This is a genomic window from Photobacterium halotolerans DSM 18316 (genome assembly GCF_000425165.1).
Lineage (GTDB): Bacteria > Pseudomonadota > Gammaproteobacteria > Enterobacterales > Vibrionaceae > Photobacterium > Photobacterium halotolerans.
The window spans coordinates 1-56,621 of the sequence record NZ_AULG01000026.1 but is presented as its reverse complement, the minus strand read 5'-3'; the positions used below and the strand labels follow the sequence as shown (position 1 = coordinate 56,621).

Sequence of the window (56,621 nt, the reverse complement as noted above, 5' to 3'; positions counted from 1 at the left end):
TGAATCGTGACTACGATATCTTCACAGTGACCAGCAAGAGCTTCGTCGATAGAGTTATCGACGACCTCAAAAACCATGTGGTGCAAACCTGTACCGTCATCCGTATCGCCGATGTACATACCCGGACGCTTACGTACCGCATCAAGACCCTTTAATACCTTGATACTTGATGAATCGTAATTGTTGGACATTGAGTTACTCTCGCTTTAATTATCTTGCGGTTATTTTACCCTGTTCGACATGAAACATCTTGCCCTTTTCGGCCTTCATATCGCCCAGTTGCTCCTCGCTGATGGCACTGATGACCACCTGAGCCTGAGTATCGTGTAATCCCTTTGCCAGCAGGGCGCGTTTGCTGCTGTCGAGCTCTGAGGCAAAGTCGTCAATCAGGTAAAGACACTGCTTGCCTGTGGCCTGACGAAGCTGCTGACCCTGCGCCAGTCGCAGCGCGCACATCAATAATTTCAGCTGGCCGCGGGACAGGACATCGTCCACAGGCATGGCCGACACCTTGAGCCGCAGATCCGCTTTATTGGGACCGCTGACGGTATAACCAAGCTGCAGATCACGCTCAAAGTTGGCGGCCAGCAGCTCGCTGTAAGGGGTTGTTTTTTCCCAGCCACGGTAGTAGCCGAGCTGAATCTCGTATTCCGGCAGAAAATCGGCACAGAAGGCGGTGGCCTGCTCGCGCAGGGCATCAATGTAATCACGGCGCCAGCCGTCAATCACTTCCGCCAGTTGGGCCAGTTCCTGGTCCCAGTAGCTGAGTTCCCGGTAGCTGCGCGCGGTTTTCAGCAGCGCATTGCGCTGTCTGGTCAGCCGTTTTACCCGGCTCCAGGCCTGATAAAAACGCGGTTCCACGTGAAACACTCCCCAGTCAATAAACGCACGACGGAATTTGGGGCCGCCGACCATCAGCTCAAACCCTTCCGGGGTGATCAGCTGCAGCGGCAGAATCTGCGCCAGCTGGGCCACTTTCTGGCCTGTCTGGCCGGCTATTTTAACCTGAGTCGTACCATCCCGCTGCTTTCTGATCCCCAGCGGTCGCTCCAGATCACCTTTCAGTGCACTGTCCGCATGCACCCGGCCATGCAGTACCAGTTCATCCTGACCATGACGGATAATCCGGCTGGTCAGGTGGCTGCGAAAGGAGCGGCCATGGCCGAGAAAATAGATGGCTTCCAGCAAACTGGTTTTACCGCTGCCGTTGGCACCGACCAGAAAATTGAAACCCTCCGAGAAGGTGAGATCACAGGCCTCAAGATTACGAAAATCTTTAACAATGAATCGCGTTAACGCCATAGGTTACAGCCGGATCGGCATCACCACGTACAGCGCATCACTGTCAGCCACATCTTCAATCAGGGTACTGGCTGTCGCGTCCGTCATCGAAATCCGCACCTGATCGCACTTCAGGGTATTGAGCACATCCAGGATGTAGCTGACATTAAAGCCAATCTCCAGCTCGTCGCCCTGGAAGTCAACATCCAGCACTTCTTCCGCTTCTTCCTGCTCCGGGTTGTTGGCGGTGATCCGCATTTCATTGTTGATCAGATTCACCCGCACGCCGCGGAATTTCTCATTCGATAAAATGGCGGCGCGGGAAAAGGCCTGACGCAGTTCCTCACAGCTGGCCTGCAGAAACTTGCTGCTGTTTTGCGGTAACACACGGCGATAATCCGGGAAACGGCCATCAACCAGCTTGGAGGTGAAGATAAAATTATTGACCACAGCCCGCAGGTTAGACTGGCCAATCTGCAGCACGACCTCGGCATCCGGGCTGTCTAACAAACGCATTAACTCCATCACCCCTTTACGCGGCAGGATAATTTGTTTGCCCGGCATGTCAGTCTCGGTAGCGACAGTACAGACCGCCATCCGGTGTCCGTCGGTCGCCACCGAGCGCAGCTGTTTGCCATCGGTTTCCATCAGCATACCGTTCAGGTAGTAACGCACATCCTGATTGGCCATGGAAAACTGGGTACTTTCGATCAGCTGGCGTAACTGGCCCTGTGCCAGATGCAGTTCCACATCGCTTTGCCAGTCTTCAATATTGGGAAAGTCGCTGGCCGGCAACGTTGTCAGTGAGTAACGACTACGGCCAGAGCGCAGCAGCAGCCTGTCACCCTGCAATTCAATCTTGAGCTGCGCACTGTCTGGCAGTCCGCGGCAGATATCGAGAAATTTGCGGGCCGGTACAGTGGTCGCCCCCGGTTCCCAGTCGCCGTCCAGTGCCAGACTGGCCACCAGTTCCACTTCCAGATCGGTCGCAGTCAGAGACAGCTTGCCCGCTTCTACCTGCAGTAACAGGTTGCCGAGGATAGGCAGCGCCGGACGGCCACCCAGTGCACCGTTTACCTGCTGCAGAGGTTTAATGAGATGTTCTCGTTCAACGGAAAATTTCATATTACGACGACAATGTCCTGATCAGGTTAGAGTAATCTTCTTTAATATCATGGCTTTCTTCACGCAGCTGTTCGATTTTACGACAGGCGTGGAGCACAGTGGTATGGTCGCGGCCGCCAAAGGCATCACCGATTTCCGGCAAGCTGTGGTTGGTCAGCTCTTTGGCCAGCGCCATCGCCATCTGACGGGGGCGGGCCACCGAACGGGAACGGCGCTTGGAGAGCATATCAGCCATCTTGATTTTATAGTACTCGGCCACTGTTTTTTGAATGTTATCAATAGTAACCAGCTTTTCCTGCAGCGCCAGCAAGTCACGCAGCGCTTCACGGACAAAATCTATCGTGATGGCACGGCCGGTAAAGTTGGCGTTGGCAATCACCCGGTTCAGCGCCCCTTCCAGCTCACGCACGTTCGAGCGCAGGCGCTTGGCAATAAAGAAGGCCACTTCGTCGGCCAGACGAATATGGTGGTCTTCGGCCTTTTTCATCAGGATAGCCACCCGGGTTTCCAGCTCCGGCGGTTCAATCGCCACTGTCAGCCCCCAGCCAAAGCGGGATTTCAGGCGATCTTCCACCCCGCTGATTTCACGCGGGTAGCGATCTGAGGTCAGGATGATCTGTTGGTTTCCTTCCAGCAGGGCATTGAAGGTGTGGAAAAACTCTTCCTGCGAACGCTCTTTATTGGCAAAGAACTGAATATCATCGATCAGCAGCGCATCGACGCTGCGGTAGTAGCGTTTAAATTCTTCAATCGCATTGTTCTGCAGGGCTTTGACCATGTCCTGAACAAAACGCTCAGAGTGCATGTAGACCACTTTGGCGTTCGGTTTGCGATCGGCAATGGCGTTACCCACAGCATGCAGCAAGTGGGTTTTACCCAGGCCGGTGCCACCATAAAGAAACAGCGGGTTGTACGCCGCTCCCGGGTTATCCGCCACCTGGCGGCAGGCGGCCAGCCCGAGCTGGTTCGATTTACCTTCAACAAAATTGTTGAAGTTATGTTTCGGGTTAACGTTGGAGCGGTAACCCTTTTGCGATTCCGGCTGCACCGGCGACGGTGCGGGTTCCCAGGTCGGTGACGGCGGATCGATTTTATCCCCGCTCACCACAGCAGCGGGCTGAGGCGGCGGCACAGTCACAGGTTTGCTGCCCACTTCAAAACGCAGCATTGGGGTATCGGCACCGCAGAATTCATTTAACAGGCGGTTGATACTATTGAGGTACTTATCCCGTACCCAGTCCAACACAAAGCGGTTCGGGGCGAACAAGGTCAAGGTGTTGTCGTTTAACTCGGCCTGTAGCGGACGAACCCACATGCTGAATTCCGTGGCAGGGAGTTCTTCCTGAAGGCGTTGAAGGCACTGCAGCCAAAGCGAAGATGACAAGTTCGACTCCACATTGAATAACGAAAATACGAAAAGGGACGCAATTTTATACCTGCTGGCTGAGGATCTCCAGCAAAGAGATCCCAGATCCGGTGAATAAGATCTAAGTTATTCACACAGATCCCACAACCAAGAGCCAGATCAGCACAGTTTAGCCTAGCCTTACCCACAGTTATTTGCACAATCAACAGGATCTTGAGGATAAAAACAGCAGATTGCCGGCCAAAACGCTATGATTTTATACCTTATATAAGCGGCAGCCGCTTTTACCGGCACAAAGTTTGCCGCGGTGCGAGTAATAGCCCCTATAGTTATTACAAATAACTTTTGGTTATTTAAGCATTGTTCTTACTGACAAGTAGGATGATAGGATCACCCTACAAAAACAACATCATCTCAGGAGCAGACAGATGAAAAACTGGGTTAAAGCTTCATTAACCGCACTGACACTTGGTCTGAGCATCAGCCAGGCAGCTATTGCTGCTACTGACGTTAAAGTCGGCATGTCTGGCCGCTACTTCCCGTTCACTTTCGTGAAACAAGATCAGCTGCAGGGTTTTGAAGTCGATCTGTGGAACGAAATCGGTAAACGCAACGATTACAACGTGGAATATGTCACTGCCAACTTCTCCGGTCTGTTTGGCTTGCTGGAAACCGGCCGTATCGACACCATTTCCAACCAGATCACTATTACCGATGAGCGTAAAGCCAAATACGTATTCAGCGACCCTTATGTGATTGACGGCGCACAACTGGTGGTCCGCAAAGGTAACGAAAGCATCAAGGGCACAGACGATCTGAACGGCAAAACCGTGGGCGTGAACCTGGGCTCTAACTACGAGCAGCTGCTGCGTGGTCTGGATAATGCCGACGAGATCACAATCAAAACCTATGACACAGGTATTGAACACGATGTCGCGCTGGGCCGGACTGACGCCTTCGTGATGGACCGTTTGTCTTCTGTTGAACTGATCAATAAAGCAGGCTTGCCGCTGCAGCTGGCGGGACCGACTTTTGAGCGTATCGAAAATGCATGGCCTTTCCAGAATAACGAAAAAGGCCAGCAACTGCGTGATCAGGTCAACCAAGCGCTGAACGCCATGCGTGAAGACGGCACACTGACCGAAATCTCACAAAAATGGTTCGGTACTGACATTACCCGCTAATTGACAGTAATTAATCCTGCCATTTCAGGTCACCTTCCTTATACTAATACGTAATATCAAGACTCACCTTTAGGTGGGTCTTGTCACTTTCGTTATCAATACTCCACGGAACACGCATCCATATGGGCTTCGATTTTGAATACATGCTGTCGCTCATGCCTATTTTGCTCAAATACCTGGGCACAACCATGGGCATGGCGGTATGGGGACTGGTTTTTGCGCTGGTGATCTCCGTTACCCTGGCCTTGGTCCGGGTCTATCGGTTACCCGTACTGGATCAGCTCAGTCAGGTATATATCAGCTTCTTTCGCGGCACACCTTTGCTGGTACAACTGTTTTTGCTCTATTACGGCTTGCCGCAAATCTTTCCGCCGCTGGTCGGCCTGGATGCCTTCAGTGCGGCCGTAATAGGGCTCAGCCTGCACTTTGCCGCCTACATGGCGGAAAGTATCCGTGCTGCCATTATCGGTGTCGACCACAGCCAGCGCGAAGCCAGCCTGTCTATCGGGATGACAGAAATGCAGGCCATGCGCCGCATCATACTGCCGCAGGCGACCCGGGTCGCCCTGCCGTCACTGATGAACTACTTTATTGACATGATCAAATCCACCTCACTGGCATTTACCTTAGGGGTCGCCGAGATCATGGCCAAGGCACAGATGGAAGCCTCCTCCAGCTTCAAATTCTTCGAAGCTTTCCTGGCCGTCGCCCTGATTTACTGGGGAATCGTGGTGGTGCTGACCCGGGTGCAAAACTGGGCAGAAGTGAAACTTAACCGGGCATACGTACGATGATTGAGCTGCATAATTTAAGTAAACGCTTCGGCGACAACACTATTTTCTCGGGAATTGATCTGTCGATCAGTCAGGGTGAAATCGTGGTGATCATCGGCCCGTCCGGCACCGGGAAATCCACCCTGCTGCGCTGTATCAATTTTCTCGAACACGCCAACACTGGCCATATGACCATAGACGGTATCCATGTTGAAGCCCCGGTGGCAACCAAAAAAGACATACTGGCCATTCGGCGCAAAACCGGCTTCGTGTTTCAGAATTATGCCCTGTTCGCCCATATGACGGCACGCCAGAACATCGCCGAAGGGCTGATCACGGTCAAAGGCTGGGACAAGCAGGCCGCCAACAACAAAGCCCAGCAAATTCTCGATGACATTGGGCTGGGCGACAAAGGTGACAGCTACCCGGCAGCCCTGTCCGGCGGCCAGCAGCAACGGGTCGGTATCGGCCGGGCCATGGCGCTGGAAGCCGAGCTGCTGTTATTTGACGAGCCGACCTCCGCGCTGGACCCGGAATGGGTGGGCGAAGTGCTTAACCTGATGAAAATGCTGGCGACACGTAACCAGACCATGCTGGTGGTGACCCATGAAATGCAGTTTGCCCGGGAAGTGGCCGATCGGGTGATCTTTATGGCCGACGGCGAGTTTGTCGAACAGGGATCGCCGCAGGCGATCTTCAACCATGCACAGGATCCGCGGCTGAAAAAGTTCCTGCGCCAGGTCGGGATCCAGTAAGGATCCTTGCACTCCGCCCAACAAAACGTATAATTCAGCGCCCGGGTGCATCCTGACAAAAACAGGATAAAAACCGACCCACAGGCAGGGGGTAAAGATTGACTCCGAGCGGGTCAGTGATTACAATTCCGCCTCTTTGTGAACGTAATGGGTTTTTTTGAAGCCCTTCCAGGGGTCTTCGGGCAACCGGTTAACACAAAAACTTAAAACTGATCAGTAATTTTAAGGTAAAACCATGAAACGCACTTTTCAACCTTCAGTTCTAAAGCGCAAGCGTACTCACGGCTTCCGTGCACGCATGGCAACTAAGAACGGTCGCGCTGTAATCAATGCACGTCGCGCCAAAGGCCGCAAGCGTCTGTCTAAGTAATCATTGCGATTATTTTGACTAAGTACGCTTTTTCTCGGGAGTTACGTCTGTTAACTCCCGAAGATTATAAACATGTCTTCCAGCAAGCTCACAGTGCTGGCTCTCCTCACTTCACCATTCTGGCCCGCAACAACGACCTGAACCATCCACGGCTCGGTCTGGCAGTCCCTAAAAAACAAATCAAAACCGCGGTAGGCCGCAATCGGTTTAAACGCCTGGCACGGGAACGCTTCCGTCTCAAGCAACATGATCTGCCTGCTAAAGACTTTGTGGTGATTGCTAAAAAAAGTGCCAGTGAAATGAGCAACGCCGATCTGTGTAAGTTGCTTGATAAGCTATGGCATCGCCTGTCTCGCCCCTCGCGTGGCTAGTCGTAGGACTAGTCCGCTTTTACCAACTGGCAATCAGCCCGCTGATCGGGCCGCGTTGTCGTTTCACCCCGACCTGCTCCCAGTATGCGATTGAAGCACTAAAAACTCATGGGGCAATAAAAGGTTGTTGGTTCACGGCGAAACGTCTATTAAGATGTCACCCTTTGAACAACGGTGGCTACGACCCCGTTCCGCCAACCCAGGATAACGACAGAGAACATTAACGATGGATTCCCAACGCAATATTCTGTTAATTGCCCTGCTGTTCGTGTCTTTCCTGCTGTTTCAGCAGTGGAATACCGACACCAGCACGCAACCTCAGAACCAGACAGCTGCGCAAAGCGCGACGACCCAGGGCGATGTCCCGTCACACAGTGGCGAGAGTCAGACGATCCCAGGGCCTAGCAGTTCCGACAAGCTGATCCACATCCGCACCGATGTGCTGGATCTGACTGTTGATACTCTGGGTGGTGACATAGTTGAAGCCAGACTGCTGGCCTACGACAACGAACTGGATTCCAGCGATCCCTTCGTGCTGCTGAAAAACGAACCGGCGCACCAGTACATTGCCCAGTCGGGTCTGATCGGTGCCAACGGTATCGACTCGACCGCCGGCCGCGCGCAACTGACGGCAGCAGGCACTGACTTTGTACTGGCCGATGGTCAGGACGAACTGGTTGTCCCGCTGACTTACAGCAAAGACGGTATCGAGTACACCAAAACCTTCACCCTGACGCGTGACAGCTACGCGGTGGACGTCTCCTACACCATCAACAACCAGTCTGACGCGCCTGCCACAGTGCAGATGTACGCCCAGCTGAAACAAACCCTTCTCGATGACGGCGGCAGCCTGACCATGCCGACTTACCGCGGTGGTGCTTACTCGGCTGACGACGAGAAATACAAAAAGTACAGCTTTGACGACATGGTCGATAAAAACCTCAACCTGAGCATGAAGCAGGGCTGGGCAGCGATGATGCAGCATTACTTTGTCTCGGCGTGGATCCCGCGCACCGATGACACCAGCAATCTGTTCTCCCGTACCAGCCAGGGCCAGGGTTACATTGGTGTCCGCCTGCCAAGTACCACAGTGGCACCGGGTACCGAGCAGACACTGACGGCCACCTTGTGGTCCGGTCCTAAGCTGCAGGACAAGCTGGAAGCAACCGCCACAAACCTGAACCTGACCGCTGATTACGGCTGGTTATGGTTCATCGCCAGCCCGCTGCACAAACTGCTGTCGATTATCCATGATTTCGTGGCTAACTGGGGTATCGCCATCATCATCCTGACGTTTATCGTCCGTGGTGTGATGTTCCCGCTGACTAAAGCCCAATACACCTCCATGGCCAAAATGCGCATGCTGCAGCCAAAACTGCAGGCGATGCGTGAGCGCTTCGGCGACGACCGCCAGCGCATGAGCCAGGAAATGATGGAGATGTACAAGAAAGAGAAAGTGAACCCGCTGGGTGGCTGCCTGCCGTTAATCCTGCAGATGCCAATCTTCATCGCCCTGTACTGGGCACTGATGGAATCAGTGGAACTGCGTCATGCTCCTTTCTTCGGCTGGATTCATGATCTGTCAGCGCAGGACCCGTACTACGTGCTGCCTATCCTGATGGGTGTCACTATGTTCCTGATCCAGAAGATGAGCCCGACCACAGTAACCGATCCTATGCAGCAGAAGATCATGACCTTCATGCCTGTGCTGTTCACCGGTTTCTTCCTGTTCTTCCCGGCAGGTCTGGTACTCTACTGGCTGGTGTCGAATATCGTCACCCTGATTCAGCAGTACATCATCTTCAAACAACTGGAGAAGAAAGGCCTGCACAGCAAAAAAGCGTAAGCCTGCTTCTGAGATGAAAGATGACAAGGCGGCCTGTATGGCCGCCTTTTTGTTGCCCGCTCGCAGAGTTGGCTATCCTGATCAACACTGATTACAATAGCGCCCACGCTCAAAGACGAAAGCTATCATGATGACTCAGACAACCGACACTATCGTCGCTCAGGCCACCCCTCCGGGCCGTGGCGGAGTCGGCATTATCCGCGTATCCGGTCCGCTGGCCGGCCTGGTGGCCGAAGCCGTAACCGGACGCTGCCTCAAACCACGTTACGCCGAATACCTGCCCTTTCGGGCCGCAGACGGCACAGCACTCGATCAGGGCATCGCCCTGTATTTCCCGAACCCGAATTCATTCACCGGTGAAGATGTGCTGGAATTGCAGGGTCACGGTGGTCCGGTGCTGATGGACATGCTGATCAAACGCATACTGCAGATTGAAGGGGTACGCCCTGCCCGTCCGGGCGAGTTTTCCGAGCGGGCCTTCATGAACGACAAGCTGGATCTGGCGCAGGCCGAGGCCATTGCCGATCTGATTGATGCCAGCAGTGAAGAAGCCGCCAAGAGTGCCTTCCAGTCGCTGCAGGGCGCCTTTTCCCAGCGCGTCAATGCGCTGGTGGAAGCCCTGATCCATCTGCGCATTTACGTTGAAGCTGCGATTGATTTCCCGGAAGAAGAAATTGACTTTCTCAGTGACGGCAAAGTCAGCGCCGATCTGGATACTGTGATGGCAGAACTCAATGCGGTGCGCCGTGAAGCCAATCAGGGCGCCATCATGCGCGAAGGGATGAAAGTGGTGATTGCCGGCCGCCCGAATGCCGGTAAATCCAGCCTGCTCAATGCCCTGTCCGGCAAAGACAGCGCCATAGTCACCGACATTGCCGGCACCACCCGTGACGTGCTGCGCGAGCACATCCACATCGACGGTATGCCGCTGCACATCATAGATACCGCCGGCCTGCGCGACGCCAGCGACGAAGTCGAACGTATCGGGATTGAACGGGCCTGGGAAGAAATCCGCCAGGCAGACCGGGTGCTGTTTATGGTTGATGCCACCACCACAGACGCCACCGATCCGGCAGAGATCTGGCCGGATTTCATTGAACGGCTGCCGGACTCCATGGGCCTGACCGTGATCCGCAACAAAGCGGAGCTGACCGGTGAACCGACCGGCATCTGCCATATCAACCAGCCGACCCTGATCCGGCTGTCGGCCCGGACCGGCGAAGGGGTCGACGACCTGCGCGATCACCTCAAAGCCTGCATGGGCTTTGCCGGCACCACTGAAGGGGGCTTCATGGCGCGCCGCCGCCATCTGGATGCCCTGGAGCGTGCCGCCATGCACCTGGAGACAGGAAAATCGCAGCTGGAAGGCTACATGGCCGGCGAAATCCTGGCCGAAGAACTGCGCCTGGCGCAACAGCACCTGAGCGAAATCACCGGCGAATTTACCTCCGATGACCTGCTGGGCCGCATCTTTACCTCCTTCTGTATCGGCAAATAAAGCCGACTGCGCCAACCGCACAGCCCTGCCAGACTGGCGGGGCTTTTTTTCACCTCACAGCAATGATCAGCACGGTGATCCTGTTTAGCCACCGTGGCCAGCGCTGCGGGTACAAGATCCTGGGGGTCGGCAGCGATCAAAAGCCGTTGATAACTGCCATTTTGAGGACGATCAAGCACAGAGGATCCTTGGGATTAGCTGTTGGTAACTGAGCTAATAGACTGAAATAAATAACAATGTCGTGTGTATGCCGGTATTGCCCGTCGCCGGGTCCCCTTCCCACCCAGCCGGATGCCTGACTGTACACAGCCCCTGTCACAGCTCAGCGGCGCGAAAAGGCGGACAACAGGCACATTTTTCCAGGGGTTTTCTTATCGCCAACTCAGAGTACAATTCAGCCATTCTGACCTTTGTCTATATAAAGAGGCCCCTATGGCGACCATTACCCTAATCACAGGCAGCACTCTCGGCGGTGCGGAATATGTTGCCGATCATCTGGCCGAGCTGCTCACTAACGCCGGTCACGACACCGAAACCCTCAACCAGGCCGCCCTGGAGGAGCTGAATGCAGACCATATCTGGCTGCTGATTTGCTCAACCCATGGTGCAGGCGAATTCCCCGATAATATTCAGCCTTTTATCAACCAGCTGAAGGATCAGCAGCCCGACCTCAGTGCGCTGCAATACGGTGTGGTGGCCATTGGCGACAGCAGTTACGACACTTTCTGCCAGGCCGGTAAAGAGCTGGATCAACTGCTGGCCGATTTGGGTGCCCAGCGTCTTGGTGAACGGCTCGACATCGATGTTTCTCAGGATCCTGTACCGGAAGACCCGGCTGAAATCTGGCTGGACGGCTGGAAAAACCTCCTTTAAACCTTCCCGACTGGCGAAAATTACTCCCAATTACGCCAGTTTTTTATTTTTCTTCTGTGCATAACTATAGATCTAAGCGGTGATCAACCACTTGTTATCCAATGAACAACTTGATCATCATTTGCCCCTTGTGGATAAAGTGCCATTTAGATCCCAGGTAGTCCTTATGAAGATCCCACACACCTAACAAGAAGTGATCCTCCCTAACACCATGATCATTAGGATCAAAAGCCACTTATCCACACGATCGGTCGATCCTAATAGTAGATCCAATAAGAGATCTTCTTAAAAAGATCTTATATATATTTAGGATCTCGCCACCTGATCAATTGATCGCCAAGAGTGATTCTTTCTTGGCTGGAAACGAGGTAGAATATCCCCCCTTTGCTTCAAGCAAATTGAATGGCTAATTGATCACCTGAGGTAATTTCATGTTTTACCAGGAAAATTTTGATGTCATCGTAGTTGGTGGCGGTCATGCCGGAACGGAAGCCGCATTGGCAGCAGCACGCATGGGTGAGAAAACCCTGTTGCTGACCCATAATATCGATACCCTGGGCCAGATGTCCTGTAACCCGGCGATTGGCGGGATCGGCAAAGGCCACCTGGTAAAAGAAGTGGATGCTTTGGGTGGTATCATGGCGCAAGCCATTGATAAAGGCGGAATTCAGTTCCGTACCCTGAATTCATCAAAAGGCCCGGCCGTACGTGCAACCCGTGCTCAGGCAGACCGGGCACTTTACAAAGCCGCGGTTCGTGAAGCGTTGGAAAACCAGCCAAATCTGATGCTGTTCCAGCAGGCAGTTAACGATCTGATCGTCGAGCAAGATCGTGCTGTGGGCGTGGTGACCGAAATGGGTTTGAAATTCCGTGCCCGTAGCGTGGTATTAACCGTTGGCACCTTCCTGGGCGGCAAGATCCACATCGGACTGGAAAATTACAGCGGCGGCCGTGCCGGCGATCCTCCGTCGATCGCCCTGGCGGATCGTTTGCGTGCCTTGCCTTTCCGTGTCGATCGTCTGAAAACCGGTACCCCGCCACGCATCGATGCCCGCACGGTAGATTTTAGCCAGCTGGAAGCCCAGCATGGTGATAACCCGACCCCGGTGTTTTCTTTTCTGGGTCAACGCTCGGATCATCCGCGCCAGATCCCGTGTTTTATTACCCATACCAATGAAAAAACCCATGATGTGATCCGCAATAACCTGGATCGCAGCCCGATGTATTCCGGGGTGATTGAAGGTATTGGTCCGCGGTATTGCCCGTCTATCGAAGACAAGGTGATGCGCTTTGCCGACAAGAACAGTCACCAGATTTTCATTGAGCCGGAAGGTCTGACAACGCACGAGCTGTATCCGAACGGTATCTCCACCAGCCTGCCGTTTGATGTCCAGATGCAAATTGTCCGTTCAATGAAAGGCTTTGAAAATGCCAGCATTATTCGTCCGGGCTACGCCATTGAATACGATTTCTTCGATCCGCGTGATTTGAAACCCACGCTGGAAACCAAATTTATCAGTGGCCTGTTCTTTGCCGGCCAGATCAACGGCACCACAGGTTACGAAGAAGCCGCTGCCCAGGGGCTGCTGGCGGGGATGAATGCCGCTTTGCAGTCACAGGACAAAGAAGGCTGGAGCCCGCGCCGCGATCAGGCTTACCTGGGCGTACTGATTGACGATTTGTCGACCATGGGTACCAAAGAACCGTACCGCATGTTCACCTCGCGCGCCGAGTACCGTCTGTTGCTGCGTGAAGACAACGCCGATATTCGTCTGACTGAGCTGGGTCGCCAGTTTGGTCTGGTGGATGACCAACGCTGGTCACGTTTCAATGAAAAAATGAACGCCATCGAGCAGGAGCGCCAGCGCCTGAAAGACATCTGGATCCACCCGGGTTCCGAGCACGCGGCGACGATCAATGCGATTCTGAAAACCCCGCTGACCCGTGAAGCCAGTGGTGAGGATCTGCTGCGCCGCCCGGAAGTGACCTACGAGCAACTGACGGCTCTGGCTCCGTTTGGCCCGGCCAGCGCCGATGCCGAAGCCAGCGAGCAGGTCGAAATCCAGGTTAAATACCAGGGCTATATCGACCGCCAAAGAGAAGAGGTGGAAAAATCCCTGCGTCATGAGCAGAGCAAACTGCCGGCGGATCTGGATTACAAGCAAGTGAAAGGCCTGTCTAATGAAGTGATTGCCAAGCTGAACGACGCAAAACCGGCGACTATCGGCATGGCATCGCGTATCTCAGGCATAACCCCGGCTGCCATTTCACTGCTGCTGGTGTACCTGAAAAAACACGGCCTGCTGAAAAAAGGCGACTCGGAGGTGGCTGCGTGAAAGAGCGTCTGGCACAGCTGATTGCAAAAACTGAACTCAAGGTCACAGAACAGCAACTTGAGCAACTGGTGGGCTATGTTAGCCTGCTGCACAAGTGGAACAAAGCGTATAATCTGACGTCAGTACGGGATCCTCATGAGATGCTGGTCAAGCACATCATGGACAGCCTGGCCGTCAGCCCTTACCTGTCGCAGGGAACGCGGTTCATTGATGTCGGTACCGGCCCCGGCCTGCCGGGCATTCCGCTGGCCATCATGCTGCCCGAGAAGCACTTTACCCTGCTCGACAGTCTGGGTAAGCGGATACGTTTTATCCGTCAGGTTATCCATGAACTGAAGATTGACAATGTCACACCTGTGCAAAGCCGGGTCGAGGCCTTTATCCCAGAACAGGGGTTTGATGCTGTACTAAGCCGGGCATTTGCGTCCATGTCTGATATGGTTAACTGGTGCCGTCATCTGCCTGCTGCGCAAGGTCAGTTTATGGCGCTCAAAGGCCAGGTTACTGAAGAGGAACTGACAGAACTGCCGAGCTGGTGTTCTGTGAGTGAGGTCAAATCTTTGCATGTCCCCGACTTGGAGGGGGCGCGTCATTTAGTACTCTTGACGGCAAAGGAATGAATTAACGAGGGTGTTTCGTGGGAAAAGTCATAGCTGTTGCCAACCAAAAAGGTGGGGTGGGTAAAACCACAACCTGTGTCAATTTAGCTGCGTCACTGGCCGCCACCCAGCGTAAAGTGCTGGTGATTGATCTCGACCCGCAAGGGAATGCCACCATGGCCAGCGGTGTCGACAAGTATCAGGTTGATGCCACGGCCTATGAGCTTCTGGTCGAAGAAACCCCGTTTTCAGAAGTCGTGATCACCGAGAATGCCGGCGGGTACCATCTGGTAGCCGCCAACGGTGATGTGACTGCTGCCGAAATCAAACTGATGGAAGTGTTTGCCCGCGAAGTGCGGTTACGTACCGCACTGGAACCGGTACGGGATAAGTACGATTTTATTTTTATCGACTGTCCCCCTTCCCTCAACCTGCTGACCATCAATGCGATGACAGCGGCGGATTCTGTCCTGGTGCCTATGCAGTGCGAATATTTCGCCCTGGAAGGCCTGACGGCCCTGATGGACACCATCAGCAAGCTGGCCGCCGTGGTCAATGCCGATCTCAAGATAGAAGGCTTGCTCCGCACCATGTATGATCCGCGCAACAGGCTGGCGAATGAAGTGTCCCAGCAACTGAAAAAGCATTTTGGTGATAAGGTGTACCGCACCGTGATCCCACGCAATGTGCGTCTGGCCGAAGCCCCGAGTCATGGCTGCCCGGCCATGTACTACGATAAGACCTCCAGCGGTGCCAAGGCGTACCTGGCGCTGGCCGGAGAGATGATTCGTCGTGAGGAAACCGCGCGGGAACCTGCTCAGGTAGAGGCGTAAGCAAGCATGACCATGAATAAACGAGGCCTGGGAAAAGGCCTTGATGCACTGCTGGCCACCAGTTCGGTGGCCCGTGAGAGACAACAGGCCTCAGAGGCTGTCAGCAAGGAAGAAACGGTACCGGCCGAAGGCGCGCTGCGCGAACTGCCGGTCAGTCAGCTGCAACCGGGTCAGTATCAGCCACGTCAGGATATGTCAGCAGAAGCGCTGGCGGAACTGACTGATTCTATCCGTGCTCAGGGGGTGATCCAGCCTATCGTGGTTCGCCAACTGGCCCCGCAACAGTATGAAATCATCGCCGGCGAACGTCGCTGGCGGGCGTCGCGTCAGGCCGGCCTGTCTAAGGTTCCCTGTCTGGTCAAAGACGTGGATGATCGTGCCACCGTCGCGATTGCCCTGATTGAAAACATCCAGCGCGAAGATCTCAATGCCATTGAGGAAGCTCAGGCGCTGGAGCGATTGCAGAATGAATTCTCCCTCACCCATCAGCAAATTGCCGAAGCGGTCGGCAAATCCCGTGCTGCTGTGTCTAACCTGCTGCGTTTAAATCAGCTGGAGCCACAGGTTAAGCGGTTGCTGGCCCAGCGGCAGCTGGAAATGGGTCACGCCCGTGCATTGCTGTCACTGGTTGCTGAACAGCAACTGGAAGCGGCTCACACCGTCGTGGCGAAATCTCTGACGGTAAGGGATACCGAGCGTTTAGTGAAAAAACTGCTCACCCCTGCCCCTGAGGTCGCCCCTGTCTCTGTCGATCCCAAGGTTGAAGCGATGGAAAATCGTCTGAGTGAGCAATTTGGCACTCAGGTGGCGATTAACCAAAGCAAAAGCGGTAAAGGTAAAATAATCATAAATTTTGACGAGCCCCAGAAGTTACAGCAACTTTTGGCAATGTTAAGTTCAGAAGTGTGACCGGATTCTTACTATTTTTGCCGTAAAAATGACCACTGCGTGATCGGGATAATGTGTTATAAATTCTAACTGTTTTTTTATTGTGATTAGATTGCATTCAATCTAATGAACCGTATAATTTTCGCAGTTTTCCCAGCACGACGTATGTGTAGTGGAACGGACTCGAGGAATGAATACATGGTTTCGACGCTAGTCAGGCCGGGACGCCAATTGGCGAAGCGGTTGTTGTTACTACAATCTGGCGTCGTTTTGACAACGGCAATCATGGCAGTGTTTGCTGTCAATGTTGACTGGGGAATCTCTGCACTTATCGGTGGCGGCATCTTTGTGATAGCTAACGCCGCTTTTTCTGTGTGCGCTTTTCTCTTCGGCGGGGCCACGAAGGCCCGTCTGGTGATGGCGTCATTTTACGGCGGAGAAGTGCTGAAAATCCTCATTACAGTCATCTTGTTTTCCCTTGTCTACCTGTATGTCGAGGTGGAACTTGTTCCCCTCAAGCTGACCTATTTGCTGGCTCTGGGTATTAATATCTGTGCGCCGGTTTTATTCATTAACAACAACAAATAGGATGAGTTATGGCTGCGCCAGGTGAAGCGCTTACACCTTCCAGTTACATCACTCACCACCTGACAAACTTATCAACCGATAAGCTGGGTCTGGTGGCCGAGGGAAGTTTCTGGGCGGTACACATCGACAGCCTTTTCTTTTCTGTGTTGACGGGTGCGATCTTTCTGGGATTGTTCCGTCTGGCAGCGAAGAAGGCAACCTCAGGGGTGCCGGGTAAGCTACAGTGTTTTGTGGAAATAATGGTGGAATTCGTTGACAACAGCGTTAAAGAAACCTTTCATGGCCGCAACGCGCTGATAGCTCCGTTAGCTCTGACGATTTTCTGCTGGATTTTCTTGATGAACGTCATGGACCTGGTTCCAATCGACTTCATTCCGTATCCGGCGGAGCATTGGCTTGGTATTCCTTACATGAAGGTTGTACCGTCAGCTGATGTTAACATCACCATGGCAATGGCGCTGGGTGTCTTTGCATTGATGATCTACTACAGCATCAAGATCAAAGGCCTGGGCGGTTTTGCCAAAGAACTGGCACTGCACCCGTTCAATCACCCGGTTATGATTCCGTTCAACCTGCTACTGGAAGTAGTTTCGCTGCTGGCGAAGCCTATTTCTCTCGGCATGCGTCTGTTCGGTAACATGTTCGCCGGTGAGGTGGTGTTTATTCTTATCGCGGCGCTGATGCCGTGGTGGGCACAATGGCTGGGCTCGGTTCCGTGGGCAATTTTCCACATCCTGGTCATTACGATTCAATCTTTCGTCTTTATGATGCTGACTATCGTGTACCTGTCTCAGGCTCACGAAGACAATCATTAATACGTAAACAATTTTATTTTTTATTTACTGGCATTTAGGCCGACAACAATAAACTGGAGATAGTGATGGAAACTTTACTAAGCTTTTCTGCAATTGCCGTGGGCATCATTGTAGGTCTTGCTGCCCTGGGTACTGCGATTGGTTTCGCCCTGCTGGGTGGTAAGTTCCTTGAAGGCGCTGCTCGCCAACCTGAAATGGCTCCTATGCTGCAAGTTAAGATGTTCATCATCGCAGGCCTGCTGGATGCGGTTCCAATGATCGGTATCGTTATCGCTCTGCTATTCACATTCGCTAACCCATTCGTTGGACAGCTGGCTGGTTAATCCACGAACGTAACGGACCCATAGCTACCCTGTTTAAGGAGATGCCGTTGTGAATATGAATGCAACATTACTGGGTCAGGCTATCGCGTTTTTCCTGTTTGTGGTCTTCTGCATGAAATATGTATGGCCACCAATTATGGAAGCGATTGAAGAGCGTCAGAAAAAAATTGCTGACGGTTTGGCAGCAGCGGATCGCGCTGCCAAAGATCTCAACCTGGCGCAGGCAAATGCTTCTGATCAACTGAAAGAAGCAAAACGTACTGCAACTGAACTGATTGAGCAAGCTAACAAGCGTAAAGCTCAAATCATCGAAGAGGCCAAAGCGGAAGCGACGGCCGAGCGTGAAAAAATTCTGACTCAAGGTCGTGCTGAAATTGATGCAGAACGTAATCGCGCGCGCGATGACCTAAGAAAACAAGTTGCAACTCTGGCTGTGATTGGTGCTGAGAAAATCATTGGGCGTACTATCGATAAAGACGCTCATGCTGATGTTCTTAACAAAGTCACTGCAGAACTGTAATAGAAGGGGCAAGCACCATGTCGGAAATGACTACTATCGCACGCCCCTACGCTAAAGCAGCCTTTGATTATGCGGTTGAGAAAGGTGAGCTGGCCCAGTGGTCAGAAATGCTCACCTTTGCTTCGGAAGTCGCTAAAAACGACACCATTCTGGATGTACTGGATGGTGGTTTTGCGGCAGACAAGCTGACGGAAATCTTTCTGTCAGTGTGCGGCGAGCAACTCAACGACGCCGGCCAGAACCTGATTAAGGTCATGGCCGAAAACGGACGCCTGAAAATTCTTCCTGAAGTCTGTACTCAGTTCCTGTTCTTGAAAGATGAACTGGAAAAAACCATCGAAGCCAGTGTGATCTCTGCGGTCACCCTGGACGAAGGTCAGATGAGTGCAATCATCAGTAAGCTGGAACAGCGTCTGGCGCGCAAGGTTAAGCTGAACTGCAGTGTAGACGAGACCCTGATTGCCGGGGTTGTAATTAGAGCCGGAGACTTAGTCATCGATCAGTCAGTACGAGGCAAACTTGCCCGTCTGAACGATACTTTGCAGTCTTGATTTGGGGAATTGGAGCATGCAACTTAATTCCACGGAAATTAGCGCACTGATCAAGCAACGGATTGAAAATTTCAACGTTGCCAGTGAAGCGCGTAACGAAGGCACCATCGTTTCTGTAAGCGACGGTATCATTCGTATCCACGGCCTTGCAGATGTCATGCAAGGCGAAATGATTGAACTTCCAGGCGGCCTGTACGCACTGGCACTGAACCTTGAGCGTGACTCGGTAGGTGCTGTTGTCATGGGTCCATATGCCAGCCTTCAGGAAGGCATGAAAGTGACCGCAACCGGTCGTATCCTGGAAGTGCCTGTTGGCCCTGCCCTGCTGGGTCGTGTGGTTAACACTCTGGGTGAGCCGATTGATGGTAAAGGTCCGATTGAGACCGATACTTTCTCTCCGGTAGAAGTGATCGCACCGGGTGTAATCGACCGTAAATCTGTTGACCAGCCTGTTCAGACTGGTTACAAGGCGGTTGACTCAATGATTCCAATCGGCCGTGGCCAGCGTGAGCTGATCATCGGTGACCGTCAGATTGGTAAAACTGCCCTGGCGATCGATGCCATCATCAACCAGAAAAATTCTGGTATTTACTCTATCTATGTCGCTATCGGCCAGAAAGCGTCCACTATCGCCAACGTGGTACGTAAACTGGAAGAGCACGGTGCACTGAAGAACACTATCGTTGTAGTGGCGTCTGCTTCTGAAGCAGCTGCACTGCAATACCTGGCACCATACTCTGGTTGTGCCATGGGTGAATACTTCCGTGACCGCGGCGAAGATGCCCTGATCGTATACGATGACCTGTCCAAGCAGGCTGTAGCTTACCGTCAGATCTCTCTGCTGCTGCGCCGTCCACCGGGCCGTGAAGCCTTCCCTGGTGACGTTTTCTACCTCCACTCCCGTCTGCTGGAGCGTGCTGCTCGTGTCAGCGAAGAGTATGTAGAAAAGTTCACTAACGGTGAAGTGAAAGGTAAGACGGGTTCTTTGACTGCTCTGCCAATCATCGAAACTCAGGCGGGTGACGTTTCTGCGTTCGTACCGACTAACGTAATTTCGATCACCGATGGTCAGATCTTCCTGCAAACAGAACTGTTCAACTCTGGTATTCGTCCAGCGGTTGACCCAGGTATCTCTGTATCGCGTGTAGGTGGTGCTGCTCAGACCAAGATCATCAAGAAACTGTCTGGTGGTATCCGTACTGCACTGGCTCAGTACCGTGAACTGGCAGCCTTTGCTCAGTTCTCCTCTGATCTGGACGACGCGACCAAGCGTCAGCTGGACCACGGTCAGAAAGTCACTGAACTGATGAAGCAGAAGCAGTACTCGCCAATGTCTGTCTTCGAGCAGGCGCTGGTGATTTTCTCTGCTGAGAAAGGTTACCTGAAAGATGTTGAGCTGACTAAGCTGGCAGATTTCGAAGCTGCGTTACTGTCTTACGCCAAGAGTCAATTTGCTGAGCTGGTAGCTCAAATTGATGAAACGGGTGCGTGGAACAATGAAATTGAAGCCCAGTTCGTGAAACTGGTTGAAGATTTCAAAGCGACCCAGACTTGGTAATTGGTTGGTGATCGCATGCGATCACCAGCTCAAGGAGAGTAACGATGGCCGGCGCAAAAGAGATACGTAACAAGATCGGTAGTGTTAAAAACACTCAGAAGATCACTAAAGCGATGGAGATGGTTGCGGCGTCTAAAATGCGTAAATCGCAAGACGCTATGGAATCATCACGTCCATACGCACAAACAATGCGCAAAGTGATCGGTCATATCGCCCTTGGTAGCCTCGAATATAAGCATCCTTATTTAGAGGAGCGTGAGGCCAAGCGCGTAGGTTACATCATTGTTTCAACTGACCGTGGTCTGTGTGGCGGTTTGAACGTGAACCTGTTCAAACAAGCCATCGCAGGGATGAAGTCATGGTCAGATCAGGGAGCTGAGGTTGAACTGGCGCTGATTGGTGCTAAAGCTACAGCTTTCTTTAACAACTACGGCGGCCGTGTTGCGGCTCAGGTAACAGGTCTGGGCGATAAGCCTTCTGTTGATGAGCTGATCGGTACCGTAGGTGTGATGCTGAAGAAATATGATGAGGGCCAGCTGGACCGTTTGTATCTGGTGTACAACAAGTTTGTCAACACCATGGTTCAACAGCCAGTGATCGATCAATTGCTGCCTTTGCCTAAGTCAGAAGACGAAGAAATGAAACGCAGCCATGCTTGGGACTACATTTACGAGCCTGAGCCTAAACCTCTGCTGGATACCTTGCTGGTTCGCTATGTCGAATCTCAGGTCTATCAGGGTGTGGTCGAAAACCTTGCCTGTGAGCAAGCGGCCCGAATGGTTGCGATGAAAGCGGCAACGGATAACGCAGGTGATTTGATTGACGAACTGCAACTTGTGTACAACAAAGCCCGTCAGGCTGCGATTACACAAGAGCTGTCGGAAATCGTTTCCGGTGCGTCCGCTGTTTAAGGCAAAGAATTAATAAGTTTAGAGGATTAACGATGGCTACAGGTAAGATCGTACAGATCATCGGTGCGGTAGTCGACGTAGAGTTTCCACAGGACTCTGTACCACAGGTATATGATGCCCTACACGTTGATGCCAAAGAAAAAGGTACGCTTGTACTGGAAGTTCAGCAGCAGCTGGGTGGCGGCGTAGTTCGTGGTATCGCCATGGGTAGTTCTGATGGTATGCGTCGTGGTCTGACTGTTGAAAATACAGGCCGACCAATTGAAGTACCGGTAGGTACAGCGACTCTGGGACGTATCATGAACGTTCTGGGTCAGCCTATTGACGAATGCGGTGAGATCGGTGAAGAAGAGCGTTACGCTATTCACCGTGCAGCACCGAGCTATGAAGAGCAGTCTAACGCGGTTGAACTGCTGGAAACCGGCGTAAAAGTTATCGACCTGGTTTGCCCATTCGCTAAGGGTGGTAAAATCGGCCTGTTCGGTGGTGCGGGTGTAGGTAAGACCGTTAACATGATGGAACTTATCAACAACATCGCCCTGAAACACTCAGGTCTGTCGGTATTCGCCGGTGTGGGTGAGCGTACCCGTGAAGGTAACGACTTCTACTACGAGATGCAGGAAGCCGGGGTTGTAAACCTGGAAAATCCAGCAGAATCAAAAGTAGCAATGGTTTACGGTCAGATGAACGAGCCACCGGGTAACCGTCTGCGCGTTGCACTGACTGGCCTGACCATGGCTGAGAAGTTCCGTGATGAAGGCCGTGACGTACTGCTGTTCATCGATAACATCTATCGTTATACCCTGGCCGGTACTGAAGTATCAGCACTGCTGGGCCGTATGCCGTCTGCAGTAGGTTATCAGCCTACGCTGGCAGAAGAGATGGGTGTTCTTCAGGAGCGTATCACCTCAACGAAGACGGGTTCTATCACCTCTGTTCAGGCCGTTTACGTCCCTGCGGATGACTTGACTGACCCGTCACCAGCGACCACGTTCGCCCACCTGGATGCGACGGTTGTACTGTCTCGTCAGATCGCTTCTCTGGGTCTGTACCCAGCGATCGACCCACTGGATTCTACCTCGCGTATGCTGGATCCTCTGGTGGTTGGTCAGGAGCACTATGACATTGCACGTGGTGTCCAAAGCACCCTGCAGCGTTATAAAGAGCTGAAAGACATCATCGCAATCCTGGGTATGGACGAGCTGTCTGAAGATGACAAGCAAACTGTTGCCCGCGCACGTAAGATTGAGCGTTTCCTTACTCAGCCTTACCACGTAGCACAGGTCTTCACTGGCGACCCTGGTATCTATGTTCCTCTGAAAGATACTCTGCGCAGCTTCAAAGGCCTGCTGGCTGGCGAATACGATGATATTCCAGAGCAGGCATTCATGTACTGCGGCGCGATCGAAGACGCACTGGAAAACGCGAAGAAGCTGTAAGCTGAACAGGAGGCGATATGGCAGCGATAACTTTCCATCTGGACGTAGTAAGCGCAGAAAAGAGTCTTTTCTCTGGTCGTGCTGAAAATATCCAGGTGACCGGTAGCGAAGGTGAACTGGGTATTCACGCAGGCCACACCCCGCTGCTGACCGCTATCACGCCAGGAATGGTTCGGATCGTGAAACAACACGGTGGTGAGGAAGTGATTTACCTCTCCGGCGGTATGCTGGAAGTGCAGCCAGGTGCAGTCACTGTACTGGCTGATACGGCAATCCGTGGTGTTGATCTGGACGCAGCCAAGGCTGAAGAAGCGAAACGTCAGGCTGAGGAGCGTATCCACAATCAGCATGGTGACATCGACTTCGCCCAAGCGGCCAGTGACCTGGCGAAAGCAATCGCCCAGCTTCGAGTGATCGAGCTGACAAGGCGTAAGCGTTAATCAGGTATCTGTGCAAAAAAGCGGCCTTAGGGTCGCTTTTTTTTTGCCTGCGGGCGGAGATCCGGCTTCCGGTTGGCAGTGAAATGTCTTGGCTGAGTTCACAAAGCCGTGGTTTGTCAGTGTATGCTGTGTCAATAATGCTCGATAAAGACTTATATCGGACGCAGCGAGCCGATACAATGCATCCAGATATCTACCACATTGATAAGAAGGGACACTGATTCATGAGCTTCAGCGCTGTGATCCTGGCCGCGGGTAAAGGTACCCGCATGTATTCTGCTCTGCCTAAAGTGCTGCATACTCTGGCAGGCAAGCCGATGGTAAAACACGTAATCGATACCTGCAGTGATTTGGGTGCCGCGAATATTCATCTGGTGTATGGCCATGGCGGCGATCTGATGCAGGCGCGTCTGGCACAAGAGCCCGTGAACTGGGTGCTTCAGGCTGAGCAGCTTGGTACCGGTCATGCCGTGAATCAGGCATCGGGTGACTTTGGTGATGATGAGCAGGTACTGATTCTCTATGGTGATGTGCCTCTGATCAGTGGCGAGACGCTGGAGAACTTACTCCAAGCCCAGCCAGAAGGCGGTATTGGTCTGCTGACTGTGGTACTGGATGATCCGAGCGGTTATGGCCGCATCGTGCGTGAAAATGAGGCCGTCGTGGCTATTGTGGAGCAAAAAGACGCCACGCCAGCGCAACAGCAAATTCGTGAGATCAACACAGGTGTGATGGTCGCCAATGGCGGTGATCTCAAGCGCTGGCTGGGCCAGCTGAAAAACGACAATGCGCAGGGTGAATATTATCTGACTGACGTGATTGCCATGGCCCATGCTGAAGGTCGTCATATCCAGGCGGTTCACCCGGCCTTAGCGGTCGAAGTGGAAGGCGTTAACAACCGCCTGCAACTGGCGCGTCTGGAGCGGGCTTACCAGTCTCTTCAGGCTGAGCGTTTGCTGGTACAAGGCGTGATGCTGCGTGACCCGGCCCGTTTTGACTTGCGCGGTACCCTGCAATGCGGCCAGGACGTCGAAATTGATGTCAATGTCATCATCGAAGGCCATGTTACTCTGGGCGACAATGTGGTGATCGGTGCGGGTTCTGTGCTGATTGACTGCGAAATCGATGATAATACCCTGGTGCGCCCTTACAGCATTATCGAAGGGGCAACGGTTGGAGAAGATTGTACTGTGGGGCCCTTTACCCGCCTGCGTCCCGGCGCTGAGCTGGTGGGTGATTCCCATGTCGGTAACTTTGTCGAAATGAAGCAGTCCCGCCTCGGTAAAGGCTCCAAGGCCAGTCACCTGACGTACTTGGGTGATGCGCAAATCGGTGATCGGGTCAATATCGGTGCCGGCACCATCACCTGCAATTACGACGGGGCGAATAAGTTCCGGACGGAAATCGAAGACGATGTTTTTGTCGGTTCCGACACGCAGCTGATCGCCCCGGTGAAAATCGGTAAGGGTGCCACTATCGGAGCCGGTGCGACGATCAACCGCGATGTGGGTGACGGTGAGTTAGTGATCACTCGCGCCCCGGCACGGACAATCAAAGGCTGGAAGCGGCCGGAAAAGCAAAAATAACCCGAAACGGCTAACCGACAGGCAGCGCTCAGGCGCTGCTTTTTTTTGCCGTAAACTCAGCTTGCCGCCCAGTTTATGGCCTGCCATCTTGGTATTTTCTTGATCTTACTTCTTTTGTTTTGCTATATTTGCTTTCAGTTCGAAACTTAAATAATAAGTAAAACTTACATGTCGAAACGAAACACCCAGCAGAGACGCCATGCCATTGTCGCTCTGGTCAATGAACAGGGCGAAGTCAGTGTCGATGCGCTGGCCCAGCAATTTGCCACCTCCGAAGTGACTATCCGTAAAGATCTTGCTGCGCTGGAAAAAGCCGGTCTGCTGCTGCGCCGCTATGGCGGGGCGATTGCCATGCCCTCAGAGATTGTGGCGGCGGGTCATGAACCGGAAGTTTCGATTCGAAAGCAAGCGATCGCCCAGGCTGCTGCAGCCCGTATCCGCGATCATAACCGCATTATCATCGACAGCGGCAGCACCACGGCCGCACTGATCGGCCTGCTCGGAGACAAGCAGGGCCTGATAGTGATGACCAACTCACTCAATGTCGCCAATGCCCTCAATGAGCTGGAAAACGAGCCGACCCTGCTGATGACAGGGGGCACCTGGGATCCGCATTCCGAAGCGTTTCAGGGCCAGGTCGCCGAATCTGTCCTGCGCTCCTATGATTTTGACCAGCTGTTTATCGGTGCCGACGGCATTGATATCACTCGCGGTACCACCACTTTCAACGAACTGATCGGCCTGAGCCGGGTGATGGCAGAAGTGTCCCGTGAAGTGGTGGTGATGGTCGAATCGAGCAAAATTGGACGCAAAATCCCCAATCTTGAACTGCCGTGGAGCAGCATCAGTACCCTGATCACCGATCAAGGTCTGGATTCTGTGGCCAGGGCAGAAATCGAACAGCAAGGGGTGCAGGTGATCTGCGCCGCCGTCAAAGTATAAATCTTAATTTTTTCAGGAGTATTTTCTATGTGTGGAATCGTCGGGGCGGTGGCCCAACGCGATGTGGCTGGCATTCTGATTGAAGGTTTGCGCCGTCTGGAATACCGGGGTTACGACTCTGCCGGTGTGGCTGTGGTGGGTAGCGACCATGCCCTGCAGCGTGCTCGCCGCTTGGGTAAGGTGCAGGAACTGGCCGACGCCGTGGCCGCCAACCCGTTGTCCGGCGGCACCGGTATTGCCCATACGCGCTGGGCGACACACGGTGAACCCTCCGAAACCAATGCTCACCCCCATGTGTCCGGCGAGCACATCGCGATTGTCCATAACGGCATCATCGAAAATCACGAATCGCTGCGCTCTGTGCTCACTGAACGCGGCTATCGTTTTGTTTCGCAGACAGATACCGAAGTGATTGCTCACCTGGTGGACTGGGAGCTGCGCAGCGCCGACAGCCTGCTGCAAGCGGTGCAGAAGACAGTGTCTCAGCTGGAAGGTGCCTACGGCACTGTGGTGATGGACAGCCGTGATCCGAGCCGGATTGTGGTGGCCCGCTCCGGTAGCCCGCTGGTGATCGGCTATGGCGTTGATGAGCATTTTGTTGCCTCTGATCAGCTGGCCCTGCTGCCGGTGACCCGCCGTTTTGCGTTCCTGGAAGAAGGGGATGTTGCGGAAGTGACCCGTTTTGAAGTGAACATCTTCGATAAGCAGGGTGAGCCGGTTGAGCGTGAGATCAACGAATCGGAAGTGTCGCACGATGCCGGTGACAAAGGTCAGTACCGCCATTACATGCTGAAAGAAATTTACGAGCAGCCGGTGGCGCTGCAGCGCACCATGGAAGGCCGGCTGGCGAACGGTAAGGTTCTGGCATCCGCCTTTGGCGATAACGCCGAAGCCCTGCTGCAGAAAGTGAAACATGTACAGATCATTGCCTGCGGCACCAGCTATCACGCTGGCCTGGTGGCGCGTTACTGGCTGGAGCAGTGGGCGGGCGTATCCTGTAACGTCGAGATTGCCTCCGAGTTCCGTTATCGCAAGTCACACGTGTATGAGAACAGCCTGCTGGTCACCCTGTCCCAGTCGGGCGAAACCGCCGATACCCTGGCCGCATTGCGTCTGGCGAAAGAAATGGGTTACATGGCCAGCCTGACTATCTGCAACGTGCCCGGCTCGTCGCTGGTGCGTGAATCTGACCTGGCCTACATGATGAAAGCCGGCGCGGAAATCGGCGTGGCATCCACCAAAGCTTTTACCGTGCAACTGGCCGGCTTGCTGATGCTGGTGGCGGCGATTGGCCGCGGTAAAACCATCGATGATGCGCTGGAAGCCAAGCTGGTGGCGGCACTGCAAAGCCTGCCGGCCAAAATTGAGCAGACCCTGGCGATGGCGGATGACATTGAAGCCCTGGCAGAAGATTTTGCCGACAAGCACCACGCCCTGTTTCTGGGCCGCGGCGAGCAGTCGCCGATTGCGATGGAAGGTGCGCTCAAGCTGAAAGAGATTTCCTACATCCATGCTGAAGCCTATGCCGCCGGTGAGCTGAAACACGGCCCGCTGGCCCTGATTGATGCCGACATGCCTGTAATTGTGGTGGCGCCGAACAACGAGCTGCTGGAAAAACTCAAGTCGAATGTCGAGGAAGTACGTGCCCGTGGCGGCCTGATGTATGTGTTTGCCGATGTGAATGCCCACTTCGCCAGCGACGACACCATGACAGTGCTGAACGTGCCGCACTGCGACGAGTTCATTGCTCCGATCCTCTACACCCTGCCGCTGCAGTTACTGTCTTATTATGTGGCGCTGATCAAAGGCACGGATGTTGACCAGCCGCGCAACCTCGCCAAATCGGTGACAGTAGAATAAGGCACGGCTGTCTTAGCCCTGAGATAAAGGCGTCAATTGTGGCGCCTTTGTTCGTTTTGCCCTTCGCCCCTACTCCCAGCGTCTATGATTTAGTACAGAAGTGACGTTTTTTGTTTGCGAAATCAGATGCTTTGGTTGAATTCTTCCTGTTTTGCGTTGCGCTTTGCAATCCCAAAATGTCGCCTTCTGTAACTTGTTGATATTTTTATAAAAACAATAACACCTGAGTTGGCTGATTTTATGCTGACCTGTTTGGTCGGAACATATTGCAGTGGTGGAGGTAGTGATGACAGATCCTAAAGCGAAGATCGCCTCGCGGATCAAGGAAGCGCGAGAGTGGAAAGGCCTGACTCAGGTACACATGGCTCAGCAACTGGGGGTTGCCCGGCAAACTTATCTGGACCTGGAGACAGGAAAAACCGAGCCCAAAGTGCGTTTGCTGTCGGCGATTTCAGAAATCACCGAGCGGCCGCTGACCTGGTTCGTGTACGGGGATGAAGGACTGGAAATTCTGGAAAGCGAATATAAAGAAGAAATTGACCGCTTGCTCCAGTATTTCAGTCGTCTGCCCCATTCGGCCCGGAATGTGATTTTGCAGCAGAGTATCAATCTGGCCGGTTTCATGGCGGAATATACCCGGGCGCTGACCCAGAAAGATAAATCCTGACGGGAGTGAGAAGGGATAGTGAAAAGGACAAAGGTGAAAAAAAAACAGCCCCGTTTAGACGGGGCTGTGTCTTTCCGGCCGGCATCGGACCGGCTTGCTGATCTATTCGCTTACTGGGCGAGGAAGAACTGGTAGGCCGGATTGTCGGTCTCGTCTTTCCACTGGTAACCCAGTTCACGCAGGTGGCTGGTGAAGGACAGCAGATCATGATCTTCGAGTTCAAACCCGCATAACACCCGGCCGTAGTCGGCACCGTGGTTACGGTAATTGAACAGGCTGATGTTCCAGTGAGTGCCCAATGTGGTCAGGAATTTCAGCAGCGCCCCCGGGTATTCCGGAAACTCAAAGCTGTACAGACGCTCCTGCAGCGGCTTGGACGGGCGACCGCCAATCATATAGCGCACATGCACCTTGGCCATTTCATCATCCGACAGATCCACCACAGGATAACCGCCTTTACGCAGATCGGTAATGATGCTTTCCAGCTCTTCCTGTCCCTGCAGCAAACGGACACCGACAAAAACATTGGCCAGGGTGTCGTCGTTGTAGCGGTAGTTGAACTCAGTGACTGCCCTGCCGCCCAGCAGGTGGCAGAAATCGAGAAACGCACCCGGCCGTTCCGGTACAGTGACGGCCAGCAAACCCTCGCGCTTTTCACCCAGCTCGCAACGCTCAGACACATAGCGCAAGCCGTGGAAGTTCAGGTTGGCGCCCGACAAAATCGAGGCCAGCTGCTGGCCTTGCAGCTGATGCTGCTCGCTGTATTTCTTCAGACCGGCCAGCGACAGCGCCCCTGACGGCTCGGCGATGGCACGGGTATCTTCGAAAATGTCTTTGACGGCGGCGCAGATTTCGTCACTGCTGACCGTAATCACATCATCGAGATACTGCTGGCACAGCCGGAAGGTCTCATCACCGATCCGTTTTACCGCGACACCGTCGGCAAACTGGCCCACCTGATCCAGAGTCACTGGCTCGCCGGCATCCAGCGCGGCACGCAGGCAGGCGGAATCCTCGGCTTCGACACCTATTACCTTGATTTCCGGCATCAGTTGTTTGAGCAGCACCGATACCCCGGCGGCCAGGCCGCCGCCGCCGACCGGCACGAACACATAGTTGAGATGGCCGTTTTGCTGGACCAGCTCAATGCCTATGGTGCCCTGCCCGGCAATCACGGCCGGGTGGTCGAACGGAGGAATAAAGGTGAACTGGTGCTTCTCAGCCAGTTCAATGGCGTAGGTTTTGGCTTCATCAAAGTTGCTGCCATGCAGCACCACTTCACCGCCGAAGCTTTTGACCGCTTCCACTTTGATATCCGGGGTGGTGCGCGGCATCACAATCACGGCTTTGACGTCCAGCTGGCGGGCTGACAAGGCCAGGCCCTGCGCATGATTGCCCGCTGACGCGGCAATCACACCGGCCTGGCGTTGTGTCGCGGTCAGCTGAGACATCATGTTGTAGGCGCCACGAAGTTTGAATGAGTGCACTGGCTGGCGGTCTTCGCGCTTGATCTGGATGCGGTTACCCAAGCGCTTGGATAACCGCTCCATGTCTTGCAGCGGCGTGACCAGCGCCACCTCGTATACCGGGGCACGCAGGGTTTCCCTTAAATAGTCAGCGCCGCTGAGAAACTCAGCAGCCCTGGCCTGTGTCACCTCACTCATCATACTTACCCTTCCAGTTTGGATTTGTCGCGGACCGCGCCTTTATCGGCACTGGTCGCCAGGTTGGCGTAGGCACGCAGGGCAAAGGAGACGCTGCGCTGACGATCGAGTGGTTTCCAGCCGCGTTGATCGGCGGCGGCACGGCGCTGTGCCAGGGTGGCGTCGTCCACATTCAGCTCGATGCCGCGGTTAGGGATGTCGATAGTGATCAGATCGCCGTCTTCAATCAGGCCTATGGTGCCGCCATTGGCCGCTTCCGGTGACACGTGGCCGATAGACAGGCCGCTGGTGCCGCCGGAGAAACGGCCGTCTGTGATCAGGGCGCATTCTTTGCCCAGTCCCATAGACTTGAGGTAAGTGGTCGGATACAGCATTTCCTGCATGCCCGGGCCGCCTTTCGGGCCTTCATAACGGATCACCACCACATCACCGGCTTTGACCTTGCCGCCCAGTATGCCTTCCACCGCACTTTCCTGGCTTTCGAACACCACGGCCGGGCCTTTGAAGGTCAGGCAGCTTTCATCAACGCCCGCGGTTTTCACGATACAGCCGTCGACTGCCATGTTGCCCGACAGCACAGCCAAACCGCCGTCCTGGCTGAAAGCGTGCGCTTTGCTGCGGATACAGCCGTTCTCGCGATCGTCATCCAGGGTGTCCCAGCGGCAGTCCTGTGAGAAGGCCTGAGTGGTACGGATACCGGCCGGACCGGCGCGGAAGAAGGTGGCAACCTCCTCAGAATCGGTTTGCTTGATGTCGTAGCGGGCCAGGGCTTCTGACAGCGTCATGCCCAGCACGTTGGGAACGTCTGAATGCAGCAGGCCGGCGCGGTCCAGTTCACCCAGAATGCCGTACACGCCTCCCGCACGGTGGACATCTTCCATGTGGTATTTCTGCGTTGACGGGGCCACTTTACACAGGTGAGGTACCCGGCGTGACATGCGGTCGATGTCTTCCATGGTGAAGTCGATCTCGCCTTCCTGCGCCGCCGCCAGCAGGTGGAGCACGGTATTGGTGGAGCCGCCCATGGCAATATCCAGCGCCATGGCATTTTCGAAGGCTTTCTTGCTGGCGATGTTGCGCGGCAACACGCTGTCGTCGTCCTGCTCGTAGTAACGCTTGGTCAGACCGACAATGCGCTGACCGGCGGTGATGAACAGCTCTTTACGATCGGCATGGGTGGCCAGGCATGAACCGTTACCCGGCTGGCTCAGGCCCAGGGCTTCGGTCAGGCAGTTCATCGAGTTGGCGGTAAACATGCCTGAGCAGGAGCCGCAGGTCGGGCAGGCTGAACGCTCGATCTGCTCGCTTTGCTCGTCAGAGACTTTGGGATCGGCGCCCTGGATCATGGCATCGACCAGATCCAGTTTCAGGATCTGATCAGACAGCTTGGTCTTACCGGCTTCCATCGGGCCGCCGGAGACGAAGATCACCGGAATATTGAGGCGCATGGACGCCATCAGCATCCCCGGGGTGATCTTATCGCAGTTGGAGATACAGACCATGGCGTCGGCGCAGTGGGCATTGACCATGTATTCGACCGAGTCGGCAATCAGCTCGCGCGACGGCAGGGAGTACAGCATGCCGCCGTGGCCCATGGCAATCCCGTCATCAACGGCAATGGTGTTGAATTCTTTGGCAATCCCACCGGCTTTTTCGATTTCAGCGGCAACCAGCTGACCCAGATCTTTCAGGTGAACATGGCCTGGTACGAACTGGGTGAAGGAGTTGACGACAGCGATGATAGGTTTGCCAAAATCTTCATCTTTGACGCCGGTGGCACGCCACAGGGCGCGGGCACCCGCCATATTACGGCCGTGGGTGGTGGTGGCTGAACGGTACTTAGGCATAACGTGAAATTCCTTTTTTGGCCGCCGGTGCCCGAAGACACCGGCGGGGACATTGCTTCTCTTGCTTATAAGTGTGGCTTATTTTGCCGGATATACAGGATCCAGCCAGCCCCACTTGTCTTCTGTCTGACCATTGAACAGGCCAAAGAAGGCCGCCTGAATTTTTTCGGTGATCGGGCCGCGTTTGCCTTCGCCGACTGTGATCTGATCCACACTGCGCACCGGGACGATTTCCGCTGCGGTGCCTGTCATGAAGACTTCATCGGCCAGATACAGCGCTTCGCGGGCGATGTTTTCTTCGCGGATCTCATAACCCATGTCTTTGGCCAGCGTCACTATGGCATCGCGGGTAATACCCGGCAGAATGGCGCTGGTGGCCGGCGGGGTAGAAATCACCCCGTTGCGGATCACAAAGATGTTTTCGCCGGCCCCTTCAGAGAGGTAGCCGCGTACATCCAGCGCAATGCCTTCGGCATAGCCGTGACGACGGGCTTCACCACCGACTAACAGCGAAGACAGGTAGTTACCACCCGCTTTGGCAGCGGTCGGAATGGTATTCGGCGCGGCGCGGTTCCAGCTCGACACCATGGCATCGATCCCGTTGGCCAGTGCTTCTTCGCCCAGGTAAGAGCCCCAGGAAAACGCCGCGATGATCAGATCCATTTCCGTGCCGTTCGGCGGACAGACACCCAGACCCACGTTAGGCACATAGCCCAGCGGACGGATATAGGCAGAATTGAGTTTGTTGGCGCGCAGGGTTTCGCGGCAGGCTTCCATCAGCTCATCAACAGTGTATGGGATCGGGAAGCGGTAGATCTTGGCAGAATCTTTCAGTCGGGCCATGTGTTCACGGTGACGGAAGACCACAGGTCCGTTTGGCGTCTCGTAGCAGCGAATGCCTTCGAACACGGAGGTACCGTAGTGCATCGCGTGAGTCAGTACGTGTACTTTCGCGTCTGCCCAAGGCACCATGTCGCCATTAAACCAAATGTAATCTGCTGTGTTTGCCATTGTGTAATCCTTTCGTTATGCGCTGATTTGTTGTTTTTGTTGTTGCTCTAAAATGGTGACGCCGTTGACATCCCACAGTTTGTCCAACTGGTGATAGAGGGCACTGATGGGACGCTCGCTGTCTACCGTGACTTCAATGTCGACGGACTGACAATCTTCACTATGCGCCATTGAAAACTGTTTTACCATGAATCCGCGGTGGCGTGTGATTCTTAGAACACGTTCCAGTAATTCCGGACGGCTGGTGGCTTGGATAGTCAGGGTGTGCTGGGTCATACAGGTTCCTCCATCATGTCGTGGTTGGCACCACCGGGCGGAACCAGCGGCCAGACGTTATCAGCTTCAGAAATGGCAACGTGCAGCAGGTAGGCTGTCTCGCTCGCCAGCAGAGTATCCAGCGCAGGACCGACCTGATCTTTGCGCGTAATGGTCTGGCCCGGGATGCCGAAGGCACTGGCCAGGGTGACGAAATCCGGGTTATCGGACAGGTTGGTTTCGCTGTAGCGGCCGTCAAAGAACAGCTCCTGCCACTGGCGCACCATGCCCAGACGCTGGTTGTCCAGCAGTACAATCTTGACCGGCAGGCCGAGACGGCGGATGGTGCCCAGTTCCTGCACATTCATCATGAAAGAGCCGTCGCCCGATACCAGAATAGACTGATCATCCGGACGGGACAGTTTGGCACCGATCGCGGCCGGCAGGCCGAAGCCCATAGTGCCGAGCCCGGCCGAGGTCAGCAGATTCTGCGGTTGTCTGTGGCTCATATGCTGGGCGACCCACATCTGGTGCTGGCCGACATCGGTGCTGATGACCGTGCTGTCATCCATTTTGTCTGACAGTTGTTTCAGCAGCAGCGGCGCGAAAATGCGCTCGCCAGGATGGTCATAACGCCAGCCGTTGTCTGCCATCAGGCGGGTAACGTGCTGTTGCCAGGGCGCCAGCGCCATCGGGCGGGCCAGTTGCGGTAGCACCTCATTGATATCGCAGCGCAAAGCGGCATGAGCCTGACGCAGTTTACCCAGCTCGGCGGTATCGATATCCAGATGAACTACTTTGGCGTGGGGGGCGAAGGTATCCAGTTTGCCTGTCACCCTGTCATCGAAACGGGCACCGACCGCAATCAGCAAATCGGCTTCCTGTACCGCCAGATTGGCAGCTTTAGTGCCGTGCATCCCCAGCATACCCAGGTGATAGGGGTAGTTTTTCTCAACACAGCCCAGCCCTTTCAGGGTCGAGACTGCCGGCATGTGCGTGATGTCGAGAAACGCGCGCACACTGGCGACGGCATCTGCCAGCTGTACCCCGCCGCCGACATAAAGAATAGGACGCTGGCTGTCGGCAATAAGCTGCTGAGCCAGGGCAAACTGTGCAGGGTCGGTCTCGGGTAACGCCGGTAATTCATGCAGTGGGGCAAGCGGGTGTTCGATGGCGGCAACTTGTACGTCTTTGGCGATATCCACCAGCACAGGGCCCGGTCGGCCGCTCAGTGCCACTTCAAAGGCTTCGCTCAGTACGGCGGGCAGTTCTGCCGGGTCTGTCACCAGAAAACTGTGCTTGGTGCACGACAGTGACATCCCCAGGACATCGACTTCCTGAAACGCGTCAGTGCCTATCATAGGGCTGGCGACCTGACCTGTGATAGCCACGAGCGGGATGGAATCCAGCATGGCGTCGGCCAGTCCGGTGATCAGGTTGGTGGCACCCGGCCCTGAGGTGGCCAGGCAAACCCCTATCCCTTTGCTGGCTCTGGCATACCCGATAGCGGCGATGGCAGCACCCTGTTCGTGGCGGCACAGCACGTGCCTGACGCCGCCATCGTACAAGGCATCGTAAATTGGCATGATGGCACCGCCCGGATATCCGAAGACTGTGCTCACCCCCTGTTGCTTCAAGGCTTCTACTACTAACTCTGCGCCTGTCATCATGGCTCCCTGTTTCTTGATGACCTCTGCCAGTGCTGCGGTTTATTGGAATAGTGCAGTCTTCTGGCATCAGGTATGAAAAAAGCCCCCGGACCTTGTCGGTGCGGGGGCTTTTTCTGCGTGTGTTTGCGTATGTGCTATTTTACGCCTGCCAGCCCCCGTCGCGGTGAGATAATCACCACGATGACGTTAATAATGAGGACCAGTAGGTTGACGTTTAATAGCATTGACTTGTCTGTCCAAAATTCTTGTTTATGTGTTGTGCGCCCTTAGTCTTAACACAGACATTCGTCGCATGACAAGAAATTTGTTGTGGTTATTTTCAATCCGCCTTGGATATCTTGCGTACATTATGCTGATAAAACGTGTTTATCCAGTGATATGGCAGTTAATTAATTTATTGAGAGGTTGAAAATGACGTTGGCGATAGTTCACAGCAGGGCTTGTGTCGGGGTGGATGCGCCGGCGGTTACCATCGAGGTTCACCTCAGTAATGGCCTGCCGGCGGTCAATCTGGTGGGGTTACCTGAGACCACAGTGAAGGAGGCCAGAGACAGAGTCAGAAGCGCGATAGTGAATGCCAATTTCGAATTTCCGTCGCGCCGGATCACTGTCAATCTGGCCCCGGCCGATCTGCCCAAAGAAGGCGGGCGCTTTGACTTGCCCATCGCGCTGGGCATTTTGGCCGCATCGGGCCAGATCCCCGACACTAAGCTGCACGATCATGAATTTTTGGGCGAACTGGCTCTGTCTGGCGAGTTACGTTCCATCAAGGGCGCGCTGCCGGCGGCGCTGGCGGCCAAGCAGAAGAACCGCTGCCTGGTGCTGCCCGATGCCAATGGCGATCAGGCGGCGCTGGTGGGCAGGGAGATACACAAATCAGCGGCCAGCTTACTGGCCGTGTGTGCCTACCTGTGTGGTCAGGAAGCGCTGTCGCTGCATTGTCGCGCGCCCGGTCAGGCTCTGCCGACGGTCAATGGCCGCGACATGCAGGACATCATAGGTCAGCAGCAGGGCAAAAGGGCGCTGGAGATCGCCGCGGCAGGCGGCCACAATTTGCTGTTTGTCGGCCCGCCCGGCACCGGCAAGACTATGCTGGCCTCGCGGTTGTGCGATTTGCTGCCTGAGATGGATGTCGAGGAAGCGCTGGAAACCGCCGCCATTACTTCCCTGACCGCGCAGTCACTCCATGCCGGCAACTGGCGCAACCGCCCGTTTCGCGCCCCGCATCATTCCAGCTCGATGGCGGCGCTGGTGGGCGGCGGCTCTATCCCCCGCCCCGGTGAAATTTCGCTGGCCCATAACGGGATTCTGTTTTTAGATGAAATGCCGGAGTTTGAGCGAAAAGTGCTGGATTCTTTACGTGAACCGCTGGAATCTGGCGAGATCGTGATTTCCCGAGCCACCAGCAAAACCACCTTTCCGGCCCGGTTCCAGCTCATTGGTGCGCTCAATCCCAGCCCGACCGGTTACTACGAAGGCAGCCAGACCCGTACCAATCCGCAGGCGATACTGCGTTATCTGGGACGTTTGTCCGGCCCGTTGCTGGACCGGTTTGATATGTCGATTGAGATCCCCGCCCTGCCGCGTGGCACCCTGGCACAGGGCGGCGACAGAGGGGAAACCACCGGGGTGATCAAAGAGCGGGTGAAGGAAGCGCGGGGCCGGATGCACAGCCGCGGCGGCAAGATCAATGCCCTGCTCGGTACCCGTGAACTGGACCAGCACTGCGCACTGACCAAAGCCGACGCTGAGTTTCTCGAAACCGCCCTGCATCAGCTCGGCCTGTCGATCCGCGCCTATCACCGCATCATCAAAGTCGCCCGCACCATCGCCGATCTGGCCGGCAAACCCGAGATCGAACGGGCCCATCTGGCCGAAGCCTTAGGCTACCGCGCCATGGACCGGCTGCTGAAGCAGATCACCAGCCAGGTGGTGTGACTTGTTCGGAGAAACAACTGAGACAAAAAAAGGGCCTTTCGGCCCTTTTTCACAGAGAAAAAAACTTACTGCTTGAGCAGGAAGTTGATCAGCTCGAAGTATTCATCGGCGGATTTTACTTTGTCGGTTTTCACCAGGTATTTGTTGTTGACCACCACGGCCGGGACACCGGTCAGGCCGCTGTCGCGGAAGCCTTTGTTGAAACGGTTGACCATAGAGTTGACGGCGAAGCTGTTGAAGGCGCCGTCGAAGTCTTCGGCTTTCACGCCGTTATCGAGAAAGATCTGGCGCAGCTCTTCATCGTTGCGCGGCGGTTTGTTCGCCTGATGGATCTGGCTGAACAGTACCGGGATCATTTTGTCATCAATACCCAGGGTGACCGAGGTCGCGTAAGCCTTGCTCATCGAGGTGCCCATGTTGCCGCCCATGAAGGAGACATGGCTTTTCTGGAACTTGGCGTTGTCCGGGATTTTGGTTTTCAGCTGCTGGATCAGCGGTTCAAAGTTGAAGCAATGCGGGCAGTAAAACGAGAAAAACTCGTTCACAACCGGCGTGGATGATTTCGGCAGTTCCAGCACCTGATAGTAATCGCCTTCGCTAAACTTGGCGGCATGCGCGGAAAAAGAAAGCAGCGCTGCTGTTGCCAGCGCAAAAAGTGTTTTCAACATGTAAGGGTTCTCCCTGAAAAATCAATACAATACCTTTTACAGGTACGGCTGTTCGGATTCAAGTCAGACTGATTACCATTGCGGCATCAGCTGCAGTGGCGGCTCTTCAAGGGCAGCCAGTTGTTCTTTGATGGCCAGTACCTGACCTTCCCAGTATTTTGCATCAGCAAACCAGGGGAATGCACGCGGGAAAGCCGGATCCTGCCAGCGTTTTGCTAGCCATGCCATGTAATGCACCAATCTAAGACCGCGTAATGGTTCAATAAGTTGCAATTCACGCGGATCAAAATCGGCAAATTCGCTATACGCTTCCAGCAGGGTATCCAGCTGCATCAGCTGATCCTGGCGACTGCCGTTGAGCAGCATCCATAGATCCTGCACCGCCGGCCCGTTTCGCGCATCGTCCAGGTCGACAAACAGCGGACCGTCGCGCCACAGTATGTTGCCCGGATGGCAGTCGCCGTGAATACGTTGCGACTGCCAGTCGCTGTGCCAGCGCTCGCTCAGTAAGGCGATCAGGCGGTCCAGATCGCCGAAAAAAGCCGATTCCAGATGCATCGGGATAAACCCGGACTGCTCCAGGACGAGTCGGGGCTGAACCAGATACTCCTCCAGCCCCAGCGTGGGCCTGTGGCTGAACAGTGTGCGCTGACCGACTTTGTGGATGCGGCCCAGGAAGCGGCCGACCTGCTCAAGCTGGTCAACATTATCGACTTCAAACTGGCGGCCGCCGACGCTGGGGAACAGCGCGAAACGGTGGTGTTCATAGTGGTGCAGGGTTTGGCCGTTCATGACCAGGGGCGCTGCCAGCGGAATTTCCTGAGCAGCCAGTTCGGCGGCGAAGTCATGTTCTTCCTGGATCTGGGCATCACTCCATCGCTGCGGACGGTAGAATTTGGCGACGTAGCGGCGGCCGTCATCACTGCTGAACTGGTAGACCCGGTTTTCATAACTGTTGAGGGGCAACAGTCCCGATGAGGCATAAATGCCCGTGCTCTCCAGCGCATTGAGCAGTAAGTCCGGTGTCAGATCAGCAAAGCTGAAATCATCAAGTGCTGTCATAGTGTTACAGCCATGGTTATAAATGTCGCATCAGTATACAGCATAATGAAAAAGGGCCGTAATCGGCCCTTTATTTACTGATTGGCGTGAGGGGTTAGCGTAACTCGCCGATAAAGCGGCTGTCGGTCACCAGACGACTGGTTTCCTCGCTGCCCTGATGTTCCATGATAAACCGGATATCGACAATAGGCCGTTCAAGCTCATAAGGGTCAACGCCCAGGCTGATCGGCAGGGTAAACACTTCACCGGCATTGACATTCACCTGCTGAGGGCCATACCACTGGGCATTGTCCAGACCTTCAACCTGCAGCTGATAAGTGGCATCCTGCTGGGTTTTATTGAGAATTTTCAGGGTGTAGGTATTCTCGACCAGCCCTTCGTTATTGATACGGAACAGCTGGTTACGGTCGCGGATCACATCCAGTCCCATAGGCTGCACGGAAACCACCAGATAGGCCATCAGGCCGAACATCGCCAGCATCACAGCGCCGTAGCCGATCAGTTTCGGCCGCATGATATGGGTTTTCTTGCCTTCCAGCTTGTGCTCTGTGGTGTAAGTGATCAGATCGCGCGGATAGCCCATTTTGTCCATCGTCTGGTTACAGGCATCCACACAGGCACCGCAGTTAATGCACTCATACTGCAGACCATCGCGGATATCGATCCCGGTCGGGCAAACCTGGACGCAGAGGTTACAGTCGATACAGTCGCCCAGCCCCTGCGCTTTATGATCGGTTTTGCGCGAGCGCGGGCCGCGTTTTTCGCCCCGGGCGGCATCATAGCCGACGATATAGGTGTCTTTGTCGAACATGGCGGACTGGAATCTGGCATACGGACACATGTGAATACAGACGATGGAGCGCATCCAGCCGGCGTTGCCATAGGTGCAGAAGGTGAAGAACAGTACCCAGAACACCGCCAGGAAGCTGGCACTGAAGGTGAAGAAGCCGGGAACTAATTCACGGATAGGCAGAAAATAGCCGACGAAGGTCAGGCCGCTGATCAGGGCGACCACCAGCCAGGCTATGTGCTTGAGGGTTTTGCGCACAACAAGATCGGAGGTCAGTGCCTTGCTGTCCTGGGTGCGGCGCTTGTTGGCCGGCCCTTCCAGCTTTTCCTCAAACCAGATGTAGATGAAGGTCCAGACCGTTTGCGGGCACATATAACCGCACCAGACCCGGCCGAGAAAGGTGGTGACAAAAAACAGCGCAAAGGCCGCGACCATCAGCAGGCTGGCCAGTAACATCAGATCCTGAGGCCAGAAAGTGGTACCGAAAATGTTGAACTGCTGGCGGCCGATATCAAGCAAAATCGCCTGTCTGCCATTGTAGGTGATCCACGGCAGTATCAGGAACAGGCCCATCATTAACCACCCCATACGCTGGCGCAGCTGCTGATAGACCCCTTTCATGGCCCGTACATAAATACGGTTACTCGGGTTGAAGCGGTCGTCGCCGCCTTTATGGGTCTTAGGGTTGTACTCTTTGGGAGTGACGTCCTTAATTTTGATTCTCTCTTGGTTCATGGCATTGCATTCCTTGGGCATAGCCAGTCTGTACGCTGGCAGATGTGCCCGGGTGCATCGCCTGGGCAATCATAAATTCAGGTGCTGTTGGCCCTGATAGTAATAAGCTCGGATTATACCTTATCTAACTGGTTGAATATTCTACCTCGCTCAAAAAATGCGCTTAAGGTTTTTGGGGTTATTGGATAATCCCTCTGGCTTTGAGTATGGCGGTTTTGAAATCTGGCTCGCAGTCTTTCGCCAGGCCCGGAATCATGGCCTCCTGTTTTTCCTGTCGCATTTTCAGCTGATAAATCAGCATATCATCGCTCACATCGATCAGTGACCCCTGAAATCCGGCTTCGTTTGCCAGTTGTGCCACGACCCCGCTCAGGCTTAAATCCGGGTACTGCTGCCAGTAAGGCTTGAGAAGTGCCAGCAGTTCGGTAATGCGGTGCTCAGCCATGGTCCGGCTCCTTTGTTAAGCTTACTTTTAGTGTGGATTATACCAGACGGTGATGTCAGAACCCAAACGCTGTCAGTTTCAGTCCATGCCTTGCTGAACCCAAATTGGCTATATAAACTGGTTTCATACTCACAATGGATGGATACGGACAAGGAGCCATGATGTCGCTTTTTCATAAAACACTGGCCAGCCTGGGTTTGGGCGGCGCCAGAGTCGATACAGTATTGGAAACCGAAGTGCTGATCCCGGGTCAGGCTCTGCCCGTTCGTATTGAGATCAAAGGCGGAAAAGTCGTGCAGGCGGTGGATAATGTGCATTTGTATCTGTGCTGCAGCTTTGAGGATGAGCAGGCTGTCAGCCGCGGTGACAGCGAGCGGCGGATGGAAAAAGTCACCCGCACGCATACCCTGGCCCAGTGGCATTTGCCGCAGGCCTTTACCCTGGCGGCCGGTGAAGAGCGCCAGTTTGACTGCCGGTTTGAATTGCCGCTCAACACCCCAATCACTATCGGCTATTCGGGCGTGTGGCTGGAAACGCACCTAGATGTGCCGTCGGCCTTGGATCCCAAAGACAAAGACTCCCTGACCGTGCGGCCGGATCCTTTGCTTGACGGCGTGTTTACTGCCCTTGAGCAGGCGGGACTGCGTATATTGCAGGTGGAATGCGAAGCGGTGCGCGGTTTTGAGCTGCCCTTTGTACAGGTGTTTGAGTTTGTGCCTGTGTTCGGCCCTTTTCATGGCCGCTGGCGTGAACTGGAGCTGATCACTCAGCGTGACGATGACTGCCTCAGGCTGTGGTTCTCGATTGATCGCCGGCAGCGCGGGGTGGGCGGTTTGTTGTCCGGCCTGCTCGGCAGCAGCGAGCTTAAACGCCAGCTGTGCTTGCCGTTGGATCTGTCCCCGTCAGAAGCCGGAGAGCGGGTGATGAGGTATTTGGATCAGGTCGACAATCTCTGAGTAACGCACCATGAATACAGCTAACTGTGCTGCTACTGCGGTGTCATAAATTTCAGCTTACAAGTGTAAGCCAAACTGTGCCATACTGCTGGGAAGTACAGAAGAAAACGGATAGCATTGATGGTCGAACAACACAAAGAGACGTACTCAGCAGCCGAGGAAACCGCCAACAGCCTCAGCCACGGCGCCGGGATGATTTTCGGCATAGTCGCTCTGGTGATGCTGCTGATGCGGGCAGTGGAAGTGAATGCCGATGCGCTCAGTGTGGCCAGCCTGAGCATTTATGGCGCCAGCATCATTTTGCTGTATCTCGCTTCCACCCTGTATCATGCCATTCCGTTTGAGCGGGCAAAGCGCGTTCTGAAAACCCTGGATCACTGCGCGATCTACCTGCTGATAGCCGGTACGTATACCCCTTTCCTGTTGATTACCCTGCGGACGCCGCTGGCGGTGACGCTGATGGCTGTGATCTGGACGGTAGCCTTGCTGGGGATCATGTTCAAAGTGGTGTTTATCTACCACTTCAAGCGTCTGTCTCTGGTGATCTATCTGGCGATGGGGTGGTTGTCTCTGGTGGCCGTGTATCCGCTGGCGATGGCGATGTCGGCGGCCGGACTGATCTGGCTGGCCGTGGGCGGTGTGGTGTATTCCCTTGGCGTGGTGTTCTACGTCAATCAGCGGATTCCCTACAATCACGCCATCTGGCATCTGTTTGTGCTGGGCGGCACGGTTTGCCATTTTCTGGCTATTTACTGGTACGTGACACCAACAGCCGGGCTGCCGGGTTAGACCCGGCAAGGTGCAACGGGTCAGTTTTTCCAGAAAGCCGGGAATGCCAGTACCAGTACGGTCAGGATCTCTAACCGGCCCATCAGCATGCCGAGGCTGAGGAGCCATTTGGCGGCGTCCGGCAGAGAGGCGAAATTACCTGTCGGGCCAATAATAGTGCCCATGCCCGGCCCCACATTGGCTACGGCTGTCACTGAGCCGCTGATACTGGTGATGGGGTCGAGCCCCAGCATCGCCAGCAATGCGGCAATAATGATGATGGTCATGATGAAGGTCAGGGCGAAGGCCACCACAGAGCGGACAATCGCATCCGTGACCGGTCTTTGATTATACCGCTGAATAAACACCCCTGACGGGTGGATCAGCTGCATCAGCTGTTTGCGCAGCAAGGCGATGGCAACCTGAAAACGGAACACCTTGAAGCCGCCGGCCGTGGAACCTGAGCAGCCGCCGACCAGCATCATAAAAGCAAATACCACGGTCGGAAACGCGCCCCAGGCGGTAAAATCTTCCAGCCCGAAGCCAGTGGTGGTGACCACGGAAACGATATTGAACATGGCGACCCGAATGGCATGACTGAAGGCATAACCATCCTGCCAGCACAGCCAGAGCGCAATCACCAGGCTGACTATCAGTACAGTTACAGCATAACCCCGGACCTGTGCATCCCGCAGCAATGACGCCGGCTGCCTTTTGCGCAGTACTTGCACAAAGAGCAGAAACGGCAGCCCGCCGGCAAACATAAACACAACGGCGACCCAGTGCGCGGCTGGTGAGAAGTGGTTCATCGAGCCGTCTGAGGTGGAATAACCGCCGGTGGATAAGGTGGTGAAAGCATGATTGACCGCATCGAAGGTATCCATGCCCGCCGCCATGTAGCCGAGAATGCACATCCCCGTCAGGCTGAGATAGACAGTCACGATATTGGTGGCCACGTTTTTGGTGCGCGGGGAGCTTTTTTCCGACCAGTCTGAGGATTCGGTCTGGAACAGGCGCATCCCGCCAACGTTGAGCATCGGCAGAATGGCTACCCCCATCACGATAAAGCCGATCCCGCCCAGCCATTGCAGGGTGGAACGCCACAACAGAATGCTGGGGGCCATGTCATCGAGCCCGCTCAGTACCGTTGACCCTGTGGTGGTGATGCCTGACATGGTTTCGAAATAGGCGTCGGTAAAACTGATGTGATTAATCAGCATAAAGGGCAGCGCGGCAAAGGCGCTGGCGACAGTCCAGACCAGTGTGGTCAGCAGGAACATGTCCCTGACCCCGAGCTTGAAATCTTTCACCTTACCGAGCGTCAGGCAGGCAAACGCCACGATATGGGTAATGATGACCGCGGTAGCAAAATCAATGAAGCCGCCCGTCCCGGTCAGAAATGCCAGTATGGTGGGCAGGTACATAAACAGGGCGATCTTGGACAAGACCAGCCCTATGACAAAGATGATCGGACGAAGATTAACCATAGCTGCTCAGAGGAAGAAAGGACTGGGCTGGAACAGACGTTCTACATCCGGGATGTACTTCTTGTCGACCAGGAACATGACCACATGGTCGTCCTGCTCAATCACGGTACGGTCGTGGGCAATCAGCACTTCTTCGCCGCGCACTATGGCGCCAATGGTAGTGCCCGGCGGCAGTTTGATATCCCCTATGGCTTTGCCAACCACTTTCGAGGTGCTGGCATCGCCGTGCGCTATGGCTTCAATCGCTTCTGCCGCGCCGCGCCGCAGCGAGGACACGTTCACAATATCGGCTTTACGCACATGGGTCAGCAAGGCAGAAATCGTGGCCTGCTGCGGCGAAATTGCAATATCGATGGTGCCGCCCTGCACCAGATCGACGTAAGCGCCGCGCTGGATAAGCACCATCACCTTCTTGGCACCCATGCGTTTGGCCAGCATGGCCGACATGATATTGGCTTCGTCATCGTTGGTGACGGCGATGAAGACGTCGATCTGCTCGATATGCTCTTCGCTCAGCAGCTCCTGATCCGAGGCATCACCACAGAAGACTATGGTGTTGGTCAGCATTTCCGATAAGCTTTCCGCCCGCTGCGGGTTGTGCTCAATCAGCTTGACGCTGTAGCTGTTTTCCAGCCTTTTGGCCAGACCGGCACCTATGTTACCGCCCCCGACTATCATCAGCCGCTTGTAGGGTTTTTCCAGTCGCTGCAGCTCGCTCATGACTGAGCGGATATGGTTGCTGGCGGCGACGAAAAACACTTCATCATCGGCTTCGATAATGGTGGTTCCCTGCGGACGGATAGGCCGGCCCTGGCGGAAAATCGCCGCAACCCGGGTATCGACGTGCGGCATGTGTTCACGCAGTGCGGACAGTGCATTGCCGACCAGCGGGCCGCCGTAATAGGCTTTGACTGCCACCAGCCCGACTTTGTTGTCGGCAAAGCCCACCACCTGCAGCGCCCCCGGGTAGGCAATCAGGCGTTCGATATAGCCAGTGACCAGTTCTTCCGGCGCAATCAGGTGATCGACCGGCACCGCGTCAGTATGGAACAGCTGATGTTTTTCTTTGAGGTATTCCGGCGAACGGATACGGGCCACCCGGTTCGGGGTGTTGAACAGAGAAAAGGCGATCTGACAGGCAATCATGTTGGTTTCGTCAGAATTGGTGACGGCGACCAGCATGTCTGCGTCCTGCGCACCGGCATCCCTGAGGGTGCGGGGATGGCTGGCATACCCCTGCACTACCCGCAAATCGTATTTGTCCTGCAATTCGCGCAGGCGTTCAGGGTTGGAGTCGACAATAGTGATGTCATTGTTCTCGCCAACCAGGTTTTCTGCCAGCGTGCCGCCGACCTGGCCTGCGCCAAGAATGATAATTTTCATAGCTGATGCCTGATGAGTGTTCTCAGATCCTTGCTGTTTGTCGTTAGGGTACACTGACTTGGCGAGAGAAGCAGCAATTTCAACCCGTTTGCACAAAGACTTAACCTTGCTTTGCGCTATGAGCAGATACTTCTCTCACCACGGGATCAGGCCGTCAGGCGTTTCTCCAGTACCGCGTAATAAAAGCCGTCCATGTCTTCTTCACCCGGCAGAATCTGGCGCCCCGGCGCGTCTGCGGTGCCGTTGTCTGCCCTTTCGGCCAGCACAGCATCTGGCGTGCGCGCCAGGAAGGCTTTCACTTGCTCGCGGTTTTCCTGCGGCAGGATGGAGCAGGTTGCGTACACCAAAGTGCCGCCCGGCTTCAGCTGTTGCCACATGGCATCCAGAATTTCTGCCTGCAGGGTAGCCAGTGCCGCAATATCGTCGGCGCGGCGCAGCCATTTGATGTCCGGATGGCGGCGGATCACCCCGGTTGCCGAACACGGTGCGTCGAGCAAAATCCGGTCAAAGGCACTGCCCTGCCACCATTGCTGCGGGTAACGGGCATCGGCGCACAAGACTTCTGCGTCCAGTTGCAAGCGCTGCAGGTTGTCTTTGATTCTCAGCAGGCGCTGCTGATCACAGTCGATGGCGACGACACTGGCGCCCGGCTCGCGCTCCAGGATATGGGCGGTTTTGCCGCCCGGCGCGGCGCAGCAATCCAGGATCAGCTCGCCGGCCTGCGGCTGGAGGTAATCGACCGCCAGCTGTGCTGCGGCATCCTGCACCGAGACCCAGCCATCGGCAAAACCCGGCAGCAACTGAACATCGCAGGCGCGCTCCAGTTTCAGTGCATCGCCGGCCTGCGGATGCACAGTCGCCCTGATGTCTGTGCCGTCCAGCAGGGTCAGGTACTGATCCCGGCTGTGGTGACGGCGATTGACCCGCAGCCACATCGGGGCTTTGGTGTTGTTGGCGGCGGTCACGGCGTCCAGTTGCGTCGGGTAGTGCTCGCGCAGCAGCTTGAGTAACCAGCCGGGATGACCGTACTTACCGGCATCATGGCTCATTGCCTGCTGATCCAGCTCTTCTTGCTGACGCTGATAATTACGCAAAATGGCGTTGATCAGGCCACGCAGCTGGGGCTTTTTCAGTGTCCTGGTGGCATCGACGGTCTCGGCCACGGCAGCATGCGCCGGTATGCGCATATACCCGAGCTGATACAGACCGACCAGGATCAAATGATGAAACACACGTTGTTTGCCTTTCAGCGGTTTGTCCATCAAGGATTGAGTGACAGATTCCAGGCGCGGCAGCCAGCGCAGCACGCCGTAGCAGATTTCCTGCAGCAGGGCGTGGTCACGGGGTTTGATACCCTGTTGCGCCGCCGGCAGAGCAGTAGCAAGCGATTGGCCCTGATCCACCACCTGATAGATCACCTCGGCCGCAGCAGCTCTTACATTCATGATTGAATTCCTGACTAGATGAGCTTATGGCAGTTGACTGACTGCCATGGTTGCCGCATGAGCGGCGAATGAAAAAGCCAGCGCAACAGCAAATCTGCCTTGTTCACTGGCTAAAAACCGTTTGCAGGGGCGCGGCTGTTTACAGCACGGCACCCGGGGTAAACCACTCGCGGCGTGAGTTCAGCAGATCCTGCGCGGCCATGGCTTTTTTGCCCGGCGGCTGCAGTTGTACCAGACGCAACGCGCCTTTTGCAGTGGCAACCACTATGCCCTGTTTGTCGGCTGACAAAATGGTGCCGGGCATCTGGCCCTGATTATCGGCTTCCACCTCGGCCTGCCAGACTTTGACGTTTTGCTCAGCTACAGTAAAAAAGCTCATCGGCCATGGGTTGAAAGCGCGAACACAGCGCTCAATCGCTTCGGCGTCCATGGTCCAGTCGATTTTCGCTTCTTCTTTGCTGAGTTTTTCTGCGTAATTGGCACGCTCGTCATTTTGTTTTTCTGCCACGGCGCGGCCTGCGGCGATATCGTCCAGACAGCTCAGCAGGGTGTCCGGTCCCAGTCCGGCCAGTTTGTCGTACAGGCTGGCGCTGGTATCAGTTGCAGCGATCGGCAGTGAGGCGATTTTCAGCATGTCGCCGGTATCGAGACCTTCATCCATCTGCATGATGGTGACACCGGTTTCGGCATCGCCCGCCCAGATAGAGCGCTGGATCGGTGCTGCGCCCCGCCAGCGCGGCAGAATCGAGCCATGGACATTAATACAGCCCAGACGCGGGGTATCCAGTACCACTTTGGGCAGGATCAGGCCGTAGGCCACCACCACCATGAGGTCGGCATTCAGGGCGGCCAGTTCCTGCTGGGCGGTTTCATCGCGCAGGGTTTTCGGCTGGTAAACCGGGATATGCTGCTCCAGCGCCAGATGTTTGACCGGGCTGGCGGTCAGTTTCTTGCCGCGACCGGCAGGCTGATCCTGACGGGTGTAAACGGCGATAACCTCGTGCTGTGAAGATAATAACGCCGCCAGATGACGGGCGGCGAAATCAGGCGTACCAGCAAATACGATACGTAAAGGTTGGCTCAAGATAACCTCGGCTTCTTAGACTTGCTCTTGGTAGCGCTTCATTTTTTCCAGCTTTTTCTGGATACGCTGGCGCTTGAGAGGTGACAGGTAATCGACGAAGAGTTTACCGGCCAGGTGATCCAGCTCGTGCTGCACACAGATGGCCAGCAGATCGTCGGCTTCAAAAGTGTACTCCTTGCCGTCACGGTCCAGTGCGCGCACTGTGACTTCCGCAGCGCGGGGGACCAGCGCACGGGCGCCAGGCACCGACAGGCAACCTTCTTCGATGCCGTCTTCGCCGCGTTTTTCCAGGATTTCCGGGTTGATCAGCACCATAGGCTGGTTGCGTTCTTCCGAGATATCAATGACAACGATTCGCTGATGAATATCAACCTGTGTGGCCGCCAGGCCGATACCATCTTCGTCGTACATAGTGTCCAGCATGTCATCGACGATTTTCTGGATTTCAGGCGTGACCGCTTCGACTGGCTTGGCGACAGTACGCAGGCGATCATCAGGGAAAGTTAACACGTTTAAAACAGACATAGATTCCCGTAAATATTGACGTATAAAAAAGGACAATAGCTTATTTGCTCTAATTCTAGTCATTTTCATCATCAAAGAACAGCTTTCGACGCCTTTGTCTGCCGGACTGCCGGCTGTGATACCGGCCGTCAGTACCATTACCTGTACGATGAAACCCTAATCTGAAAGCGAGAATTCTGCCGCAAAGATCCAATCATCAAATAGTAACAGACGTCTTTGCCTGACAGGCTGCAGTATGAGTGCAGCAAGAGGGATGATTGACGATGCGTATGTGTGTATGGCTGAGTGTACTGTGGCTGTCGGCATTAACGCCGGCCGTTGCCGGGTTCGGATTGCCGGGGCGTTTAGTGACCGCGGAGCAACTGGGATTAGCCCCGAGAGTGATACCTGTGATGAACGGGCGGCAATACCTGACCCATGATGATGAACTCCTGGTTAAAGAAGTGCTTGAGAATGGCAGTACCTGGCATATCTACCGCCCGACACGGGCATTCAGCACGACAGAGCCGTCCTATCATTCCGCCGCCGATGTGTGGGGGATGTTGCCGGTGGCGAGCGTCACAGTGGTGACCAATGATGATCAGGGCAGCCGGCTGGCCGTCACCGCAGGGGTGCAGGAAATCCGCCCGGGTGATCGCCTGCTCAGGCCCACGGTTGTCCATTCAGCCGGGCAGTCCGATGTCCCCCCGGAGGTTGTCAGAGTGCTGGGAGGTTTGCAGGACCACCATTATATGCAGGACTGGCTGGTGCTGGATCACGGCGCGGAGCATGGCCTGGAACCCGGCCAGCGCTGGCGGATTGAACATGAATTGCTGGGACAGCGGCTGGTGGCGGATGTGGAAATCGGCGATACCCTTGACCAATTCAGTCTCGCCCAGGTCATTAGCAGTCAGGGACCGATAAAAATCGGTGATATAGCTAAACGCATTGAGCGCGAACGCGAGCATGAGTGACAGGGAGGACTGGCTGGCACTGGCGGCAGTGCCTGGCCTGGGCGGACAGCGAATCCGGCAATTACTGGAGCAGGCCACAGTGGCTGAGATTCGCAAAATGCCCGAGCCGCACCTGATGGCAATGGGGCTCAAGGGGCCGCAAATCACCCAGTTGCGGCGGCCGGACCGCAAGCGCCTGCAGGACGCCCTGCGCTGGTGTGAGCAGGATAACCAGCAGCTGCTGGTCTTAAGTGACCCGGCTTACCCTCGCCTGCTCAAGGAAATCAGCTCACCGCCGCCGGTCCTTTTTATTCGCGGACAGCCGCATTGGCTCAGTGAGCCGCAGCTGGCGATTGTCGGCAGCCGGCATGCCAGTCTTGACGGCCGTGAGGCGGCACGGGAGTTTGCCGCGGCTATGGTGGCTGCGGATTATGTGGTGACCAGTGGCCTGGCGCTGGGGGTCGATGGCCATGCCCATGACAGCGCGCTGAAAAATGGCGGCGCGACTGTGGCTGTGCTGGGCTCCGGCCTGGGGCGCATCTACCCTGCCGCTCATCGGGAGCTGGCAGGTCTGATTGCGGAGCAGGGAGCTCTGGTCTCAGAGTTCTGGCCGTCAGAACCCCCCAGACCACAGCATTTCCCCCGCCGCAACCGCATCATCAGCGGGCTGTCCGTCGGTGTTCTTGTGGTAGAAGCCGCACTGAAGAGCGGTTCGCTTATCACAGCACGCTATGCGCTGGAGCAAGATCGCGATGTGTTTGCGCTCCCCGGTTCTATTTATGCACCAGGCAGCAAAGGCTGTAACGCACTGATTAAATCCGGTGCTAAACTGGTGGAAAGCCCGGTCGATATCTTTGAGGAGGTTGGCGCACTCACCCACTGCGCAAAAAGTAGTCAAATGAGCGTATCGCTGCCACATCCTGAAAATGAGCAATTGCCATTTAATGCGGTGTTGGCTAACGTAGGCAATGAAGCAACACCCGTAGATGTGGTTGCTGAACGTTGTGATCAACCTGTTCATGAAGTAATGACGCAATTGCTGGAGTTAGAATTGCAAGGGGTTATCACTTCAGTGCCCGGTGGCTATATCAGATCGAGGAGGGGCTAGTCATGATGGATATACTCATGTACCTGTTTGAAACCTATATTCACAGTGACGCTGAATTAATGGTAGATCAGGACGAATTGTCCGAAGAATTGCTACGCGCAGGATTTCACCAAGAAGATATTTATAAGGCTCTGAACTGGCTAGAGAAACTTGCAGCGCTGCAAGATACCGACCACACCCCTTATATGAACACCAGTGCGGTAACCTCGATCCGTGTTTATACACAGGATGAGATGAATCGTCTGGATGTTACTTGCCGCGGTTTTCTGACTTATCTGGAACAAATCCATGTACTGAGCTCAGACACTCGGGAGATGGTGATAGACAGAGTCATGGAACTGGAAACGACAGAATTTATACTTGATGATCTGAAGTGGATTATTCTGATGGTGCTGTTTAATGCGCCGGGTAATGAAAGCGCCTACAGCCAGATGGAAGAGCTGCTTTATGGCGCAGAGGACGGCTATCTTCATTAATTGTGACATAACAGAAGCGAAGGCCTGAGGTATGGCCAGTAAGATTAACCCTGAGCTGTTTTCCCACCAGGTTCACCAAGAGACGCCCTGCCCTCAATGCGGGGCGGCTCTGTTAATGCGCCACGGAAAACACGGTCCCTTTTTAGGTTGCAGTGCCTATCCGGCCTGCGATTACATCAAACCGCTGCATCAGAATGATGGCCACATAGTCAAAGAGCTGGGTGTGCCTTGTCCTGAGTGCCAGCATGAGCTGGTCCTGCGCCAGGGACGCTACGGTATGTTCATTGGCTGCAGCAATTACCCAGAGTGTCACCATATAGAAACGCAAAATGCGCCGCCTGCACAACCGCAGGAGAGTGCCTGGCGATGTCCTGAATGCGGCACTGGCCATCTGGTGAAGCGTAACAGCCGTTACGGCAAGGCGTTTTATGGCTGTGATTGCTATCCCAAGTGTAAATTTGCCGTCAATGCGCCGCCCGTTGCCGGAGAATGTGAGGCCTGTGGCTATCCGTTGCTGGTGCAAAAAAAGCTCGCCAGCGGCGATAAGCACCAGTGTGCTAACCGTAAGTGTCAGCATATCCAGTCGTCCTGAGCGGACTTCAGGATTCACTTAGTGTAAATGACAAAAGGAAGGACGCAGACGGCTCATGTCGCCTGCGTACCAAGGTTTAGTGTCGGTATTGCTGCAGGGCCGGGAAAGTGTGAGGGTTTAAGATCTCTGCCAGCGAAGCAAGGCGCGATTCCAGCTGGCTGTTGTTGTCGGCGCAGACATTGATATGCCCCATCTTGCGCCCCGCGCGTTTTTCCTTGCCGTACCAGTGAATATGGCAGCCCGCCATGGCCAGCAGGGTCTCAGGCAGGGTGTCTTCTCCCAGAATATTGATCATCGCTGTGTGACGAATCAAATCCGTGCTGCCCAGTGGCAAGCCGCACACTGCCCGTAAATGGTTTTCGAACTGACAGGTTTCCGCACCCTGCTGGGTCCAGTGTCCTGAATTGTGCACCCGGGGGGCAATTTCATTCACCAGCAGCTGGCCTTGCACATCAAAGAACTCCAGCGCCAGTACGCCGACATAATCCAGGCTGTCCGCCACAGCGGTGAACATCTCTTTGGCTTGTTGCTGCAGCTCAGGGCAATGGATTGCGGTAGACAGGCTCAGCACGCCATCGGTGTGCACATTTTCCGCCAACGGATAAACAGCGATGTCACCGTTTTTGCCACGCACTCCGACCAGAGAGACTTCGCGATCAAAAGGCACGAATTCTTCAGCCACAATCGCCTGAGTGGGGGTGGAGGCGATGCATTGTGCCATTTCCGGCCAGATAAGCTCAGCATCGGCGGAATCTTTCAGCCGCCACTGGCCTTTGCCGTCGTAGCCGCCCAGGGCACTTTTCAGCACCATAGGCACGCCGACATGTGCAATGGCGGTGTTTAAGTCATCGCGGCTTTGAATCACAGTATATCGGGCATTTTTTACGCCGGAGGTATCGAGCAAGGCTTTCTCAATGCGTCGATCACCGCCGGCTTTGATCGCTGCTGTCGCCGGCAGGAACTTTCCGCTTTTCTCGCAGATATCCAGGATATTGTGCGGGATATGCTCGAACTCTGCGGTGATGACGTCGCACCGGGCAATCGCGCTATCCAGTCCGTGGCCGAGCACGGTTTGCGTCAGCGGGTGCACTATGTTCTCGCTGTTTACGTCGTAGGCGATCACATCAATATTTAACGGGGCACCAGCCAGTGACATCATGCGGGCCAGTTGCCCGGCACCTAAAACCAGAACCTTTTTCATTATCACGCGTCCTCAGACGGATCTGGCTGGCTCAGCACTGTGTCAGTCTGCTCTTTGCGGAAGGCATCAATCGCTGCCATCACGCCGGCATCCTGAGTGCCTATGATTTGTGCTGCCAGTAAACCGGCATTGGCCGCGCCCGCTTCGCCAATGGCCAGTGTTCCTACCGCCACACCTTTTGGCATCTGAACAATCGACAGCAGCGAGTCCATGCCTTTCAGCGCCCGTGACTGCACAGGTACGCCAAGCACCGGCAGGCTGGTGAAAGCGGCGGTCATGCCCGGCAGGTGGGCGGCGCCGCCAGCCCCTGCGATAATCACCGAAATGCCGCGCTGATGAGCGGTTTCGGCGTATTCGGCCAACAGGTGCGGAGTCCGGTGCGCGGAAACGACTCTGGTTTCGTAAGCAATATTGAAGCGATCCAGCATCTCAGCTGCATGTTGCATGGTTGGCCAGTCAGATTTTGAGCCCATGATAATACCGACTTTCATCCCGAACTCCTTAGGGTTATGTTAATCAGGCAAGAGGGTTTGCCGCGCATTATACGGAGATTTTTCCTTAAGGAAAACGTTTGCGTCGCGGTCTGGGGCGTAATTGATGCAGTTCGCTGAGATTGAGTTAAAATAACGACCCAGAGAATAACAGCCGTCGCCAGCGGGTCTGGTGCGGTATCAAGCCATTGAGGACAGTGTGGATAATTTAAGCCAAGTGGTCACCGCGTTACAGCAAGGTGAAGTGATTGCCTACCCGACAGAAGCCGTCTTTGGGGTGGGCTGCGATCCCGATAATCCGGAGGCGGTTGCCAGGCTGCTGGCTCTGAAGCAACGACCGGTTGAGAAAGGCTTGATTTTAATCGCGGCCGATTATGCTCAGCTGGCGCCCTATATCGATGACAGCCAGCTTAGCGATGAGCAGAAAACCCGTATTATGGCCACCTGGCCGGGCCCGGTGACCTGGGTCATGCCAACCAAACCCCAGGTACCGACCTTTCTGACCGGGCAATTCACCACCATTGCGGTTCGGGTGACCGACCATCCGCTGGTGCAGCAACTGTGCCGTGAATTCGGTAAACCGCTGACCTCGACCAGTGCGAATCTGACCGGTGAGCCGCCTTGCCGGACAGTGGATGAGGTGGTATCCCAGTTGGGTGATCACCTGAGTACCATCCTGCACGGTGAAACGGGCGGGCGTGACAATCCGTCTGAAATTCGCGATGCTGCCACAGGGCACATTTTTCGACAGGGATAACTTACGCATGCAAGACGTCAACAAACACGCCGTGAAGGCGTTCTTACTGGAGCTGCAAGATACCATCTGCCGGGCACTGGAAGCGCAGGATGGCCAGGCCGGCTTTGTCGAAGACAGCTGGGAAAGAGAAGAAGGGGGTGGCGGCCGCAGCCGGGTGTTGCGTGATGGCGCAGTCTTTGAGCAGGGCGGTGTCAATTTCTCCCATGTTTATGGCGCCCAGATGCCGGCTTCGGCAACGGCTCACCGGCCTGAACTGGCAGGACGCCGTTTTGAGGCGATGGGAGTCTCTCTGGTGATCCATCCCAAGAATCCCTATATCCCGACATCGCATGCCAATGTCCGCTTCTTCATTGCCGAAAAAGAGGGCGAAGAGCCGGTCTGGTGGTTTGGCGGCGGCTTTGACCTCACTCCCTTTTATCCGTTTGATGAAGACTGCCGCCACTGGCATCAGGTGGCCAAAGACATTTGTGCCCCCTTCGGCGACACTGTCTATGCCGAGCATAAAGCCTGGTGTGATAAATACTTCTTTTTGCCGCATCGTCAGGAAACCCGAGGCGTCGGCGGCTTATTCTTTGATGATCTCAATCAGTGGGGATTTGAAAAGTCTTTTGCGTATATGCAGTCGGTGGGATTAGGTTTTCTGGACGCCTATCTGCCCATAGTGGACAAACGCTGCCCTACCCCTTACGGTGAGCGTGAACGTCAATTCCAGCTTTATCGCCGTGGCCGTTATGTCGAATTTAACCTGGTCTATGACCGGGGTACCTTATTCGGCCTGCAAAGTGGCGGGCGCACTGAGTCTATTTTGATGTCTATGCCTCCTCTGGCACGGTGGGAGTATTGCTTCCAGCCAGAGCCGGATTCACAGGAAGCCCGCTTGTGCGATTACCTGACTCCCCGGGACTGGTAGTTCGGCGCCGGTGAATATTAAGTAAGTGATTAAGTGATAAGGAAGACACAGCAGCCATGAATCAGGCCAAGGATAAATATGTCGTATTCGGTAATCCGATTGCGCAGAGCAAGTCACCGTTGATTCATACCCTGTTTGCGCGTCAAACAGCACAAGACATGGTGTATGAGGCCCGGCTGGCACCTGTGGCGGGTTTTCAGGCTGCCGCGGATCAGTTTTTCTCTGCCGGAGGGCGTGGTTGTAATATTACCGTGCCTTTTAAAGAGCAGGCTTTTACCTACGCCACCCAACTGACTGAACGGGCGCAATTGGCCGGTGCCGTGAATACGCTGAAGAAACTGGATGATGGCGGTATTCTCGGGGATAACACGGATGGTGAAGGTCTGGTGCAGGATTTACTGCGAAATCAGGTTGCAATCCAGGGGAAGCGTATTCTTCTTATCGGAGCGGGCGGCGCGGCGCGCGGCGTCATTCTGCCTTTGCTGGCACAGGCCCCTGCCAATCTGGTGATTACCAATCGGACCTTTACCAAAGCAGAAGAGCTGGCTGCCGTGTTTGCCGCTTATGGCGAGGTTGCGGGTATGGCATTGGATGATCTGGCTGATGCGCAGCATTTCGATGTGATCATCAATTCGACCTCTGCCAGCCTGAGCCAGTCGCTGCCGGGGATTCCTGCTTCTCTTATTCATCCTGAAGTGGTGTGCTACGACATGGTTTATGGTCAGGAGCAAACCACATTCAATCAGTGGGCAGAGACATTGGGCGCCCGTCAGGTGATTGATGGCCTGGGTATGCTGGTGGGTCAGGCTGCTGAGAGTTTTATGCTGTGGCGCGGCATGCGGCCCGGTACCGAACAGGTACTGCGCGAGTTGCGTCGTACTTTACAGGCAAAGTAGAGAATTCCATGAATCAAGATATTTTATTTGCCGACTTGCAGAGCTGGGACAGTGAGCGCCAGGCGGTGTGTTTCCCTGCGCAGCAGGCCGGAGCGTTAATCCGTTGCTGGGTCAGGCTGGACTGGTTAGAAAAGAAAGCCGAGAGGGCACTGACCGATGAGGCGGCCATTTTAGCCGCCTTTGCCGAGTACCGTTTTGATCTTGAAGAGCTCGCCGAGTCTTCGATTGACGAAGAAAACTTCAATCAAGACGGCGAAATCATGATTGGCTGATCTCATTCTCTTCCAGGTACTCGTCTTTTAGTCGGACATAGTTATCGGCTGACTGCGGAAGAAATGCTAATTCAGCATCGGTTAATGGCCTCGCCTGTTTGGCGGGGCTGCCGACATACAAATAACCGCTTTGCAATACCTTGCCTGGCGGCACTAAAGCCCCTGCCCCGATAATCACATTATCTTCGATCACTGCCCCATCAAGAAGAATGGCGCCCATCCCTACCAGGACCCGGTTACCCACCCTGCAGCCATGGAGCATAGCTTTGTGGCCAATTGTCACATCATCGCCAATAATAAGAGGATGGCCATCAGGATTGCTGTTGCTTTTTCGGGTGACGTGCAAGACAGTCCCGTCCTGGATGTTGGTCCGCTCGCCGATTCGGATGTGGTTTACATCTCCACGTGCTGCAACGAGTGGCCAAATGCTGCTGTGGTCGGCCAAGTGAATATCCCCTACCAGTACGGCGGATGGGTCGATATAGACTTCTTCGCCTATTGTGGGAGTGATTCCTTTATATGACCGGAGTGGGTTTTGCATCTGGTTACCTCTATTATCTGGAGCAGGATTACTGAGTCTCGGAACTTCTCCGGTGTTTATACCACCAAAACTATGGAGGGTTGTGTGAATCTTGGTCGCTTGGGCGAAAATGACAAAATTATTTCAACTTAGCTATTGCCAACGTGATCGAACTCTCTATAATGCCGCCTCACTGACACGGCAGAGCAGCAAACTTAAGCGCTAGGCAGTGTAAGCGGTTAGAAAAACAAATTGAAAAAAGTGTTTGACACTTCACTTCGATTGGTTAGAATGGCCGCCCGTTTCGAGAGATTAATCACAAAGATTTATATCGAAACAAGCTCTTTAACAATTTGACCATGCAATCTGTGTGGGCACTCGACAATGATACAGTCATAAAAGATTTATCAGTGAACTGAGTGACCAATTGGTAGC

At 54.7% G+C, this 56,621-nt stretch carries 58 protein-coding genes (1 of these 58 running past the window's edge); 37 read left to right on the top strand and 21 right to left on the bottom strand.

The features are described from left to right. The 4 genes in view from gyrB to dnaA are tightly spaced (at most 19 nt apart) and all read right to left on the bottom strand, a layout consistent with a single transcriptional unit that may run on beyond the window. Positions 1 to 191: the 5' end (the start) of a DNA topoisomerase (ATP-hydrolyzing) subunit B gene (gene gyrB, locus H511_RS0107500; protein ID WP_027251751.1), read on the bottom strand. 2,221 nt of this gene lie to the left of the window's left edge; only the first 191 of its 2,412 coding nucleotides appear in the window; the start codon lies at positions 189 to 191; its stop codon lies beyond the left edge, outside the window. 19 nt (positions 192 to 210) lie between these two features. Next, on the bottom strand, positions 211 to 1,302 hold the full coding sequence (gene recF, locus H511_RS0107495) for a DNA replication/repair protein RecF (RefSeq protein WP_027251750.1): 1,092 nt from the start codon (positions 1,300 to 1,302) through the stop codon (positions 211 to 213). Between the two features lie 3 nt (positions 1,303 to 1,305). Beyond that, positions 1,306 to 2,406, bottom strand: a complete 1,101-nt coding sequence (dnaN, locus tag H511_RS0107490; protein ID WP_027251749.1) for a DNA polymerase III subunit beta — start codon at positions 2,404 to 2,406, stop codon at positions 1,306 to 1,308. Position 2,407: 1 nt separating this feature from the next. After that, entirely contained in the window at positions 2,408 to 3,790 is a 1,383-nt protein-coding gene (gene dnaA / locus H511_RS0107485) for a chromosomal replication initiator protein DnaA (protein WP_027251748.1), read from the bottom strand. 410 nt (positions 3,791 to 4,200) lie between these two features. On the opposite strand from dnaA, the gene H511_RS0107480 reads away from it, so the two are divergent. The 26 genes from H511_RS0107480 to H511_RS0107365 all read left to right on the top strand — a co-directional run bounded on the left by H511_RS0107480 (position 4,201) and on the right by H511_RS0107365 (position 28,298). Then, entirely contained in the window at positions 4,201 to 4,956 is a 756-nt protein-coding gene (locus H511_RS0107480) for an amino acid ABC transporter substrate-binding protein (protein WP_027251747.1), read from the top strand. 122 nt (positions 4,957 to 5,078) lie between these two features. After that, complete coding sequence (locus tag H511_RS0107475) at positions 5,079 to 5,750, top strand: amino acid ABC transporter permease (protein WP_027251746.1); 672 nt, start codon at positions 5,079 to 5,081, stop codon at positions 5,748 to 5,750. Beyond that, entirely contained in the window at positions 5,747 to 6,484 is a 738-nt protein-coding gene (locus H511_RS0107470) for an amino acid ABC transporter ATP-binding protein (protein WP_027251745.1), read from the top strand. Before H511_RS0107475 ends, H511_RS0107470 begins: the two co-directional genes overlap by 4 nt. 235 nt (positions 6,485 to 6,719) lie before the next feature. Next, entirely contained in the window at positions 6,720 to 6,854 is a 135-nt protein-coding gene (gene rpmH, locus H511_RS24330; protein ID WP_081669218.1) for a 50S ribosomal protein L34, read from the top strand. 14 nt (positions 6,855 to 6,868) lie between these two features. Next, a complete protein-coding gene (gene rnpA, locus H511_RS0107465; protein WP_027251744.1) occupies positions 6,869 to 7,225 on the top strand; it encodes a ribonuclease P protein component in 357 nt (118 codons plus the stop codon). After that, positions 7,192 to 7,449: a membrane protein insertion efficiency factor YidD gene (gene yidD, locus H511_RS24325; protein WP_081669217.1), complete on the top strand. Its 258-nt coding sequence runs from the start codon at positions 7,192 to 7,194 to the stop codon at positions 7,447 to 7,449. The genes rnpA and yidD overlap by 34 nt, the downstream gene beginning before the upstream one ends. A gap of 2 nt (positions 7,450 to 7,451) precedes the next feature. After that, complete coding sequence (gene yidC / locus H511_RS0107460; RefSeq protein WP_027251743.1) at positions 7,452 to 9,071, top strand: membrane protein insertase YidC; 1,620 nt, start codon at positions 7,452 to 7,454, stop codon at positions 9,069 to 9,071. 130 nt (positions 9,072 to 9,201) lie between these two features. After that, positions 9,202 to 10,569 (top strand): tRNA uridine-5-carboxymethylaminomethyl(34) synthesis GTPase MnmE, encoded by a 1,368-nt coding sequence (gene mnmE / locus H511_RS0107455; protein WP_036759123.1) that lies wholly within the window; start codon positions 9,202 to 9,204, stop codon positions 10,567 to 10,569. 432 nt (positions 10,570 to 11,001) lie between these two features. After that, positions 11,002 to 11,442 (top strand): FMN-binding protein MioC, encoded by a 441-nt coding sequence (gene mioC, locus H511_RS0107450; protein ID WP_027251741.1) that lies wholly within the window; start codon positions 11,002 to 11,004, stop codon positions 11,440 to 11,442. A 431-nt stretch (positions 11,443 to 11,873) separates the two neighbouring features. Continuing rightward, entirely contained in the window at positions 11,874 to 13,778 is a 1,905-nt protein-coding gene (gene mnmG, locus H511_RS0107445) for a tRNA uridine-5-carboxymethylaminomethyl(34) synthesis enzyme MnmG (RefSeq protein ID WP_027251740.1), read from the top strand. Continuing rightward, complete coding sequence (gene rsmG / locus H511_RS0107440) at positions 13,775 to 14,398, top strand: 16S rRNA (guanine(527)-N(7))-methyltransferase RsmG (RefSeq protein ID WP_027251739.1); 624 nt, start codon at positions 13,775 to 13,777, stop codon at positions 14,396 to 14,398. Before mnmG ends, rsmG begins: the two co-directional genes overlap by 4 nt. Positions 14,399 to 14,415: 17 nt before the next feature. Then, a complete protein-coding gene (locus H511_RS0107435) occupies positions 14,416 to 15,210 on the top strand; it encodes a ParA family protein (RefSeq protein WP_027251738.1) in 795 nt (264 codons plus the stop codon). Between the two features lie 12 nt (positions 15,211 to 15,222). Continuing rightward, on the top strand, positions 15,223 to 16,119 hold the full coding sequence (locus H511_RS0107430; RefSeq protein WP_027251737.1) for a ParB/RepB/Spo0J family partition protein: 897 nt from the start codon (positions 15,223 to 15,225) through the stop codon (positions 16,117 to 16,119). A 177-nt stretch (positions 16,120 to 16,296) separates the two neighbouring features. Next, positions 16,297 to 16,686 carry a F0F1 ATP synthase subunit I gene (locus H511_RS0107425; RefSeq protein WP_027251736.1) on the top strand — a complete coding sequence of 130 codons (390 nt, stop codon included), beginning with the start codon at positions 16,297 to 16,299 and terminating at the stop codon, positions 16,684 to 16,686. A gap of 8 nt (positions 16,687 to 16,694) precedes the next feature. Beyond that, entirely contained in the window at positions 16,695 to 17,501 is an 807-nt protein-coding gene (atpB, locus tag H511_RS0107420) for a F0F1 ATP synthase subunit A (RefSeq protein ID WP_027251735.1), read from the top strand. A 65-nt stretch (positions 17,502 to 17,566) separates the two neighbouring features. Beyond that, positions 17,567 to 17,824, top strand: coding sequence for a F0F1 ATP synthase subunit C (gene atpE, locus H511_RS0107415; protein ID WP_005302247.1), 258 nt, complete (start codon positions 17,567 to 17,569; stop codon positions 17,822 to 17,824). Between the two features lie 49 nt (positions 17,825 to 17,873). Next, entirely contained in the window at positions 17,874 to 18,344 is a 471-nt protein-coding gene (gene atpF, locus H511_RS0107410) for a F0F1 ATP synthase subunit B (protein ID WP_027251734.1), read from the top strand. Between the two features lie 17 nt (positions 18,345 to 18,361). After that, on the top strand, positions 18,362 to 18,895 hold the full coding sequence (gene atpH, locus H511_RS0107405; RefSeq protein WP_027251733.1) for a F0F1 ATP synthase subunit delta: 534 nt from the start codon (positions 18,362 to 18,364) through the stop codon (positions 18,893 to 18,895). Positions 18,896 to 18,911: 16 nt separating this feature from the next. Then, the gene (atpA, locus tag H511_RS0107400) at positions 18,912 to 20,453 is read left to right on the top strand and encodes a F0F1 ATP synthase subunit alpha (protein WP_027251732.1); all 1,542 of its coding nucleotides are present in this window, start codon (positions 18,912 to 18,914) and stop codon (positions 20,451 to 20,453) included. Between the two features lie 44 nt (positions 20,454 to 20,497). Beyond that, positions 20,498 to 21,364 carry a F0F1 ATP synthase subunit gamma gene (gene atpG / locus H511_RS0107395; RefSeq protein WP_027251731.1) on the top strand — a complete coding sequence of 289 codons (867 nt, stop codon included), beginning with the start codon at positions 20,498 to 20,500 and terminating at the stop codon, positions 21,362 to 21,364. Positions 21,365 to 21,396: 32 nt separating this feature from the next. Then, entirely contained in the window at positions 21,397 to 22,803 is a 1,407-nt protein-coding gene (gene atpD, locus H511_RS0107390; protein ID WP_027251730.1) for a F0F1 ATP synthase subunit beta, read from the top strand. A gap of 17 nt (positions 22,804 to 22,820) precedes the next feature. Then, entirely contained in the window at positions 22,821 to 23,243 is a 423-nt protein-coding gene (locus tag H511_RS0107385) for a F0F1 ATP synthase subunit epsilon (protein WP_027251729.1), read from the top strand. 224 nt (positions 23,244 to 23,467) lie between these two features. After that, positions 23,468 to 24,829: a bifunctional UDP-N-acetylglucosamine diphosphorylase/glucosamine-1-phosphate N-acetyltransferase GlmU gene (gene glmU / locus H511_RS0107380; RefSeq protein WP_027251728.1), complete on the top strand. Its 1,362-nt coding sequence runs from the start codon at positions 23,468 to 23,470 to the stop codon at positions 24,827 to 24,829. A gap of 168 nt (positions 24,830 to 24,997) precedes the next feature. Then, positions 24,998 to 25,771: a DeoR/GlpR family DNA-binding transcription regulator gene (locus H511_RS0107375; RefSeq protein WP_027251727.1), complete on the top strand. Its 774-nt coding sequence runs from the start codon at positions 24,998 to 25,000 to the stop codon at positions 25,769 to 25,771. A gap of 27 nt (positions 25,772 to 25,798) precedes the next feature. Next, positions 25,799 to 27,631, top strand: coding sequence for a glutamine--fructose-6-phosphate transaminase (isomerizing) (gene glmS, locus H511_RS0107370; protein ID WP_027251726.1), 1,833 nt, complete (start codon positions 25,799 to 25,801; stop codon positions 27,629 to 27,631). Between the two features lie 286 nt (positions 27,632 to 27,917). Further along, complete coding sequence (locus H511_RS0107365) at positions 27,918 to 28,298, top strand: helix-turn-helix transcriptional regulator (RefSeq protein WP_027251725.1); 381 nt, start codon at positions 27,918 to 27,920, stop codon at positions 28,296 to 28,298. Between the two features lie 110 nt (positions 28,299 to 28,408). On the opposite strand, the gene ilvA is transcribed toward H511_RS0107365, so the two are convergent. The 5 genes from ilvA to ilvG all read right to left on the bottom strand — a co-directional run bounded on the left by ilvA (position 28,409) and on the right by ilvG (position 34,742). Then, the gene (gene ilvA / locus H511_RS0107360; RefSeq protein WP_027251724.1) at positions 28,409 to 29,962 is read right to left on the bottom strand and encodes a threonine ammonia-lyase, biosynthetic; all 1,554 of its coding nucleotides are present in this window, start codon (positions 29,960 to 29,962) and stop codon (positions 28,409 to 28,411) included. Between the two features lie 5 nt (positions 29,963 to 29,967). After that, positions 29,968 to 31,809 carry a dihydroxy-acid dehydratase gene (gene ilvD / locus H511_RS0107355; RefSeq protein WP_027251723.1) on the bottom strand — a complete coding sequence of 614 codons (1,842 nt, stop codon included), beginning with the start codon at positions 31,807 to 31,809 and terminating at the stop codon, positions 29,968 to 29,970. Positions 31,810 to 31,887: 78 nt separating this feature from the next. Further along, entirely contained in the window at positions 31,888 to 32,820 is a 933-nt protein-coding gene (locus H511_RS0107350) for a branched-chain amino acid transaminase (protein ID WP_027251722.1), read from the bottom strand. A 15-nt stretch (positions 32,821 to 32,835) separates the two neighbouring features. Continuing rightward, positions 32,836 to 33,096: an acetolactate synthase 2 small subunit gene (gene ilvM, locus H511_RS0107345; RefSeq protein WP_027251721.1), complete on the bottom strand. Its 261-nt coding sequence runs from the start codon at positions 33,094 to 33,096 to the stop codon at positions 32,836 to 32,838. After that, on the bottom strand, positions 33,093 to 34,742 hold the full coding sequence (gene ilvG, locus H511_RS0107340) for an acetolactate synthase 2 catalytic subunit (protein ID WP_027251720.1): 1,650 nt from the start codon (positions 34,740 to 34,742) through the stop codon (positions 33,093 to 33,095). The genes ilvM and ilvG overlap by 4 nt, the downstream gene beginning before the upstream one ends. A gap of 414 nt (positions 34,743 to 35,156) precedes the next feature. Between ilvG and H511_RS0107335 the strand changes: the two genes are divergently transcribed. Next, positions 35,157 to 36,683, top strand: a complete 1,527-nt coding sequence (locus H511_RS0107335) for a YifB family Mg chelatase-like AAA ATPase (RefSeq protein WP_027251719.1) — start codon at positions 35,157 to 35,159, stop codon at positions 36,681 to 36,683. A gap of 65 nt (positions 36,684 to 36,748) precedes the next feature. Here H511_RS0107335 and H511_RS0107330 read toward each other — a convergent pair whose 3' ends face one another. From H511_RS0107330 to H511_RS0107315, 4 genes are all read right to left on the bottom strand, one after another. Then, positions 36,749 to 37,351 carry a thiol:disulfide interchange protein DsbA/DsbL gene (locus H511_RS0107330; protein ID WP_027251718.1) on the bottom strand — a complete coding sequence of 201 codons (603 nt, stop codon included), beginning with the start codon at positions 37,349 to 37,351 and terminating at the stop codon, positions 36,749 to 36,751. Positions 37,352 to 37,423: 72 nt separating this feature from the next. Continuing rightward, a complete protein-coding gene (locus H511_RS0107325) occupies positions 37,424 to 38,413 on the bottom strand; it encodes a serine/threonine protein kinase (protein WP_027251717.1) in 990 nt (329 codons plus the stop codon). Positions 38,414 to 38,507: 94 nt separating this feature from the next. After that, positions 38,508 to 39,938: a cytochrome c oxidase accessory protein CcoG gene (gene ccoG / locus H511_RS0107320; RefSeq protein ID WP_027251716.1), complete on the bottom strand. Its 1,431-nt coding sequence runs from the start codon at positions 39,936 to 39,938 to the stop codon at positions 38,508 to 38,510. Positions 39,939 to 40,116: 178 nt separating this feature from the next. Further along, entirely contained in the window at positions 40,117 to 40,383 is a 267-nt protein-coding gene (locus H511_RS0107315; protein ID WP_027251715.1) for a YihD family protein, read from the bottom strand. Positions 40,384 to 40,544: 161 nt separating this feature from the next. Here H511_RS0107315 and H511_RS0107310 point away from each other — a divergent pair, with 161 nt between their 5' ends. Beyond that, positions 40,545 to 41,339: a sporulation protein gene (locus tag H511_RS0107310; protein ID WP_027251714.1), complete on the top strand. Its 795-nt coding sequence runs from the start codon at positions 40,545 to 40,547 to the stop codon at positions 41,337 to 41,339. Positions 41,340 to 41,459: 120 nt separating this feature from the next. Further along, complete coding sequence (gene trhA / locus H511_RS0107305) at positions 41,460 to 42,128, top strand: PAQR family membrane homeostasis protein TrhA (protein ID WP_027251713.1); 669 nt, start codon at positions 41,460 to 41,462, stop codon at positions 42,126 to 42,128. A gap of 20 nt (positions 42,129 to 42,148) precedes the next feature. Here trhA and H511_RS0107300 read toward each other — a convergent pair whose 3' ends face one another. The 5 genes from H511_RS0107300 to def all read right to left on the bottom strand — a co-directional run bounded on the left by H511_RS0107300 (position 42,149) and on the right by def (position 48,031). Continuing rightward, positions 42,149 to 43,594 carry a TrkH family potassium uptake protein gene (locus H511_RS0107300; protein ID WP_027251712.1) on the bottom strand — a complete coding sequence of 482 codons (1,446 nt, stop codon included), beginning with the start codon at positions 43,592 to 43,594 and terminating at the stop codon, positions 42,149 to 42,151. A gap of 6 nt (positions 43,595 to 43,600) precedes the next feature. After that, complete coding sequence (gene trkA, locus H511_RS0107295) at positions 43,601 to 44,977, bottom strand: Trk system potassium transporter TrkA (protein WP_027251711.1); 1,377 nt, start codon at positions 44,975 to 44,977, stop codon at positions 43,601 to 43,603. Between the two features lie 146 nt (positions 44,978 to 45,123). Next, the gene (gene rsmB, locus H511_RS0107290) at positions 45,124 to 46,422 is read right to left on the bottom strand and encodes a 16S rRNA (cytosine(967)-C(5))-methyltransferase RsmB (RefSeq protein ID WP_027251710.1); all 1,299 of its coding nucleotides are present in this window, start codon (positions 46,420 to 46,422) and stop codon (positions 45,124 to 45,126) included. A gap of 139 nt (positions 46,423 to 46,561) precedes the next feature. Beyond that, complete coding sequence (gene fmt / locus H511_RS0107280; protein ID WP_027251709.1) at positions 46,562 to 47,506, bottom strand: methionyl-tRNA formyltransferase; 945 nt, start codon at positions 47,504 to 47,506, stop codon at positions 46,562 to 46,564. Positions 47,507 to 47,521: 15 nt separating this feature from the next. After that, entirely contained in the window at positions 47,522 to 48,031 is a 510-nt protein-coding gene (def, locus tag H511_RS0107275; RefSeq protein ID WP_046222118.1) for a peptide deformylase, read from the bottom strand. Positions 48,032 to 48,294: 263 nt separating this feature from the next. Between def and H511_RS0107270 the strand changes: the two genes are divergently transcribed. From H511_RS0107270 to H511_RS0107255, 4 genes are read left to right on the top strand one after another with little or no spacing between them, the layout of a single operon-like run. After that, on the top strand, positions 48,295 to 48,984 hold the full coding sequence (locus H511_RS0107270; protein WP_027251707.1) for a hypothetical protein: 690 nt from the start codon (positions 48,295 to 48,297) through the stop codon (positions 48,982 to 48,984). Then, entirely contained in the window at positions 48,977 to 50,071 is a 1,095-nt protein-coding gene (gene dprA / locus H511_RS0107265; protein ID WP_027251706.1) for a DNA-processing protein DprA, read from the top strand. Before H511_RS0107270 ends, dprA begins: the two co-directional genes overlap by 8 nt. Positions 50,072 to 50,073: 2 nt before the next feature. Next, entirely contained in the window at positions 50,074 to 50,547 is a 474-nt protein-coding gene (locus H511_RS0107260) for a DUF494 family protein (RefSeq protein WP_027251705.1), read from the top strand. 31 nt (positions 50,548 to 50,578) lie between these two features. After that, positions 50,579 to 51,139 carry a DNA topoisomerase family protein gene (locus H511_RS0107255; RefSeq protein WP_027251704.1) on the top strand — a complete coding sequence of 187 codons (561 nt, stop codon included), beginning with the start codon at positions 50,579 to 50,581 and terminating at the stop codon, positions 51,137 to 51,139. A gap of 76 nt (positions 51,140 to 51,215) precedes the next feature. Here H511_RS0107255 and H511_RS0107250 read toward each other — a convergent pair whose 3' ends face one another. Further along, a complete protein-coding gene (locus H511_RS0107250) occupies positions 51,216 to 52,340 on the bottom strand; it encodes a 5-(carboxyamino)imidazole ribonucleotide synthase (protein WP_036759110.1) in 1,125 nt (374 codons plus the stop codon). A 2-nt stretch (positions 52,341 to 52,342) separates the two neighbouring features. Beyond that, a complete protein-coding gene (gene purE, locus H511_RS0107245) occupies positions 52,343 to 52,831 on the bottom strand; it encodes a 5-(carboxyamino)imidazole ribonucleotide mutase (protein WP_027251702.1) in 489 nt (162 codons plus the stop codon). A gap of 199 nt (positions 52,832 to 53,030) precedes the next feature. On the opposite strand from purE, the gene tsaC reads away from it, so the two are divergent. Genes tsaC through H511_RS0107225 form a run of 4 tightly spaced genes read left to right on the top strand, consistent with a single transcriptional unit; the run spans position 53,031 to position 55,666 of the window. Further along, on the top strand, positions 53,031 to 53,588 hold the full coding sequence (tsaC, locus tag H511_RS0107240) for an L-threonylcarbamoyladenylate synthase type 1 TsaC (RefSeq protein WP_027251701.1): 558 nt from the start codon (positions 53,031 to 53,033) through the stop codon (positions 53,586 to 53,588). 7 nt (positions 53,589 to 53,595) lie between these two features. Further along, complete coding sequence (hemF, locus tag H511_RS0107235) at positions 53,596 to 54,498, top strand: oxygen-dependent coproporphyrinogen oxidase (protein WP_027251700.1); 903 nt, start codon at positions 53,596 to 53,598, stop codon at positions 54,496 to 54,498. Between the two features lie 56 nt (positions 54,499 to 54,554). Further along, a complete protein-coding gene (gene aroE / locus H511_RS0107230) occupies positions 54,555 to 55,394 on the top strand; it encodes a shikimate dehydrogenase (protein ID WP_027251699.1) in 840 nt (279 codons plus the stop codon). An 8-nt stretch (positions 55,395 to 55,402) separates the two neighbouring features. Continuing rightward, positions 55,403 to 55,666, top strand: coding sequence for a DUF1488 family protein (locus tag H511_RS0107225; RefSeq protein ID WP_027251698.1), 264 nt, complete (start codon positions 55,403 to 55,405; stop codon positions 55,664 to 55,666). On the opposite strand, the gene H511_RS0107220 is transcribed toward H511_RS0107225, so the two are convergent. Continuing rightward, the gene (locus H511_RS0107220; protein WP_027251697.1) at positions 55,653 to 56,207 is read right to left on the bottom strand and encodes a gamma carbonic anhydrase family protein; all 555 of its coding nucleotides are present in this window, start codon (positions 56,205 to 56,207) and stop codon (positions 55,653 to 55,655) included. The two genes, H511_RS0107225 and H511_RS0107220, sit on opposite strands and share 14 nt — an antisense overlap. Positions 56,208 to 56,621: the final 414 nt, after the last annotated feature.

Excerpts from the sequence above, each read along its gene's own strand:
- H511_RS0107385 (WP_027251729.1), top strand. The coding sequence starts at position 22,821 with ATGGCAGCGATAACTTTCCATCTGGACGTAGTAAGCGCAGAAAAGAGT.
- H511_RS0107220 (WP_027251697.1), bottom strand. The coding sequence starts at position 56,207 with ATGCAAAACCCACTCCGGTCATATAAAGGAATCACTCCCACAATAGGC.
- H511_RS0107425 (WP_027251736.1), top strand. The coding sequence starts at position 16,297 with ATGGTTTCGACGCTAGTCAGGCCGGGACGCCAATTGGCGAAGCGGTTG.
- H511_RS0107470 (WP_027251745.1), top strand. The coding sequence starts at position 5,747 with ATGATTGAGCTGCATAATTTAAGTAAACGCTTCGGCGACAACACTATT.
- H511_RS0107325 (WP_027251717.1), bottom strand. The coding sequence starts at position 38,413 with ATGACAGCACTTGATGATTTCAGCTTTGCTGATCTGACACCGGACTTA.
- ccoG (WP_027251716.1), bottom strand. The coding sequence starts at position 39,938 with ATGAACCAAGAGAGAATCAAAATTAAGGACGTCACTCCCAAAGAGTAC.
- ilvA (WP_027251724.1), bottom strand. The coding sequence starts at position 29,962 with ATGAGTGAGGTGACACAGGCCAGGGCTGCTGAGTTTCTCAGCGGCGCT.
- hemF (WP_027251700.1), top strand. The coding sequence starts at position 53,596 with ATGCAAGACGTCAACAAACACGCCGTGAAGGCGTTCTTACTGGAGCTG.
- atpD (WP_027251730.1), top strand. The coding sequence starts at position 21,397 with ATGGCTACAGGTAAGATCGTACAGATCATCGGTGCGGTAGTCGACGTA.
- trkA (WP_027251711.1), bottom strand. The coding sequence starts at position 44,977 with ATGAAAATTATCATTCTTGGCGCAGGCCAGGTCGGCGGCACGCTGGCA.
- glmS (WP_027251726.1), top strand. The coding sequence starts at position 25,799 with ATGTGTGGAATCGTCGGGGCGGTGGCCCAACGCGATGTGGCTGGCATT.
- H511_RS0107270 (WP_027251707.1), top strand. The coding sequence starts at position 48,295 with ATGCGTATGTGTGTATGGCTGAGTGTACTGTGGCTGTCGGCATTAACG.
- atpG (WP_027251731.1), top strand. The coding sequence starts at position 20,498 with ATGGCCGGCGCAAAAGAGATACGTAACAAGATCGGTAGTGTTAAAAAC.
- aroE (WP_027251699.1), top strand. The coding sequence starts at position 54,555 with ATGAATCAGGCCAAGGATAAATATGTCGTATTCGGTAATCCGATTGCG.
- H511_RS0107480 (WP_027251747.1), top strand. The coding sequence starts at position 4,201 with ATGAAAAACTGGGTTAAAGCTTCATTAACCGCACTGACACTTGGTCTG.
- H511_RS0107300 (WP_027251712.1), bottom strand. The coding sequence starts at position 43,594 with ATGGTTAATCTTCGTCCGATCATCTTTGTCATAGGGCTGGTCTTGTCC.
- H511_RS0107310 (WP_027251714.1), top strand. The coding sequence starts at position 40,545 with ATGTCGCTTTTTCATAAAACACTGGCCAGCCTGGGTTTGGGCGGCGCC.
- trhA (WP_027251713.1), top strand. The coding sequence starts at position 41,460 with ATGGTCGAACAACACAAAGAGACGTACTCAGCAGCCGAGGAAACCGCC.
- purE (WP_027251702.1), bottom strand. The coding sequence starts at position 52,831 with ATGAAAGTCGGTATTATCATGGGCTCAAAATCTGACTGGCCAACCATG.
- glmU (WP_027251728.1), top strand. The coding sequence starts at position 23,468 with ATGAGCTTCAGCGCTGTGATCCTGGCCGCGGGTAAAGGTACCCGCATG.
- H511_RS0107330 (WP_027251718.1), bottom strand. The coding sequence starts at position 37,351 with ATGTTGAAAACACTTTTTGCGCTGGCAACAGCAGCGCTGCTTTCTTTT.
- H511_RS0107255 (WP_027251704.1), top strand. The coding sequence starts at position 50,579 with ATGGCCAGTAAGATTAACCCTGAGCTGTTTTCCCACCAGGTTCACCAA.
- rsmB (WP_027251710.1), bottom strand. The coding sequence starts at position 46,422 with ATGAATGTAAGAGCTGCTGCGGCCGAGGTGATCTATCAGGTGGTGGAT.
- atpB (WP_027251735.1), top strand. The coding sequence starts at position 16,695 with ATGGCTGCGCCAGGTGAAGCGCTTACACCTTCCAGTTACATCACTCAC.
- rpmH (WP_081669218.1), top strand. The coding sequence starts at position 6,720 with ATGAAACGCACTTTTCAACCTTCAGTTCTAAAGCGCAAGCGTACTCAC.
- H511_RS0107315 (WP_027251715.1), bottom strand. The coding sequence starts at position 40,383 with ATGGCTGAGCACCGCATTACCGAACTGCTGGCACTTCTCAAGCCTTAC.
- ilvM (WP_027251721.1), bottom strand. The coding sequence starts at position 33,096 with ATGACCCAGCACACCCTGACTATCCAAGCCACCAGCCGTCCGGAATTA.
- atpE (WP_005302247.1), top strand. The coding sequence starts at position 17,567 with ATGGAAACTTTACTAAGCTTTTCTGCAATTGCCGTGGGCATCATTGTA.
- H511_RS0107365 (WP_027251725.1), top strand. The coding sequence starts at position 27,918 with ATGACAGATCCTAAAGCGAAGATCGCCTCGCGGATCAAGGAAGCGCGA.
- H511_RS0107250 (WP_036759110.1), bottom strand. The coding sequence starts at position 52,340 with ATGAAAAAGGTTCTGGTTTTAGGTGCCGGGCAACTGGCCCGCATGATG.
- ilvG (WP_027251720.1), bottom strand. The coding sequence starts at position 34,742 with ATGACAGGCGCAGAGTTAGTAGTAGAAGCCTTGAAGCAACAGGGGGTG.
- H511_RS0107375 (WP_027251727.1), top strand. The coding sequence starts at position 24,998 with ATGTCGAAACGAAACACCCAGCAGAGACGCCATGCCATTGTCGCTCTG.
- recF (WP_027251750.1), bottom strand. The coding sequence starts at position 1,302 with ATGGCGTTAACGCGATTCATTGTTAAAGATTTTCGTAATCTTGAGGCC.
- ilvD (WP_027251723.1), bottom strand. The coding sequence starts at position 31,809 with ATGCCTAAGTACCGTTCAGCCACCACCACCCACGGCCGTAATATGGCG.
- def (WP_046222118.1), bottom strand. The coding sequence starts at position 48,031 with ATGTCTGTTTTAAACGTGTTAACTTTCCCTGATGATCGCCTGCGTACT.
- mioC (WP_027251741.1), top strand. The coding sequence starts at position 11,002 with ATGGCGACCATTACCCTAATCACAGGCAGCACTCTCGGCGGTGCGGAA.
- yidD (WP_081669217.1), top strand. The coding sequence starts at position 7,192 with ATGGCATCGCCTGTCTCGCCCCTCGCGTGGCTAGTCGTAGGACTAGTC.
- mnmG (WP_027251740.1), top strand. The coding sequence starts at position 11,874 with ATGTTTTACCAGGAAAATTTTGATGTCATCGTAGTTGGTGGCGGTCAT.
- H511_RS0107430 (WP_027251737.1), top strand. The coding sequence starts at position 15,223 with ATGAATAAACGAGGCCTGGGAAAAGGCCTTGATGCACTGCTGGCCACC.
- mnmE (WP_036759123.1), top strand. The coding sequence starts at position 9,202 with ATGACTCAGACAACCGACACTATCGTCGCTCAGGCCACCCCTCCGGGC.
- H511_RS0107335 (WP_027251719.1), top strand. The coding sequence starts at position 35,157 with ATGACGTTGGCGATAGTTCACAGCAGGGCTTGTGTCGGGGTGGATGCG.
- H511_RS0107225 (WP_027251698.1), top strand. The coding sequence starts at position 55,403 with ATGAATCAAGATATTTTATTTGCCGACTTGCAGAGCTGGGACAGTGAG.
- dnaN (WP_027251749.1), bottom strand. The coding sequence starts at position 2,406 with ATGAAATTTTCCGTTGAACGAGAACATCTCATTAAACCTCTGCAGCAG.
- H511_RS0107260 (WP_027251705.1), top strand. The coding sequence starts at position 50,074 with ATGATGGATATACTCATGTACCTGTTTGAAACCTATATTCACAGTGAC.
- H511_RS0107350 (WP_027251722.1), bottom strand. The coding sequence starts at position 32,820 with ATGGCAAACACAGCAGATTACATTTGGTTTAATGGCGACATGGTGCCT.
- yidC (WP_027251743.1), top strand. The coding sequence starts at position 7,452 with ATGGATTCCCAACGCAATATTCTGTTAATTGCCCTGCTGTTCGTGTCT.
- atpH (WP_027251733.1), top strand. The coding sequence starts at position 18,362 with ATGTCGGAAATGACTACTATCGCACGCCCCTACGCTAAAGCAGCCTTT.
- dprA (WP_027251706.1), top strand. The coding sequence starts at position 48,977 with ATGAGTGACAGGGAGGACTGGCTGGCACTGGCGGCAGTGCCTGGCCTG.
- atpA (WP_027251732.1), top strand. The coding sequence starts at position 18,912 with ATGCAACTTAATTCCACGGAAATTAGCGCACTGATCAAGCAACGGATT.
- H511_RS0107475 (WP_027251746.1), top strand. The coding sequence starts at position 5,079 with ATGGGCTTCGATTTTGAATACATGCTGTCGCTCATGCCTATTTTGCTC.